The 54,961-nt window shown below is 70.7% G+C and carries 52 protein-coding genes, 3 tRNA genes and 1 pseudogene (1 of these 56 cut by a window edge); 25 read left to right on the top strand and 31 right to left on the bottom strand.

All coding sequences use genetic code 11. The annotated features are described in order from the left end of the window. Window positions 1–1,206: exodeoxyribonuclease VII large subunit (gene xseA / locus ACFHYO_RS13670; RefSeq protein ID WP_394321190.1), on the bottom strand; the 1,206-nt coding region annotated here is incomplete at its 3' end. A 224-nt stretch (window positions 1,207–1,430) separates the two neighbouring features. Here xseA and ACFHYO_RS13675 point away from each other — a divergent pair. Both ACFHYO_RS13675 and grxD read left to right on the top strand, forming a co-directional pair. Then, window positions 1,431–1,673, top strand: coding sequence for a BolA/IbaG family iron-sulfur metabolism protein (locus tag ACFHYO_RS13675; RefSeq protein WP_036707856.1), 243 nt, complete (start codon window positions 1,431–1,433; stop codon window positions 1,671–1,673). A 65-nt stretch (window positions 1,674–1,738) separates the two neighbouring features. After that, window positions 1,739–2,101 (top strand): Grx4 family monothiol glutaredoxin, encoded by a 363-nt coding sequence (grxD, locus tag ACFHYO_RS13680; RefSeq protein WP_036707857.1) that lies wholly within the window; start codon window positions 1,739–1,741, stop codon window positions 2,099–2,101. Between the two features lie 70 nt (window positions 2,102–2,171). Here grxD and ACFHYO_RS13685 read toward each other — a convergent pair whose 3' ends face one another. Then, on the bottom strand, window positions 2,172–2,900 hold the full coding sequence (locus ACFHYO_RS13685) for a phage holin family protein (RefSeq protein WP_036707859.1): 729 nt from the start codon (window positions 2,898–2,900) through the stop codon (window positions 2,172–2,174). 4 nt (window positions 2,901–2,904) lie between these two features. Then, window positions 2,905–3,357 carry an ElaB/YgaM/YqjD family protein gene (locus tag ACFHYO_RS13690; protein ID WP_036707860.1) on the bottom strand — a complete coding sequence of 151 codons (453 nt, stop codon included), beginning with the start codon at window positions 3,355–3,357 and terminating at the stop codon, window positions 2,905–2,907. 141 nt (window positions 3,358–3,498) lie between these two features. Between ACFHYO_RS13690 and arsC the strand changes: the two genes are divergently transcribed. After that, window positions 3,499–3,876, top strand: a complete 378-nt coding sequence (gene arsC / locus ACFHYO_RS13695; RefSeq protein WP_036707862.1) for an arsenate reductase (glutaredoxin) — start codon at window positions 3,499–3,501, stop codon at window positions 3,874–3,876. A 33-nt stretch (window positions 3,877–3,909) separates the two neighbouring features. Here arsC and gabT read toward each other — a convergent pair whose 3' ends face one another. Next, window positions 3,910–5,208, bottom strand: coding sequence for a 4-aminobutyrate--2-oxoglutarate transaminase (gene gabT / locus ACFHYO_RS13700; RefSeq protein WP_394321109.1), 1,299 nt, complete (start codon window positions 5,206–5,208; stop codon window positions 3,910–3,912). A 136-nt stretch (window positions 5,209–5,344) separates the two neighbouring features. Between gabT and ACFHYO_RS13705 the strand changes: the two genes are divergently transcribed. After that, window positions 5,345–5,923 carry a cupin domain-containing protein gene (locus ACFHYO_RS13705; RefSeq protein ID WP_394321110.1) on the top strand — a complete coding sequence of 193 codons (579 nt, stop codon included), beginning with the start codon at window positions 5,345–5,347 and terminating at the stop codon, window positions 5,921–5,923. Between the two features lie 42 nt (window positions 5,924–5,965). Here the strand turns inward: ACFHYO_RS13705 and capA are convergent, their stop codons facing one another. Both capA and capB read right to left on the bottom strand, forming a co-directional pair. Then, a complete protein-coding gene (capA, locus tag ACFHYO_RS13710; protein WP_036707865.1) occupies window positions 5,966–8,089 on the bottom strand; it encodes a caprolactamase subunit alpha in 2,124 nt (707 codons plus the stop codon). Window positions 8,090–8,179: 90 nt separating this feature from the next. Further along, on the bottom strand, window positions 8,180–9,928 hold the full coding sequence (gene capB / locus ACFHYO_RS13715; protein WP_043130536.1) for a caprolactamase subunit beta: 1,749 nt from the start codon (window positions 9,926–9,928) through the stop codon (window positions 8,180–8,182). A gap of 250 nt (window positions 9,929–10,178) precedes the next feature. Here capB and ACFHYO_RS13720 point away from each other — a divergent pair, with 250 nt between their 5' ends. The 3 genes from ACFHYO_RS13720 (at window position 10,179) to ACFHYO_RS13730 (ending at window position 14,320) form a co-directional block, all read left to right on the top strand. After that, window positions 10,179–11,138, top strand: a complete 960-nt coding sequence (locus ACFHYO_RS13720) for an AraC-like ligand-binding domain-containing protein (RefSeq protein ID WP_043130540.1) — start codon at window positions 10,179–10,181, stop codon at window positions 11,136–11,138. Window positions 11,139–11,315: 177 nt separating this feature from the next. After that, on the top strand, window positions 11,316–12,689 hold the full coding sequence (locus ACFHYO_RS13725) for a purine-cytosine permease family protein (RefSeq protein WP_394321113.1): 1,374 nt from the start codon (window positions 11,316–11,318) through the stop codon (window positions 12,687–12,689). Between the two features lie 161 nt (window positions 12,690–12,850). After that, window positions 12,851–14,320 carry a cobyric acid synthase gene (locus ACFHYO_RS13730; RefSeq protein ID WP_394321115.1) on the top strand — a complete coding sequence of 490 codons (1,470 nt, stop codon included), beginning with the start codon at window positions 12,851–12,853 and terminating at the stop codon, window positions 14,318–14,320. Here the strand turns inward: ACFHYO_RS13730 and ACFHYO_RS13735 are convergent. From ACFHYO_RS13735 to folK, 4 genes are all read right to left on the bottom strand, one after another. Beyond that, window positions 14,299–14,943, bottom strand: a complete 645-nt coding sequence (locus tag ACFHYO_RS13735) for a DUF2062 domain-containing protein (RefSeq protein WP_394321117.1) — start codon at window positions 14,941–14,943, stop codon at window positions 14,299–14,301. The genes ACFHYO_RS13730 and ACFHYO_RS13735 overlap by 22 nt on opposite strands. 225 nt (window positions 14,944–15,168) lie before the next feature. Then, a complete protein-coding gene (locus tag ACFHYO_RS13740) occupies window positions 15,169–17,289 on the bottom strand; it encodes a RelA/SpoT family protein (protein WP_231565648.1) in 2,121 nt (706 codons plus the stop codon). A gap of 18 nt (window positions 17,290–17,307) precedes the next feature. After that, complete coding sequence (gene rpoZ, locus ACFHYO_RS13745; RefSeq protein ID WP_036701390.1) at window positions 17,308–17,664, bottom strand: DNA-directed RNA polymerase subunit omega; 357 nt, start codon at window positions 17,662–17,664, stop codon at window positions 17,308–17,310. 102 nt (window positions 17,665–17,766) lie between these two features. After that, window positions 17,767–18,411 (bottom strand): 2-amino-4-hydroxy-6-hydroxymethyldihydropteridine diphosphokinase, encoded by a 645-nt coding sequence (folK, locus tag ACFHYO_RS13750; RefSeq protein ID WP_394321120.1) that lies wholly within the window; start codon window positions 18,409–18,411, stop codon window positions 17,767–17,769. Here folK and ACFHYO_RS13755 point away from each other — a divergent pair. After that, a complete protein-coding gene (locus ACFHYO_RS13755; RefSeq protein ID WP_394321122.1) occupies window positions 18,411–18,983 on the top strand; it encodes a LabA-like NYN domain-containing protein in 573 nt (190 codons plus the stop codon). The genes folK and ACFHYO_RS13755 overlap by 1 nt on opposite strands. A 95-nt stretch (window positions 18,984–19,078) precedes the next feature. After that, window positions 19,079–19,903, top strand: coding sequence for a PAS domain-containing protein (locus ACFHYO_RS13760; RefSeq protein WP_394321124.1), 825 nt, complete (start codon window positions 19,079–19,081; stop codon window positions 19,901–19,903). A 53-nt stretch (window positions 19,904–19,956) separates the two neighbouring features. Here ACFHYO_RS13760 and ACFHYO_RS13765 read toward each other — a convergent pair whose 3' ends face one another. Then, window positions 19,957–21,378: a class II 3-deoxy-7-phosphoheptulonate synthase gene (locus tag ACFHYO_RS13765; RefSeq protein ID WP_052171723.1), complete on the bottom strand. Its 1,422-nt coding sequence runs from the start codon at window positions 21,376–21,378 to the stop codon at window positions 19,957–19,959. A gap of 219 nt (window positions 21,379–21,597) precedes the next feature. Here ACFHYO_RS13765 and ACFHYO_RS13770 point away from each other — a divergent pair, with 219 nt between their 5' ends. The 7 genes and pseudogenes from ACFHYO_RS13770 (at window position 21,598) to ACFHYO_RS13800 (ending at window position 28,972) form a co-directional block, all read left to right on the top strand. Then, a complete protein-coding gene (locus ACFHYO_RS13770; protein WP_394321126.1) occupies window positions 21,598–22,782 on the top strand; it encodes an ABC transporter substrate-binding protein in 1,185 nt (394 codons plus the stop codon). Between the two features lie 147 nt (window positions 22,783–22,929). After that, window positions 22,930–24,114: an ABC transporter substrate-binding protein gene (locus tag ACFHYO_RS13775; RefSeq protein WP_394321128.1), complete on the top strand. Its 1,185-nt coding sequence runs from the start codon at window positions 22,930–22,932 to the stop codon at window positions 24,112–24,114. A gap of 145 nt (window positions 24,115–24,259) precedes the next feature. Next, window positions 24,260–25,036: pseudogene (locus tag ACFHYO_RS13780) on the top strand (ABC transporter ATP-binding protein); the annotation flags it as partial. A 287-nt stretch (window positions 25,037–25,323) separates the two neighbouring features. Further along, window positions 25,324–26,004 carry an ABC transporter ATP-binding protein gene (locus ACFHYO_RS13785; RefSeq protein WP_216593447.1) on the top strand — a complete coding sequence of 227 codons (681 nt, stop codon included), beginning with the start codon at window positions 25,324–25,326 and terminating at the stop codon, window positions 26,002–26,004. 3 nt (window positions 26,005–26,007) lie between these two features. Next, the gene (locus tag ACFHYO_RS13790; protein ID WP_168782173.1) at window positions 26,008–26,475 is read left to right on the top strand and encodes a hypothetical protein; all 468 of its coding nucleotides are present in this window, start codon (window positions 26,008–26,010) and stop codon (window positions 26,473–26,475) included. 136 nt (window positions 26,476–26,611) lie between these two features. Next, window positions 26,612–27,613: a branched-chain amino acid ABC transporter permease gene (locus ACFHYO_RS13795; RefSeq protein WP_394321130.1), complete on the top strand. Its 1,002-nt coding sequence runs from the start codon at window positions 26,612–26,614 to the stop codon at window positions 27,611–27,613. 15 nt (window positions 27,614–27,628) lie between these two features. Beyond that, window positions 27,629–28,972, top strand: coding sequence for a branched-chain amino acid ABC transporter permease (locus tag ACFHYO_RS13800; RefSeq protein ID WP_394321132.1), 1,344 nt, complete (start codon window positions 27,629–27,631; stop codon window positions 28,970–28,972). Between the two features lie 107 nt (window positions 28,973–29,079). On the opposite strand, the gene purN is transcribed toward ACFHYO_RS13800, so the two are convergent. Both purN and purM read right to left on the bottom strand, forming a co-directional pair. Then, window positions 29,080–29,691, bottom strand: coding sequence for a phosphoribosylglycinamide formyltransferase (gene purN / locus ACFHYO_RS13805; protein ID WP_394321134.1), 612 nt, complete (start codon window positions 29,689–29,691; stop codon window positions 29,080–29,082). An 11-nt stretch (window positions 29,692–29,702) separates the two neighbouring features. Continuing rightward, a complete protein-coding gene (gene purM, locus ACFHYO_RS13810; protein ID WP_036707881.1) occupies window positions 29,703–30,746 on the bottom strand; it encodes a phosphoribosylformylglycinamidine cyclo-ligase in 1,044 nt (347 codons plus the stop codon). Window positions 30,747–30,848: 102 nt separating this feature from the next. Here purM and ACFHYO_RS13815 point away from each other — a divergent pair. Then, window positions 30,849–30,924: transfer RNA gene (locus tag ACFHYO_RS13815), tRNA-Ile, on the top strand. A 3-nt stretch (window positions 30,925–30,927) separates the two neighbouring features. Here ACFHYO_RS13815 and ACFHYO_RS13820 read toward each other — a convergent pair. From ACFHYO_RS13820 to ACFHYO_RS13860, 9 genes are all read right to left on the bottom strand, one after another. Next, entirely contained in the window at window positions 30,928–31,287 is a 360-nt protein-coding gene (locus ACFHYO_RS13820; protein WP_036707883.1) for a YigZ family protein, read from the bottom strand. Then, window positions 31,284–31,775: a GAF domain-containing protein gene (locus ACFHYO_RS13825; protein ID WP_036707884.1), complete on the bottom strand. Its 492-nt coding sequence runs from the start codon at window positions 31,773–31,775 to the stop codon at window positions 31,284–31,286. Before ACFHYO_RS13825 ends, ACFHYO_RS13820 begins: the two co-directional genes overlap by 4 nt. 72 nt (window positions 31,776–31,847) lie before the next feature. After that, on the bottom strand, window positions 31,848–33,512 hold the full coding sequence (locus ACFHYO_RS13830) for a formate--tetrahydrofolate ligase (protein WP_394321136.1): 1,665 nt from the start codon (window positions 33,510–33,512) through the stop codon (window positions 31,848–31,850). Window positions 33,513–33,726: 214 nt separating this feature from the next. Further along, window positions 33,727–33,915 carry a hypothetical protein gene (locus ACFHYO_RS13835; protein ID WP_168782180.1) on the bottom strand — a complete coding sequence of 63 codons (189 nt, stop codon included), beginning with the start codon at window positions 33,913–33,915 and terminating at the stop codon, window positions 33,727–33,729. Window positions 33,916–33,927: 12 nt separating this feature from the next. Further along, the gene (locus ACFHYO_RS13840; protein ID WP_394321137.1) at window positions 33,928–37,563 is read right to left on the bottom strand and encodes a vitamin B12-dependent ribonucleotide reductase; all 3,636 of its coding nucleotides are present in this window, start codon (window positions 37,561–37,563) and stop codon (window positions 33,928–33,930) included. A gap of 418 nt (window positions 37,564–37,981) precedes the next feature. Then, window positions 37,982–38,548 carry a 5-formyltetrahydrofolate cyclo-ligase gene (locus ACFHYO_RS13845; RefSeq protein WP_394321139.1) on the bottom strand — a complete coding sequence of 189 codons (567 nt, stop codon included), beginning with the start codon at window positions 38,546–38,548 and terminating at the stop codon, window positions 37,982–37,984. Window positions 38,549–38,557: 9 nt separating this feature from the next. Further along, the gene (gene mgtE, locus ACFHYO_RS13850) at window positions 38,558–39,943 is read right to left on the bottom strand and encodes a magnesium transporter (RefSeq protein WP_036701362.1); all 1,386 of its coding nucleotides are present in this window, start codon (window positions 39,941–39,943) and stop codon (window positions 38,558–38,560) included. A gap of 144 nt (window positions 39,944–40,087) precedes the next feature. Next, window positions 40,088–40,918, bottom strand: a complete 831-nt coding sequence (locus tag ACFHYO_RS13855; RefSeq protein ID WP_394321141.1) for an inositol monophosphatase family protein — start codon at window positions 40,916–40,918, stop codon at window positions 40,088–40,090. A gap of 137 nt (window positions 40,919–41,055) precedes the next feature. After that, window positions 41,056–41,427 (bottom strand): helix-turn-helix domain-containing protein, encoded by a 372-nt coding sequence (locus ACFHYO_RS13860; RefSeq protein WP_036712630.1) that lies wholly within the window; start codon window positions 41,425–41,427, stop codon window positions 41,056–41,058. Window positions 41,428–41,592: 165 nt separating this feature from the next. Here ACFHYO_RS13860 and ACFHYO_RS13865 point away from each other — a divergent pair, with 165 nt between their 5' ends. Together ACFHYO_RS13865 and ACFHYO_RS13870 are read left to right on the top strand one after the other, a co-directional pair. Further along, window positions 41,593–42,582 carry an NADPH:quinone oxidoreductase family protein gene (locus tag ACFHYO_RS13865; protein WP_394321143.1) on the top strand — a complete coding sequence of 330 codons (990 nt, stop codon included), beginning with the start codon at window positions 41,593–41,595 and terminating at the stop codon, window positions 42,580–42,582. 132 nt (window positions 42,583–42,714) lie between these two features. After that, a complete protein-coding gene (locus ACFHYO_RS13870) occupies window positions 42,715–43,458 on the top strand; it encodes a Bax inhibitor-1/YccA family protein (protein WP_036712627.1) in 744 nt (247 codons plus the stop codon). Between the two features lie 73 nt (window positions 43,459–43,531). Here ACFHYO_RS13870 and ACFHYO_RS13875 read toward each other — a convergent pair. The 3 genes from ACFHYO_RS13875 to ACFHYO_RS13885 form a co-directional block, all read right to left on the bottom strand. Continuing rightward, window positions 43,532–43,608: transfer RNA gene (locus ACFHYO_RS13875), tRNA-Arg, on the bottom strand. Between the two features lie 79 nt (window positions 43,609–43,687). Next, the gene (locus ACFHYO_RS13880; protein WP_394321145.1) at window positions 43,688–44,179 is read right to left on the bottom strand and encodes a GNAT family N-acetyltransferase; all 492 of its coding nucleotides are present in this window, start codon (window positions 44,177–44,179) and stop codon (window positions 43,688–43,690) included. After that, window positions 44,167–44,478: an ETC complex I subunit gene (locus ACFHYO_RS13885; protein ID WP_036705758.1), complete on the bottom strand. Its 312-nt coding sequence runs from the start codon at window positions 44,476–44,478 to the stop codon at window positions 44,167–44,169. The genes ACFHYO_RS13880 and ACFHYO_RS13885 overlap by 13 nt, the downstream gene beginning before the upstream one ends. 156 nt (window positions 44,479–44,634) lie before the next feature. On the opposite strand from ACFHYO_RS13885, the gene ACFHYO_RS13890 reads away from it, so the two are divergent. Together ACFHYO_RS13890 and uvrB are read left to right on the top strand one after the other, a co-directional pair. Then, entirely contained in the window at window positions 44,635–45,243 is a 609-nt protein-coding gene (locus ACFHYO_RS13890) for a superoxide dismutase family protein (protein WP_394321147.1), read from the top strand. Between the two features lie 109 nt (window positions 45,244–45,352). Then, window positions 45,353–47,545: an excinuclease ABC subunit UvrB gene (gene uvrB, locus ACFHYO_RS13895; RefSeq protein WP_394321149.1), complete on the top strand. Its 2,193-nt coding sequence runs from the start codon at window positions 45,353–45,355 to the stop codon at window positions 47,543–47,545. 18 nt (window positions 47,546–47,563) lie between these two features. Here the strand turns inward: uvrB and ACFHYO_RS13900 are convergent, their stop codons facing one another. From ACFHYO_RS13900 to ACFHYO_RS13910, 3 genes are all read right to left on the bottom strand, one after another. Beyond that, window positions 47,564–48,346: a methyltransferase domain-containing protein gene (locus ACFHYO_RS13900; protein ID WP_394321151.1), complete on the bottom strand. Its 783-nt coding sequence runs from the start codon at window positions 48,344–48,346 to the stop codon at window positions 47,564–47,566. A 131-nt stretch (window positions 48,347–48,477) separates the two neighbouring features. Continuing rightward, window positions 48,478–49,140: a ParA family partition ATPase gene (gene parA, locus ACFHYO_RS13905; protein ID WP_394321152.1), complete on the bottom strand. Its 663-nt coding sequence runs from the start codon at window positions 49,138–49,140 to the stop codon at window positions 48,478–48,480. Window positions 49,141–49,270: 130 nt separating this feature from the next. Next, window positions 49,271–49,588, bottom strand: a complete 318-nt coding sequence (locus ACFHYO_RS13910; RefSeq protein WP_036712503.1) for an antibiotic biosynthesis monooxygenase family protein — start codon at window positions 49,586–49,588, stop codon at window positions 49,271–49,273. Between the two features lie 183 nt (window positions 49,589–49,771). On the opposite strand from ACFHYO_RS13910, the gene ACFHYO_RS13915 reads away from it, so the two are divergent. Beyond that, on the top strand, window positions 49,772–50,821 hold the full coding sequence (locus tag ACFHYO_RS13915; protein ID WP_394321155.1) for a dipeptidase: 1,050 nt from the start codon (window positions 49,772–49,774) through the stop codon (window positions 50,819–50,821). Window positions 50,822–51,028: 207 nt separating this feature from the next. On the opposite strand, the gene ACFHYO_RS13920 is transcribed toward ACFHYO_RS13915, so the two are convergent. Then, window positions 51,029–51,103 (bottom strand) — tRNA-Thr (locus ACFHYO_RS13920). A 43-nt stretch (window positions 51,104–51,146) separates the two neighbouring features. Next, window positions 51,147–52,883 carry an ABC transporter permease gene (locus tag ACFHYO_RS13925; RefSeq protein ID WP_394321157.1) on the bottom strand — a complete coding sequence of 579 codons (1,737 nt, stop codon included), beginning with the start codon at window positions 52,881–52,883 and terminating at the stop codon, window positions 51,147–51,149. A 234-nt stretch (window positions 52,884–53,117) separates the two neighbouring features. Here ACFHYO_RS13925 and ACFHYO_RS13930 point away from each other — a divergent pair, with 234 nt between their 5' ends. Continuing rightward, window positions 53,118–53,990: a hypothetical protein gene (locus ACFHYO_RS13930; protein WP_036735515.1), complete on the top strand. Its 873-nt coding sequence runs from the start codon at window positions 53,118–53,120 to the stop codon at window positions 53,988–53,990. A 131-nt stretch (window positions 53,991–54,121) separates the two neighbouring features. Here ACFHYO_RS13930 and ACFHYO_RS13935 read toward each other — a convergent pair whose 3' ends face one another. Beyond that, window positions 54,122–54,370, bottom strand: coding sequence for a DUF2312 domain-containing protein (locus ACFHYO_RS13935; RefSeq protein ID WP_036704162.1), 249 nt, complete (start codon window positions 54,368–54,370; stop codon window positions 54,122–54,124). A gap of 115 nt (window positions 54,371–54,485) precedes the next feature. Between ACFHYO_RS13935 and ACFHYO_RS13940 the strand changes: the two genes are divergently transcribed. Together ACFHYO_RS13940 and ACFHYO_RS13945 are read left to right on the top strand one after the other, a co-directional pair. Next, on the top strand, window positions 54,486–54,713 hold the full coding sequence (locus ACFHYO_RS13940; protein WP_036712247.1) for a hypothetical protein: 228 nt from the start codon (window positions 54,486–54,488) through the stop codon (window positions 54,711–54,713). Between the two features lie 29 nt (window positions 54,714–54,742). Continuing rightward, on the top strand, window positions 54,743–54,961 hold the start of the coding sequence (locus ACFHYO_RS13945; RefSeq protein ID WP_512700651.1) for a YeeE/YedE family protein. It continues 270 nt past the right edge of the window; 219 of the gene's 489 nt are visible here — the first part of the coding sequence; its start codon is at window positions 54,743–54,745; its stop codon lies beyond the right edge, outside the window.

Genomic DNA, 54,961 nt, shown 5'->3' on the forward strand with positions numbered 1-54,961 from the left:
GGGGGGGCGTGGCACCGGCAGCCCGGCCCGCAGCCGCGCGTGCCGCTGCCGCGCCGCCCGGTCGAGGTCGCTGCCGGCCCGGCCCAGCTCCGTCCGCCGGTCGGCCATGAAGCTGCGCAGCGCGAAAAGCGGCAGGTCGAGCGCCTCGGCCTCGCGCCGCCGCGCCCGGACAAAGCCGCGCAGCACCGGCTCGAGCCGCGGCCCGGTCAGGTCGAGCCGCTGCCGCGCCGGATCGGTCATCGCCTGCGGGCGCCCGAGCAGCCGGCCCAGATCGGCGAGGCGCTGCGCCGGCCGCTCGATCCGCGCCCGGGCCGAGCGCCAGAGCCGGCTCTGGCTGTCGGCGATGCGCGCGCCCAGTTCGGCCAGCACCGGCACCGCCATTTCGGCGGCCGCGGTGGGCGTGGGGGCGCGCAGGTCGGCGGCATGGTCGATCAGCGTGGTGTCGGTTTCATGCCCGACCGCCGAGATCAGGGGAATGGTGCCCGCCGCCACGGCGCGCACCACGGCCTCTTCGTTGAAGCCCCACAGGTCCTCGACCGAGCCGCCGCCCCGCGCCACGATGATCAGGTCGGGCCGCGCGATCGCGCCCTCCGCAGGCAGGGCGTTCAGCGCCGCGATGGCCTGCGCGACCTGCGGCGCGGACTGCGCGCCCTGCACCGCCACCGGCCAGATCAGCACGCGGCTGGGAAAGCGGTCGCGCAGCCGGTGCAGGATGTCGCGGATCACCGCTCCCGAGGGCGAGGTGACCACCGCGATGACCCCCGGCAGGAACGGGATCGGCCGCTTGCGGGCGGCGTCGAACAGCCCCTCGGCGGCCAGCGCCCGCCGGCGCTGCTCGAGCATGGCCATGAGCGCGCCGAGACCCGCGGGCTCGATCTGCTCGACCAGCAGCTGGTAGCGCGACTGACCCGGAAACGTCGTGAGGCGGCCCGTGGCGATGACCTCGAGCCCCTCTTCCGGGCGATGCGGCAGCCGGCAGGCGTTGTCGCGCCAGCACACCGCGGCCAGCACCGCGCGGTCGTCCTTGAGGTCGAAATAGAGATGCCCCGAGGACGGGCGCGAGACCCGCCCGACCTCGCCCCGCACACGCACGCGGCCGAACTCGCCCTCCACCACCCGGCGGATCGCGCCGGAGAGTTCCGAGACGGAGAGGGTCGGGGCATTGCCGGACGGGGCGTCGGCCGAGGGGTCGTCGAAAAGCTCCATGGCTTCGGGTGTCGCCCAGCCGGGGGCGGGGTTCAAGCGCGCTCTGCATCACGCATCGCCGCGAGCGCGGTCAGCGCGCCAAACCGTCCGGCAACGGTTGTCGAACCGCTCCGCCCGTCTGAGAGCTGGCGGTCTCGGTTCCCCCCGGGACCCTGCCCGCCCTTGCAGCGCCCGGGCCGCACGCTTAAGTCTCGAGGCAAGATGCTGATCGGGGAGACGCGACAATGGCCATGGAAGCCTATGAGATCGAGGCGCTGATCCGGCAGGCCTTCCCCGATGCCAACGTCACGATCACCGACCTCGCTGGCGACGGAAATCATTACGCGGCCGAGGTCGTGGACGAGTCCTTTCGCGGGTTGAACCGGGTTCAGCAGCAACGGCTGGTATACTCGGCGCTCAAGGGGAGCATGGACGGTCCGAACGGCGACCTTCATGCGCTGGCTCTGACCACCAAGGCCCCAGACTGACCGCGCGCATCAGTTTTCACGCTGCGCCTTGGGCGCGCCACAATCCACTACGGGACACCCCTGACATGACCGACATCCGTTCGCAGATCCAGGAAACCATCGACGGCAACGACGTCGTGCTGTTCATGAAGGGCACGCGCGAGGTTCCCCAATGCGGGTTCTCGAGCCGCGTGGCCGGGGTGCTGAACTACATGGGCGTGGCGTTCCGCGACGTGAACGTGCTGTCGAGCGACGAGATGCGCCAGGGCATCAAGGATTTCTCGGACTGGCCGACCGTGCCGCAGCTCTACGTCAAGGGCGAGTTCGTCGGCGGCTGCGACATCGTCAGTGAGATGACGCTCTCGGGCGAACTCGACCAGCTGTTCGATCGGGCCGGCGTCGCCTATGACAAGGCCGCCGCCGAGAAGATCCGCGAAGCCAACAGCTGATCGCGCAGCGCTGAGAATGCGAAAAGGGCCGCCCGGTGGGGCGGCCCTTTTCCATTCGGTGGCTCGACGCTTAGCGGTAGAAGCCGTCGGCGTCGTAACGATCGTCGTCGTCGTAATCCGCCTCGACGAAATCATACTCATCGTCGTCGCGATGACGCCAGCTCTGCAACTTCGAGGCCAGCGCCACGCCCACGGCAAAGGCGCCCATCAGCGGCGGGATGGTGGCCGCGTTCGACTCCTTCACGCGCGACAGGGTGTCCCGCGTGTCGGCGAGGAACTGCGGCGTGAGCCCAACCCGGTTCGCCGCTTCGCCCGCGACGTTGCGGGTGAAGCCCTGAACCTTGGCCTCGGCGTCGCGCGCGAACCCCTGCACCTTCGCCTCGGCATCGTCGGCGAACTTCGCGGCCCGATAGGACACGTCGTCGACCAGCGTTGCGACCCGACCCTCGACATTGTCCACTACCTCGGTCGCCTTCAGCCGCGCCTTTTCCAGCGCCGCATCGGTGGCGAGGCTCACCCGCGCCTCGACCTCGGCGCGAAGCTCGTCCGTCGACGGCACAGGATGCTTCACCGTCTTCGACATAGAGATCAACACGACGCCGATGATGACGAACAGCAGGCCGATGGCGAGGGACGCCCCCAGCGAACCCCAGTGAAGGTGGTAGGCCAGGAACGTCCAGAGGGCGGCGAGCAGAAACCCGGCGCCGATCAGCGCGACGACTCCGGCAGCGGCCTTCATTCCGGCGCGGCGACCCGCGTCGGAAAGGGCCAGCTGCATATTGCGCGCGTAATCGAACATCGGATTAGCGGCGGGCGAGGATCAGGCCGACCAGGAAGCCGACGCCGGCCGCAATACCGAGCGCCTGCGCGGGCTTGCGGCGGACCATGTCCGACATCTCGTCGTAATAGTCGCCGGCGTACTGCGCGACTTCGGTCGCCTTGCGCTCACCCGCGCGGTAGAGGCGATCGGCCTCTTCACGAGCGCGCTCGGCGTACTCGGCGCCCTTCTCCTTCGCGGCCTCGACGTACTCGGCGCCCTTGTCCTTCGCGGCGTTCGCCATGTCGGCGGCGGCGTGCTTGACGTCGTCGGCGGCGCGGCGAGCCTTGTCGGCGGCGGTGTTGTCGGTCGCCTCGTTCCAGGCGTCCTTGGCGTCGCGGGCCAGCTTGTCCACGCCCGACTTGACGTCGTCAGCGGTTTCGCGGGCGGCGTCCTTGACGTCTTTCTTCAGATCCGAGGCGGTGTAATTGTTGGCCATGGTGCGGCTTCCTTTCCCGATAGAGGGTTCGTTTCGTTGCGGTTCTTGAACGGCCGACTCTGGCGTTTCGTTCCATGTCGCCAGTAACTAAAAACGCCCCGTGACGTGTGACGTCAGGGCCCAAAGGCAAAAGGACGTCCGATGACCACGACGATCTACCACAACCCGAAGTGCACGACCTCGCGCAACGTTCTGGCAACGCTCCGGGCGGGGGGCGAGACCCCCGAGGTGATCGAGTATCTGCGTGATCCTCCCTCGCGCGAGACGGTGCGCCGGCTGGCCGCCGACGCCGGGCTGTCGATCCGCGAGGTGTTGCGCCAGTCGGGCACGCCTTACGACGAGCTCGGGCTGGACGACCCGACGTTGTCCGACGATGCTTTGCTCGATGCGATCGAGGCGCATCCAATCCTGCTGAACCGGCCCTTCGTAGTCACCGGCCGCGGCACGGTGCTGGCCCGGCCGGCCGAGAAAGTGCTGGAAGTGATGGCCAATCCGCCGGCAGAGGTGGTGAGGGGCTGACGTCCCGCCGCCCCCCCCCGCCGCGTCCGGCGATCAGGCCGCGGCCGCCTGGGCCGCCACGGCCTCGAGCGAAGCGTCGAGGATATCCAGCGCCTCGTCCAGCTGATCCATGGGAATGGTAAGGGGCGGCAGCAGCCGGATCACGTTGTAGCGCGTGCCACAGGACAGGATGATCAATCCCCGCGCCTCGGCCTCGGCCACCAGCCGGGCGGTCAGCGCGGCGTCGGGCGCATTGGTGGCGCGGTCGGTGACCAGTTCGATGGCGTTCATCGCGCCGAGCCCGCGGACCTCGCCGATGCAGTCCATCCCAGGCCGGGCAGCGATTGCGGTCAGCCGGTCGCGAATCCGGATGCCGATCTCGTCGGCGCGGGCGCAAAGCTCCTCAGCCGCGATCACGTCGAGCACGGCGTGCGCGGCCGCGACCGCGAGCGGATGGCCGGCGTAGGTGCCGCCGAGGCCGCCCGGGGCGGGCGCGTCGACGATCTCGGCCCGGCCGGTGACGGCCGACAGCGGAAAGCCGCCCGCCAGCCCCTTGGCCATGGTCACGAGGTCGGGGGCGACGCCCGCGTGCTCGAACCCGAACATCCGCCCGGTGCGCGCCATGCCCGCCTGCACCTCGTCCCCGATCAGCACGATCCCGTGCCGGTCGCAGAGCGTGCGCAGCGCGCGCAGGAAGCCCGCCGGCGCGATGGTGAAGCCGCCTTCGCCCTGCACCGGCTCGATGATGATCGCGGCGATGCGCTCGGGGTCGACCGAGGCCGCGAGCAGACGCTCGAGCTCGGTCAGGGCGACCGCCTCGGGCATGTCGTGGAAGGCATTCGGGAAGGGGGCGTGATGGACCTCGGGGGGCATGGCGCCGAAGCCCTTCTTGTAGGGCGCGACCTTGCCGGTCAGCGCCATCCCGAGCAGCGTGCGGCCGTGGAAGCCGCCGCTGAAGGCGATGACGCCGGACCGGCCGGTGAAGGCGCGGGCCATCTTGACGGCGTTCTCGACCGCTTCGGCCCCGGTGGTGACGAGCATGGTCTTCTTGGCGAAGTCGCCGGGGGTCAGGGCGTTCAGCCGCTCGGCGAGGCGCACGTAGCCCTCGTAGGGGGCGACGTGGAAGCAGGTGTGGGTGAAGGCTTCGGCCTGCGCGGCCACGGCGGCCATCACGCGGGGGTGGCGGTGGCCGGTGTTGGTGACGGCGATGCCGGCCGCGAAGTCGAGGAAGCGCCGGCCGTCGGCGTCCCAGATTTCCGCGTTCTCGGCGCGGGCGGCGAAGATGCCGCGGGTGGCGACGCCCCGGGCGACGGCGCGGGACTTGCGGGCGGACAGATCGGCGGCGCGGGACATGGGCAGACCTCATGGTTCGGGTTGACCATGCGCTACCCCGCGCTCAAGATTGCACGCAAGATGGATCGATGATCCTGTGCGCCCGGCGACAAGACTTCGCGCGCCCGGCGACAGGTCGGGGACGACGGGGGCAGGGGTGGACGAGTTCGACATCGGCGCGAGGCTCAGGGAATTGCGCGTCCAAGCTGGGCTGTCGCAGCGGCAGCTCGCCGAGGCTTCGGGGGTGCCGCACGGGCAGATCTCGATGGTCGAGACGAATCGGTCGAGCCCTTCGGTCGCATCTTTGCGCAGGATATTTGGCGGTCTGTCGCTCTCGATGTCCGAGTTCTTCGAGCCCGATGCGCCCGCGTCGCAGGCCGTGTTCTTCCGGCCCGGCGAGATGCGCGACCTGACCGCCCGGCTGCACGCGGCGCTTGACGATCCGCGCGGGCGCATCGTGATCCGGCAGGTGGGCGATGCCCGCGCGCACGGGTTGCAGATCCTGCATGAGCGCTACGAGCCGGGCGCGGACACCGGCGACCAGATGCTCGAGCATCCGGCGCACGAGGGCGGCATCGTGATCGCGGGCGAAATCGAGGTGACGGTGGGGGACGAGACCGAGGTGCTCAAGGCCGGCGACGGCTTCCTGTTCGATTCGCGCCGGCCGCACCGCTTCCGCAATGTCGGCGACCGCGCGGCCGAGGTCGTCTCGGCCTGCACGCCGCCCTATCTGTAGGGCCGGGCGGCGCGGCTGGGGCGCGCCGCCCGGGTCGGGGGCTCAGGCGGTTTCCTTGATCATCCGCGCGATGGCCGTGACGCCCTCGGACGGCGCCAGCGTCACGATATAGACGCCCGAGGCGTCGAGCTCCGCCGACCAGCCGGGCTCGATCACGATGGTGGTCGTCACCTCCTCGATGACGGCAGGGCCGGTCACGCGGTCGCCCGCGCCCAGTTTCGCGCCGTCGTAGACGGGGGTCTCGTGCGCCTGGCCGTCGCGCTTGAAGATCATCTCGCGCGTGCCGGCCAGCGCGGCGTGCGCGCCCTCGCCCGCGGGGATGGTGATGCGGCCGGGCTTGTCCACGCCGCCGGTGATCGCGCTTTCGACGTTGACGATCTCGACCGGGCTCTGCGGCTCGGCGTAGGTGTAGAGCTCCTCGTGCCGGGCGTGGAAGGCGGCCTTGAGCCGGTCGAGCGAGGCCTCGTTCACCTCGAACGGATCGACGTCGACGGTGCATTCGTGGACCTGCCCGACGTAGCGCATGTCGAGGCTGCGGCGGATGGTGATGTCCTTGTCGGCGAACCCGTCCTCGGCCAGATCGGCGCGGCCGCGGGCCTCGAGCTCGTTGAAGAGCGAGTCGAGCCGCGCGGCGGCCTTGGCCCCTTCCAGACGGATCGGGGCGGGGGCCATGTAGTTGTACTTCACGTCCGACAGGATCTGGCCGAAGGCGCAGAGCCCCGAGGCGAGTTTCGACACGAGGATCTTGCGGATGCCCATCTCGCGGGCGAGGGCGGTGATATGGGCGCCGGTGGCCCCGCCCGCGCAGTTCAGCACGAAGTCGCGGGGGTCATAGCCGCGCTCGACCGAGACGCGGCGGATCGCGTTCACCATGTTGTTGTTCACGATCGTGAACATTCCGTAGGCGGCCTGTTCGATGCTGATCCCCAGCGGTTCGGCCAGATGGGTGCGGATCGCCTCGCGCGCCTTCTGCAGGTCGAGCGGCAGCCGCCCGCCCACCAGCCCCTCGGGGCTGAGATAGCCGAGGACGAGATTCGCGTCGGTGGTCGTGGGCCGGGTGCCGCCCTGACCGTAGCAGGCGGGGCCGGGCTCGGAGCCCGCCGACTGCGGGCCCATCTGCATCAGCCCCATCGCGTCGATCCAGCCGATCGAGCCGCCGCCGGCGCCCAGCGTTTCCACCTGGATCATCGGGATGCCGATCCGGTAGCGCAGGAAGTCGATGTTCTTCGACACGTTCGCCCGCCCGTCACGGGTCAGGGTGATGTCGAAGCTGGTGCCGCCCATGTCGACGGTGATGATGTCCTTGAACCCCCACGGCTCGCCCAGCCACAGCGCCGCCTGCGGGGCCGAGGCGGGGCCCGAGTTGATCGCATAGACCGACTGGTCCGAGACGATCCGCCCGAGCGCCAGCCCGCCGTTCGACTGGAAGTAGCGCACCGGGTGGCGGGCGCCGAGCGACTGGAAATAGCCGTCGATCGCCTCGACATAGCGTTGCAGGATGGGCGCGAGATAGGCGTTGACGATCGCCGTCGAGGTGCGGGTGTATTCGCGCACCTGCGGGTAGAGCTGGCTGCCGACGGTCAGGCGCACGTCGGGCATCATCTCGCGCACGATCTCGGCCGCGCGGTTCTCGTGGTCGGGGTGCAGGACCGACCAGACGAAGCTGATGGCGACCGATTCCACCCCCTCGGCAAGGAAATGCCGGCAGGCGTCGCGCACCGCCTCCTCGTCAAGCGGGGTGTGCACGGTGCCGTTCGACAGCACCCGCTCGGGCACGCCGCGGCGCAGGTAGCGCGGCACCAGCATCGTGGCGGGCGGATATTCGGGGTCGTAGCGGTAGCCGTCCTCCTTGTGGCCGAGGCGAATCTCGATGCTGTCCTCGTGACCCTTGGTGGCGATCAGGCCGGTCTTGGCGCCGGTGTGGGTGATCAGCGCGTTCAGCCCGACCGTGGTGCCGTTGATGCACAGGTCGGCGTTCGAGACGATCTCGCGCGGCGAGAGGCCGGTCTCTTCCTCGATGATGGCGAGGCCGTTGCGGATCGCCTCGGTCGGGCGGGTCGGGGTGGACAGCGCCTTGAAGATGCGCAGGTCGCCCTCGCGGTCGGCGAGGATGAAGTCGGTGAAGGTGCCCCCGGCGTCGATGCCGAGGCGGTAACGGTTCTGCATGGGGTCAAACCTTGTCTCGGGCGGGACCACCGGGGGCTTCGCGCCCCCGGACCCCGCGGGATATTTGGGGCAGGAAAGAACGGGCCGGGGTCAGGCGGCGCGCAGGCGTTCGGTCTCGGCGTGATCGACCTTGAAGGTCGCGGGATCGGCGAAGACCACGCCGTAGTCGCGGCGCGCGCCCTCGATGCTGACGAGGCCGTTGCGCACATCCTCGATCACGCGGGCGATGTCGCGTTCGAACGGGTTGCCGTAGCCGCCGCCGCCGGGGTTCTTGTTGGCGGCGCGTTCGCCGGGCTGGATCGTCTCGATCACGTTCTCGGTGATGATCTGGGTCTCGCCGTTGCGCGTGACCTCGAGCCGGCCGACCTTGGGGGCGATCATGTCGGACTTGGCGCCCGCAGCCCCCATCGCCGGGATGCGCCGTCCCTCGCCGAAGGTGATCAGCGTCATGGGCTTGTCCATCGGCTCGACCTCCCAGCAGGTGCCCGAGCCGCCGCGGTTCTTGCCGGCCCCGCCCGAGTCCTCCATCAGCGAATAGCGGTGGATGATGATCGGGTAGCTGTGTTCCAGCATCTCGATGTCGCCCGAGGTCAGCGCCCCGAAGCAGCACTCCGGCCCGCAGGCGTGCCAGCCGTCCTGGCTGGCCGTGGCGCCGGCGCCCGAGATGATCGAGGCGAGCACCATGGTCACGTATTCCTCGTCGTGGCGGGTGTCCCAGCCGGCGATGTTGCAGCCGTTGGCGTGGCCCCAGCTCGCCGAAACCTTCTGCGGCGCCGCCTGCTCAAAGGCGAGGCGTACCGCGTCGGTCAGCGTCTCCATCGGCGTCGTCGTGCAGTTCATGTGCGGGGCGGGGGACTTCGCGTTGCAGAGCGTGCCCTTGGGCCCCATGTCGGTCGTCACGCAGCGATACAGCCCCTCGTTGTAGGGCGGCGGCAGCTGGGCGAACATCATCAGGCCCAGATAGACGCCCGAGTGGCTGTTCCCCTCGTAGCTGTTGATGAAATAGGGCACCTGCGGGGGCGAGGCGATCTCGATGTGGCAGCCGTCGCCCTTGATGGTCACGGTCGCGGTGATCTCGAAGTCCCCGAAGCCGTGGCCCGCATCCTCGAGGATCGCGGTGCCGGTGTAGGTGCCGTCGGGGACCGTGGCGATCAGCTTGCGCATATGCGCCTCGGCCATGTCGAGCAGTTCGGCGATGCAGTCCTGCACAACGTCCTTGCCGTACTTGTCCATCAACCGCACGAGCGCGCGGGCGCCGACCTGGCAGGCGCCGATCAGGGCGTTGAAGTCACCCTCCTGGTCGCGGCGGGCGCGCATGTTGGTCAGCAGCAGGTTCATCACGTCCTTGCGCGGCTTGCCGCGGTCCCACAGCTTGACGGGCGGGATGCGCAGGCCCTCGGCAAAGATCTCGGTGGCGTTGGGGTTGTAGCCGGCGGGCACCGGGCCGCCGATGTCGGTCAGGTGGCCCTTGCACACGGTCCAGAACACCAGCTCGCCCTGGTAGAACACCGGATAGTACATGCAGGTGTCGATGATGTGCGACCCGCCATAGGCCGGGTCGTTGTGCAGGATCAGGTCGCCCTCGTGGATGTCGCCCTCGAAGAACCTGGCGACCGACTTCATCGCCGGAATCAGGCTGCCGAGGTGAATCGGGATGTCCTGCCCCTGCAGGATCATCTCGGGCGTGTGGTTGAAGAGCGCGGTCGAATAGTCGTGCGCGAGGTTGAACACGCTCGACCGTGCGGTCTGTTCCAGCGTCAGCGTCATCTCGCGCTGGGTGGTCTCAAGGACGCCGCGGACCACCGACAGGGTGATCGGATCGACATTGCGTCTGGGCATGGTGCTTCCTCCCGTGTCTGCCGGCGTGCAGGGCGCCGGTTCTGATCCCTCCAGACTGGCGCGATCGTGTCCGGCGCGCTTGCAGCGAAGTGAGCGATTGCTTGACGATCCGTGCACGCAAGGCGCGGATTTGCCGCCGGGCGCGCCCGCTCTTGTCGATCCGCGCACCAGGCGACTGCCGACACGAAAAATTCTTGATCGGGCGACCGGGGGCGCGGCACGATGTCTCACCGCGCTTGGGGGATGGCGGATGGAGTCGACTGCCTATTGCACGGCCGGAACCAACCCGGCCCATCGCGCCGCCGAGTGGGAGCGGGTGATCGCGGACACCTATTTTCCCCTGCACCTGACGTTCCGCGATGCCGACCGCTTCTGCGGCCAGCTCGAGCGGCGCCAGATCGGGGCGGTGTCGCTGTCGCGGCTCGAGACCGAGCCGCTGCATTACGAGCGTCACGCCCGCCACATCACCTCGACGACCGAAGAGGATTACCTCGTCACCGTCCCGCGCCGCAGCGCGGTCGAGTTCCACCAGCTCGGGCGCAGCGTCCGCTGCAACCCCGGCGGCTTCATCATCGAGCGGGGCGACGAGCCTTATCGGTTCAGCTACGGCGCGCCGAACGAGCTGGCGGTGCTCAAGGTCGGCAAGCGCGCGCTGTCCGAAAAGCTGCGCAGCCCGGACCGGTTCTGCGCCCAGGCGATCGACGCGGGCGCGGGGCTGCCCGCGCTCTTCACCGCGATGATGGGGCAGTTGCAGGCCCTGCCGCTCAGTCAGTCGCACGCGGCGAACATCCTCGGGCGGCAGATCGTCGAGGTGCTGGCGCTGGCGCTGGACGAACGCGCGGGCGGGGGGGAGGAGGCGCAGAGCTCGGTCCGCGCCGGCCATCTGCGCCGCGCCGAGCAGGTGATCCGGCAGAACCTGCCCAATCCCGCGCTTTCGCCCGAGTTCGTGGCCGATGCCTGCGGCATCTCGAAGCGCTACCTGCACGAGCTGTTCGGCGACACCGAGGCGACCGTGTCGCAGTTCATCCGCGACGAGCGGCTGATTGCGGCGCGCGACGAGATCGCCACCGCCCGCGCCGTGCCGCTGGCGGTCATCGCCTATCGCTTCGGGTTCTCGGACCAGGCGCAGTTCTCGCGCCTCTTCCGGGCCCGCTTCGGCATGACCCCGAGCGACTGGCGCCGCCGCGCCGAGCGCCAGTCCGAGGGCTGACGGCCGGGCCTTCGGGCCCCGCCGACCGTCGCGCGCGGGGCGGCACGCGCAGATGCAAATCTTCGTGCATCCCCGCGCAAGACGCGCTGATCCGGTCGCCCCACCATGACCCGCAGTCCAGAGGCCGCGCCCCATCCGGGCAGACAAGGCGGCCCGTTCAGCAGGGAGTGCACGCATATGGCCGGAAGTCTCGAAACCGCTGTCGATCCAGCCGAAGGGCTGGAGTTTTCCGATCGTCCCGTTCCGCCCGATCAGCGCATGGGGCGGATGCCGCTGACCATGGCCTGGTGGTCGGTCTGCTCGGCGATGTTCTATCTCGTCGTCTCGGCCTCGCTGGCGCTGGCCTATGGCTCGGTCAACGCCATCATCGGGCTGGTGCTGTCGGTGATCGCCTATGCCGCGGTCAACGCGGTGCTGGTGCGGCACGCGATCCGCACCGGGCTGTCGGTCTCGCTCTTCTCGCGCATCCTGCTGGGGCAGACGGGGGCGGCGGTCGCCACGCTGATCTTCTTTGCCACTGCGATCTATTATGCCGTGTTCGAGGGGTCGGTGATCGCGCTGGCGCTGCAGAGCTATGCCGGCATCGCCTATCCGGTCGCGGCGCTGATCGTCGTGGTCTATTCGGTGCTGCTGATCTTCGGGTCGATCCAGAACTGGCTCGACAAGTTCAACGGCGTGCTGCTGCCCTTCTACCTCATCGGGCTTCTGTCGGCGGTGGTGCTGGCGATCTCGAAATACGGCTACTCGGATGCCTGGCTGAAGCTCGGCCCCGCGGGCGGGGCGCCTGCGACCGGCTGGTGGAACTGCTTCGTGGCCTTCATGGGGGTCTGGATCCTCATGATGTTCACCTATGACTACGCCCGCTTCGGCCGCGACGAGGACCGCGAATACCACGCCAAGGTGAACTTCGGCGCGCCCTTCTACCTCGTCGCCTTCCTGCTCAACGGCCTCGTCGGCATCTTCCTGGCCGCGAGCCTGCCGACCGAGGGCGGCGTCACCGAGGTTTCGGTCGTCCTCGCGCTGATCCAGCTGATGGGCTTTGCCGGGCTGGCCTTCGTCTGGATCTCGCAGACGCGGATCAACACCGCCAACTACTATCTCGCCGCCGTCAACATGGAGAGCTTTGCCCAGACCGCCTTCCGCCTGCGGCTGCCCAAGGTCGTCTGGGCCTGCGTGGTGGGGGTGATCGCCTATGTGCTGATGCTGGCCGACGTGTTCCAATACATCCTGCAGGCGCTGGCCTATCAGGGCATCTTCGTGGTCGCCTGGGTTGCCATTGCGCTGGTCCATATCGTCACCGAGGGGCGCGAGGGGGTTGAGCATGACCGCATCAGCTTCCGTCTCTCCGACACCCGGGCGGTGAACCCGGCCGGGCTCGGCGCGTGGCTGGTGGCCGCGGGGGTGGGGCTGGCGCTGCACCTGGCAGGCGGGTCGGCGGCGACGTTCTCGGCGCCCGCGACCTTCGTGGTGGCGGGGGTTGCCTATGCGCTGCTGTCCCGCAGGCAGTCGCGCGCGGCAATGCCCGGCACCGCCAACCACAACCCCGGCTGAGCCGGTCGTGGGGTCGGGCGCACGGCGTCCGGCCCTCGCGGCGGCGGATGGCCGCAAGACACCCGCCGCCTCCGCCGCGCGACCGGTGGGGGCGGGAAATCCACTGGCCCCCCGCCACGCCGCCCGCTAGACCCGGCGGCCACGGAACAGAGGGGCGCCGGATGCCAGCCATCATGATCCAGGGCTGCGGCTCGAACGTTGGCAAGTCTCTGCTTGTTGCCGGACTCTGCCGCGCAGCGCGCCGCCGCGGCCTCTCGGTTGCGCCGTTCAAGCCGCAGAACATGTCGAACAATGCGGCCGTGACCAGCGACGGCGGCGAGATCGGCCGCGCGCAGGCCCTGCAGGCGCTGGCCGCCGGGCTCACCCCGCACAGCGACATGAACCCGGTGCTGCTCAAGCCCGAGACCGACACCGGCGCGCAGGTCGTCGTGCACGGCCGCCGCCTCTCCCACGTTCGCGCCCGCGACTATGCCGCCCTCAAGCCGCAACTGCTGACGTCGGTGATGGAGAGCTTTGCCAGGCTGTCGGCCGACCATGACCTCGTCATCGTCGAGGGCGCCGGCAGCCCGGCCGAGATCAACCTGCGCCCCCGCGACATCGCCAACATGGGCTTTGCCCGCGCGGCCGGCGTGCCCGTGATCCTCGCGGGCGACATCGACCGTGGCGGCGTGATCGCCCAGATCGTCGGGACGCAGGCGGTGCTTGACCCCGAGGACGCGGCAATGATCGCGGGGTTCCTGGTCAACAAGTTCCGCGGCGATCCGGCCCTGTTCCGCGATGGCTACGACATGATTGCCGCCCGCACCGGCTGGCGGGGTTTCGGGGTGCTGCCGTGGTTTCCCGACGCCCATCGCCTGCCGGCAGAGGATGCGCTCGACCTCGCCTGGACCGGACGGGACGGCGGCGACCGCGTGACCGTCGCCTGCCTCGCCCTGTCGCGGATCGCCAATTTCGACGACCTCGACCCGCTCGCCGCGGAGCCCGGGGTTCGCATGGTGATGGTGACGCCGGGGCAGCCGATCCCCGCCGACGCGCGACTGGTGGTCGTACCCGGCAGCAAGTCGACCCGTGGCGACCTCGAATTCCTGCGTGCCCAAGGCTGGGACATCGACCTGGCCGCCCACGTACGGCGCGGAGGTCACGTGCTGGGCCTGTGCGGTGGCTACCAGATGCTGGGCCGCCGCATTGCCGACCCCGAGGGGATCGAGGGCACGGCAGGCGACACACCCGGCCTCGGCCTGCTTGAGGTGGACACGGTCATGCGCCCCGAAAAGCGCGTGACTCTCACCCGGGCCGTCCACGCCGCGACCGGCCTGCCGATCGAGGGCTACGAAATCCACCTGGGCGTGACCGACGGCCCGGACTGCGCCCGCCCGTTCGCCCGCATCGGGGGGCGGCCCGAGGGCGCCGTCGCGCCCTCGGGGCGGATCGCCGGCACCTACATGCATGGGCTGTTTGCCTCGGACGGGTTCCGCGCTGCGTATCTCGCAGGGCTGGGCATCGCTTCGGACGGACACAGCCATGCGGCGCTGGTCGAGGCAACGCTCGATGCCCTCGCCCTGCACCTTGAGCAACATCTCGATGTGGGCGGGATGCTGGCGCTGGCGCGTCAGTCGCCGTCCATCGGCTGAGCCGCGGGTTCGCCCACCGCGCCCTCGGCACGCGCCTTGCGCGCCCGTCGGGCCAGCCGACGCTTGTGATAGACCTCGACCAGCGGCACCGTCAGGCGGTGGAAGAGGAGCGCGGCGATCAGCCCCGGGATCAGCCCGCCGACCATGTAGGGCAGGAACACGGCCTGGGCGAACTCGACCAGCCGGTCCCATTCCGCCGGCCGGCCGTCGAGCACCGCGAGCAGGTTGCGCAGGAACTGCCGCGTGGCGGCCGAGAACGCCTCGAGGATCAGCATCGGGTCGATGCTGCCCCCCTGCCCCAGCATCCAGCGCCCGAGCGTGATCGCCACGACCGCGATCACCGGGATCGTCAGCGGGTTGCCGACGAAGCTGCCGATCACTGAGGCGAGCACGTTGCCGCGGATCGCCAGCGCCAGCGCCATCGCGCCCACGACGTGCAGCCCGAAGAGCGGCGTGAAGCTGATGAACACCCCCGCCGCCACCCCGCGCGCCACCCGCTGCGGCGGGTCGGGCAGGCGGCGCAGCCGGTGCACGCGGTACTTGATCGCCCGCCACCACCCGCCGCGCGGATAGACGATGTCGCTGGCCATCTGCGAATAGCTGCGGGGCTTGCGGCGGAACATGGGCGTCTCGGGCGGGGCGGATGGCGGTGTGTCCGCCACTGTCCACCAGCCGTCCGCGGAGGGCAACCGGATCGCGGGAGTGTGTGTCAGGGTGGTGCTCTGGCCGGTGCGGCAATGCGTGACGTGGCTGCGCCGGATCAACGAGTTTCCAGCGGGACCGCTCTTGATCACGCCTCCGCCCCTAACGCCGTTCGGGTTGGCCCCCCGGCACCCCGCGGGACGCGCTCAGACCACCGCCGAGGGGTCCCGGATCCGCGCCACCTGCGCCACGTCGCTCTCTGCCTCGAGCGCCGTCATCAGCGCGTGCAAGTGCTCGCTGTCGCGCAGGTCCACGTCCACCCGCAGGCGGTAGAAGTCCGGCTTGCGGTCCAGGAACTCGAGGTCCGAGATGTTCGCCCCCTGCGCCCCGATCAGCGTGCAGATGCGCCCCAGCACGCCCGCGTCATGCCGGATCGTCAGGTTCAACCGCGAGGAATAGACCGCCGGGTGCCGCCCCTCGCGCCAGCGCAGGTCGACCCAGCGCTCGGGCTGGTCCTCGAACCCCGCCAGCACCGGGCAGTCGATGGCGTGGATCACCACGCCCTTGCCGCGATAGGTGATGCCCACGATCCGCTCACCCGGAAGCGGCGTGCAGCAGGGGGCGCGGGTGAACTCCTGATCGGCCTGCAACCCGGCGACGGCACGGCTCGCGTCGATCTCGTCGGCCGAGGGCGCAAGGTCGGGCCAGAGCGCGCCGATCACCTGCTGGGCCGAGATCTCGGCCGCGCCGATGCGGGCCAGCAGCTCGTCCGCGCCCGGCATCGCCAGCGCCTTCGCGGCGGTGCGCAGCGCCTTGTCGGTGACCTTGCGGTTGACGTGCTCGAACGCCACCCGCACCAGCTCGGACCCGAGCCGGATGAAGCGCGAGCGGTCCTCTTCGCGCAAGCTGCGCCGGATCGCGGCCTTGGCCCGGCCCGTCACCACGATGTCGAGCCAGGTGGCCTGCGGGCGCTGGCCCGAGGCCGCGATGATCTCGACCGACTGGCCGTTCTTCAGCCGCGTCCACAGCGGCACGCGGATGCCGTCCACCTTGGCGCCGACGCAGGAATTGCCCAGCCGCGTGTGGATCGCATAGGCAAAGTCGATCGGCGTCGCCCCCTTGGGCAGCTGGATCACGTCGCCCTTGGGGGTGAAGCAGAACACCTGGTCCTGATACATCTCGAGCTTGACGGCCTCGAGGAACTCGTCGTGATCCTCTTCCCCGAAGCGCTCGGTGAGGCTCGCCAGCCACTCGGCCGGATCGACCGCGAATGGGTTCTTCGAGCGCACCCCGTCGCGGTAGGCCCAGTGCGCGGCGACCCCGGCCTCGGCCACCTCGTGCATGGCGCGGGTGCGGATCTGCACCTCGACGCGGGTGCCGTCGCGCGCCGAGACGGTCGAGTGGATCGAGCGGTAGCCGTTCGACTTGGGCTGGCTGATGTAGTCCTTGAACCGCCCCGGCACGGCGCGCCAGCGCCGATGGATGATCCCCAGCGCGCGGTAGCAGTCGGCCTCGGACCGGGTGATGATGCGGAAGCCGTAGATGTCCGAGAGCCGCGAGAAGCTGAGCTGCTTTTCCTGCATCTTGCGCCAGACGCTGTAGGGGCGCTTGGCGCGGCCGAAGACCTCGGCCTCGATCCCCTCGGCGTCCAGCGCCGCGCGGATGTCGGCGGTGATCCGCGGGATGATGTCGCCGGTTTCCTTCTGCAGCGTCACGAAGCGGCGGATGATCGAGTTGCGCGCCTCGGGGTTGATGACCTTGAAGGCCAGGTCCTCAAGCTCCTCGCGCATCCACTGCATCCCCATCCGCCCGGCGAGGGGGGCGAAGATGTCCATCGTCTCGCGGGCCTTCTGCACCTGCTTGTCGGGCCGCATCGAGCGGATCGTGCGCATGTTGTGCAGCCGGTCGGCGAGCTTGACGAGGATCACCCGCAGGTCGCGGGACATCGCCATGAAGAGCTTGCGGAAGTTCTCGGCCTGCTTCGAGTGGGTGCCGGAAAGCTGCAGGTTGGTGAGCTTCGTCACCCCGTCCACGAGGTCGGCCACGTCGCGGCCGAACAGCTCGGCCACCTCGCCCCAGGTCGAGCGGGTGTCCTCGATCGTGTCGTGCAGAAGTGCGGTGACGATGGTCGCATCGTCCAGCCGCATCTCGGTCAGGATCGCGGCGACGGCGACGGGATGGGTGAAATAGGGTTCGCCCGAGTGGCGGAACTGCCCCTCGTGCATCCGGCGGCCATAGTCATAGGCCCGCCGGATCAGGTCCTCGTTGGTCCGCGGGTTGTAGTTGCGGACCAGCGCGACGAGGTCTTCGACGTCGATCCGGTCCAACCCGTGCCGCCTCTGACCTCAGCCCCGGCCTTGCGCCTCGAGCATCATGCGCAGCATCCGCTCTTCCGATTCCTCGTCGGCGGGCTTGGGACGGTCGATCTCGGCCCCGAGCAGCAGCGCCATCGCGTCCTCTTCGGGCTCGTCCACCTCGATCTGGGTCTGGGTCTGCTCGATCATCCGCTCGCGCAGCTCGTCGACCGGCTGGCCCTCGTCGGCGATCTCGCGCAGCGCCACGACCGGGTCCTTGTCGTTGTCGCGCTCGACCGACAGCGTGGCCCCGGCGCCAATCTCGCGGGCGCGGTGGGCGGCGAGCATCACCAGGTCGAACCGGTTCGGAACCTTGTCAACGCAATCCTCGACTGTGACGCGGGCCATGAGCTACCTTTCCGAATCGACTGGTGGGGCAAGGCGGCATAGGTGGGGGTGCGGACCGGGAAAGTCAAGCCGCGCTGCCCTTGGGAGGGTTCCGGGCGCCAGTCACACCTGCGCGCGCCCGCCCTCGGGCGCCATCCCCGCCAGCCCCTCGGGGCCGAGCGCGGCCAGCATCGCGGCCACGCCCTGCCCCAGCCGCGGATGCACCCAGCCGGGTGCGATCTCGGCCAGCGGCGCGAGCACGAAGCCGCGGTCCTGCAACCGCGGGTGCGGCAGGATCAGCCGGTCGGGGGCGACCTGCGCCTGCGCCGCGGCTGGCAGGGCGCGCCAGCGGTCCTGCGTCGCCGCGTCGGGGCGAACCTCGGCCCCCATCGCCAGCAGGTCGAGGTCGATGACCCGCGCGCCCCACCGCGTCCCGTCCCGCACCCGGCCCAGATCCGCCTCGACCCGGTGCAAGGCGGCCAGCACCGCCTCGGGCGCCATCGCCCCCGCCGCCACCACCGCGGCGGCGTTGACGTAGTCCGGCCCCGACCCCGCGGGGTGGGCCGGGGTGCGCCAGAATCGGCTGACCGCGCGCAGCCCCAGCCCTTCGGCACCCAGCCGGCCCAGCGCCACGCGCACGGCGGCCTCGGGCGGACCTGCCCAACAGGACAGGTTTGCGCCAAGGGCGAGCAGGGCTAGGTTTTCTCGCAGCATCCGCGGTGGGTTGGCGGGTCCGGCTTGGGTTTGTTCGGCAGGGGACTGGGGCATTGTTTTACAAGGACGACCGACTGGCGCTGTTCATCGACGGCGCGAACCTTCATGCCGCGACCAAGGCGCTCGGGTTCGATCTCGACTACAAGCTGTTGCGGCAGGAATTCGAGCGGCGCGGCAAGCTGGTCCGCGCCTACTACTATACGGCGCTGCTCGAGAACGAGGAATACTCGCCCGTCCGGCCGCTGATCGACTGGCTGAACTACAACGGCTTCGCCATCGTCTCGAAACCGGCGCGGGAATACACCGACTCGATGGGCCGGCGCCGGGTCAAGGGCAACATGGACGTGGAACTGGCGGTCGATGCGCTGGCGCTGGCCCCGCGGCTCGACCATGCGGTGCTGTTCTCGGGCGACGGCGACTTCCGCCCGCTGGTGGCGGCGCTGCAATGCCAGGGGGTGCGCGTCTCAGTGGTGTCGACCATGCGCAGCCAGCCGCCGATGATCGCCGACGAGCTGCGCCGGCAGGCCGACAACTTCGTCGAACTCGACGCCCTGCGCGAGATCATCGGCCGCCCCCCGCGCGAGACCCGCGACCCTGCCGAGCCTGCCCCGGCGGTCGAGGCCTGATCTGAACCGCTGATCTTAACCCTTGGGTAAGATCGGCCGAGACGTTCGCGCCGCCGCCGCGTTATGATCCGAGCCGTATCGAGGACCATTGTGCCATGACCCGCAACGACGACGACGGCAAGACCGCCCCGCTCGGACCCGAGCGGCTGCTGCGCCTGTCCGACTTCGACGCCCGCAGCCCGGACCGGGTGGCGGGGGCGCTGCGCGACTACTGGCTGTCGCTGCGCCGCGGCCGGGCGGTGCCGTCGCGCGCCGATGTCGAGCCCGCGGGGCTGCGCGCCGCCCTGCCCTTCGCCTTCATCCTCGAGCGGGTGGCCCCCGGGGCCGCCCGCTTCCGCCTCGCCGGGCGCCATCTCGTCGACCTGATGGGGATGGAGGTGCGGGGGATGCCGCTCTGCTCGGTCCTCAACGCCCCCTCGCGCGGGCGGCTGAGCGACGTGCTCGAGGCGGTGTTCAAGGGCCCGCAGATCGCCGAGCTGGACCTGATCGGGCCGGTCGGCTACGGGCGCCCGGCGCTGACCGGGCGGATGCTGCTCATGCCGCTCAAGTCGGACCTGGGCGACGTGTCCCGGGCGCTCGGCTGCCTTGCGACCGAGGGCGAGATCGGCGCCGCCCCGCGCCGCTTCGACATCGCCGCCGACCGCGCCATGCCGGTGGTCGAGGGCGCGCGCGTCCTCACCCCGCAGCCCTCGATGCACGGCTTCGCCGAGCCGCCGGCGCCGTGGCGCGGCGAGCCGTACGCGGCCGACGACGCCGACACCCCCTCCCCCGTTCCCCGGCGCCGTCCCGCGGCCGGGCGGCCCCCGTCGCTGCCGACGATGCCGCCGCTCTTCGACGCCCCCGCGCCGCGCCCGGCGATCCGCGAGGATGAGACCCCCGAAGAGCGCCGCGCCCGCTTCCGCGTCATCTCGAACGACTGACGACAAAGGGCGCCCCGCGGGGCGCCCTTCGGTTTCGGCAAGGCCGGTCGGCGTCAGACGGCGTCGCGCAGCCCGACCGGGGTGCCGGTGCGCCGCGCCCGCAGCTCTTCGGCCACGAGGAACGCCAGTTCCAGCGACTGGCTGGCGTTCAGCCGCGGGTCGCAGGCGGTGTGATAGCGGCTCGACAGATCCTCGTCGGTGACCGCCCGGACGCCGCCGGTGCACTCGGTCACGTCCTGCCCCGTCATCTCGAAATGCACGCCCCCCGGCACGCTGCCCTCGGCGGCGTGGACGGCGAAGAACTCGCGCACCTCGCGCAGCACCTGGTCGAACTGCCGGGTCTTGTAGCCCGAGGCCGCCTTGATCGTGTTGCCGTGCATCGGGTCGCAGCACCACAGCACGTTGGCCCCTTCCGCCTGCACGGTGCGGATCAGCCGCGGCAGGTGGTCGCCCACCTTGCCCGCCCCGAAGCGCGCGATCAGCGTCAGCCGGCCGGCCTCGTTGGTCGGGTTCAGCGTGGCGATCAGCCGCTTGAGGTCATCCTCGCTGATCGAGGGACCGCATTTCAGCCCGATCGGGTTCTGCACGCCGCGCAGGAACTCGACATGGGCGCCGTCCGGCTGCCGGGTGCGGTCGCCGATCCAGAGCATGTGGCCCGAGCCCGCCACCGGCAGCCCGGTGGTCGAGTCGATCCGCGCCAGCGCCTCTTCGTATTCCAGCAGCAAGGCCTCGTGGCTGGTGTAGAACTCGACGGTGCCCAGCTCGTGCGCGGTCTCGGACGACACCCCGGCCGCCTGCATGAAGGCCATGGCGTCGCTGATCCGGTCGGCGATGGCGCGATACTCAGCCGCCTCCGGCCCGCCGGTGAAATCGGCGATCCAGCTCTGCACCCGGTGGATGTCGGCGTAACCCCCGGTCGAGAATGCCCGCAGCAGGTTCAGCGAGGCCGCCGCCTGGGTGTAGGCCTGCAGCATCCGCTGCGGGTCGGGCACGCGGGCCGCGTCGGTGAAGTCGAAGCCGTTGATGATGTCGCCGCGGTAGGACGGCAGCTCGACGCCCCCCATCACCTCGGTCGGCGCCGAGCGCGGCTTGGCGAACTGCCCGGCCATGCGGCCGACCTTGACCACCGGCATCTGCGCGCCCCAGGTCAGCACCACCGCCATCTGCAGCATCACCTTGAAGGTGTCGCGGATGTTGTCGGCCGAGAACTCGGCGAAGCTCTCGGCGCAGTCGCCGCCCTGCAGCAGGAACGCCCGCCCCGCGGCCGCATCGGCCAGATGCGCCTTGAGGCGGCGCGCCTCGCCCGCGAAGACCAGCGGCGGAAAGCGCGACAGCTGCGCCTCGACGGCGTTCAGCGGGGCGGCGTCGGGATAGTCGGGCATCTGCACGCGCGGCCGGGTGCGCCAGCCCTGCCGGGTCCAGTCCGGGGCTCCCGCGGCACGGCGGGGGGCCTCGGTCTTGGCGCTGAGCGGCATGGCGGTCGAACTGGTATCCTGCGGCATGACGGACGATCCTCGATGAAACACCGGGCGAATATAGTGAGGGCGCGCGGGCGAGGAAAGCCGGTCCGCGGCAGGCACCGTGCCGCAGGCCGCACGGACAGCCCTGCATAGCGGCTATGCAGCGGGTGCTTTCCTTTCGGCGGCAACCTGCCTAGTCTCTCGTTCCAGACTGTGTCTGGAGAACGGATCACCATGAAGAAACTGCTGCTCGCCACCGCCGCCACCGCGCTTTCGGTCGGCATGGCCACCGCCGAGGACGTCAAGATCGGCATCTCGATGGGCTTCACCGGCCCGCTCGAGTCGATGGCGCCGCAGATGGCCAACGGGGCCGAGCTCGCCATCAAGGAGATCAGCGAGTCGGGCAAGCTGATGGACGGCGCCAAGGTCGAGGCCGTGCGCGCCGACAACACCTGCGCCGACGCCGCAGCCTCGGTCGCCGCGGTCGAGCGGCTGGTGACCTCGGACAAGGTCAACGGGATCATGGGCGGGATGTGCTCGGGCGAGACGATCGCCAGCCTCGAGCGCGTGGCCGTGCCGAACGGCATGGTGATGATCTCGCCCTCGGCCACCTCGCCGGCGCTCTCGACCATCGACGACAAGGGCTTCTTCTTCCGCACCTCGCCGTCCGACGCCCGCCAGGGCGACGTCATGGCCGACATCGCGCTTGAGCGCGGGATCAAGTCGGTGGCGATCACCTACACCAACAACGACTATGGCAAGGGCCTCGCCGAGGCGTTCAAGACGGCCTACGAGGGCAAGGGCGGCAAGGTCACGATGATCGCGGCCCACGACGACGGCAAGGCCGACTATTCGGCCGAGGTCGCGGCGCTGGCCGCCGCCGGCGGCGATGCGCTGGCCGTGGTCGGCTACGTCGACCAGGGCGGCTCGGGGATCGTGCGCGGGGCGCTCGATTCCGGCGCGTTCTCGACCTTCATCATGCCCGACGGGATGGTGGGCCAGGCGCTGATCGACAAGTTCGGCGCCGAGCTCGAGACCTCGTTCGGCCAGAACCCCTCGTCCGAGGGCGCGGGCCGCGACAAGTTCACCGAACTCGCCAAGTCCGCCGGCTTCGACGGCAGCGCCGTCTATTCGGGCGAGGCCTATGACGCCGCCGCCCTGATGCTGCTGGCGATGCAGGCCGCCAAGTCCACCGATCCCAAGGTCTACAAGGACAAGATCATGGAGGTGGCCAACGGCCCCGGCGAGAAGATCGGCGTGGGCGAGCTGGCCAAGGGCCTCGAGCTTTTGGCCGCCGGTACCGACATCGACTATGACGGCGCCTCGTCGGTCGAGCTGATCGAGCCGGGCGAAAGCGCCGGCACCTTCCGCGAGGTCGATTTCAAGGGCGGCACGCTCAACGTCGTCAAGATGCGCTGACACGCGCGCCGCCGCAGGCCGGGGCCCGTCCCCGGCCGCGGCGGACGCCGGACCTACGCCGTGCCCCGGCCCGGGGCGCGGCGAAACCCGCGGACAAGGCGGCCATCAACGGACCGCCGCCGCACACACAGCAGGGAGAAGACCAGAATGAAGAACCTGATGCTCGCCACCGCCGTGGCAGCCCTCACCGCCTCGGGCGCGCTGGCCGCCGACGTCAAGCTCGGCGTCTCGCTCGGCTTCACCGGCCCGCTCGAGTCGATGGCGCCGTCGATGCTCAAGGGCGTCGAGATGGCGGTCAAGGAAGCCAACGACTCGGGCAAGGCGATGGACGGCACTACCTTCTCGATCGTCCAGGCCGACAGCACCTGCGCCGATGCCGCCGCCGCCGTGACCGCGGTCGAGCGGCTGGTGACCTCGGACAAGGTCGCGGGCATCGTCGGCGGGATGTGCTCGGGCGAAACCATCGCCAGCCTGGAAAAGGTCGCGGTGCCGAACGGCGTCGTGATGATCGCCCCCTCGGCCACCTCGCCCGCGCTGACCACGATCGACGACAAGGGCTTCTTCTTCCGCACCGCGCCCTCGGACGCGCGCCAGGGCGAGGTGATGGCCGACATCATCCTCGAGCGCGGGATCAAGTCGGTCGCCGTGACCTACACCAACAACGACTACGGCAAGGGCCTCGCCGAGTCGTTCAAGTCGGCCTACGAGGGCAAGGGCGGCAAGATCACCATCACCGCCGCCCATGACGACGGCAAGGCCGACTATGCGGCCGAGGTCGCGGCGCTGGCCGCCGCCGGGGGCGAGGCGCTGGTCGTGGCGGGCTACGTCGATCAGGGCGGTTCGGGGATCGTGCGCGGGGCGCTCGATTCGGGCGCGTTCAACACCTTCGTCTTCACCGACGGCATGGTCAGCCAGACCCTCGTCGACAAGTTCGGCAAGGAGCTCGAGACCTCGTTCGGCCAGAACCCCTCGGCCGAGGGCGAAGGCCGCGACGCCTTCATCGCCAAGGCCAAGGAGTCGGGCTTCGAGGGCTCGGACGCCTTCGCCGCCGAGGCCTATGACGCCGCCGCGCTGCTGATCCTCGCCATGCAGGCCGCCAAGTCGGCCGATCCCAAGGTCTACAAGGACAAGGTGATGGACGTGGCCAACGCCCCGGGCGAGAAGATCATGCCCGGCGAGCTGGCCAAGGCGCTCGAGCTGCTGGCCGACGGCAAGGACATCGACTATGTCGGCGCGAGCGCCGTCGAACTGGTCGGCCCGGGCGAAAGCGCCGGCACCTACCGCGAGGTCGACTTCAAGGGCGGCACGCTCAACGCGGTCAAGACGCACTGATCCGGTCGCGGCGCCCGCCCGGTGCGGGGGCCGCGCGCCAGCCGCCGCCGGCGGGGGCGGCACCGGACCAGATTGGCGGCGCCCTGCGGGGCGCCGCGGCCCCGGCGGGAACGGCCACCGGGCGCGAGAGGGAAACGAGGGACGCATGATCCAGGTCCATGACCTGCACCGGCATTTCGGGGGCTTCCGCGCCGTGGACGGGGCGAGCCTGACGATCGCCACCGGCTCGATCACCGGCCTGATCGGCCCGAACGGCGCGGGCAAGTCCACGCTCTTCAACGTCATAGCCGGCGTCCTGCCGCCCACCTCGGGGCGCGTGGTGATGGACGGCGAGGACATCACCGGCCTCGCCCCGCACAAGCTCTTTCACAAGGGCCTGCTGCGCACCTTCCAGATGGCGCATGAGTTCTCCTCGATGACCGTGCGCGAGAACCTGATGATGGTGCCGCCCGCGCAGTCGGGCGAGACGCTGTGGAACACCTGGTTCGGCCGCAAGCGCATCGCCGATCAGGAACGCGCGCTTCTGGCCCGCGCCGACGAGGTGCTGGACTTCCTCACCATCAGCCACGTGGCCGAGGAAAAGGCCGGCAACCTTTCGGGCGGGCAGAAGAAGCTTTTGGAACTCGGCCGCTGCATGATGGTCGACGCCAAGATCGTGTTCCTCGACGAGGTCGGCGCGGGCGTGAACCGCACCCTGCTGATGACCATCGCCGACGCGATCCTGCGGCTGAACCGCGAACGCGGCTACACCTTCTGCGTGATCGAGCACGACATGGATTTCATCGGCAAGCTCTGCGACCCGGTGATCGTGATGGCCGAGGGCAAGGTGCTGGCGCAGGGCTCGGCCGACAGCATCATGCAGAACGAGGCGGTGATCGAGGCCTATCTCGGCCGCGGCCTCAAGAACAAGGTCCAGGCCGAGATGGCCGAGGAAACCCGCCGCCACGAGGGGCACGGCGCCCAGCCCGGCCTCGGCGCCGAGGCCGGACGGCCGGTGGGCGCGCCGGGGGCCGCGCCCCCGCCGGGCGCCACCCGAGCACCGCTCGGCGAACTCGACGACCCCGGCACCGAGGTGCGGCCATGATGCAGACCCAGACCCAGACCCAGACCCAGACCCAGACCCAGGCGCCGGCCCATGCCCGCCCGCGCACTGGCGCAGTTAGCGGCACCCGGCCGGACGGCACCCTGCCCTATCTCTCGGCGACCGGGATGCGCGGCGGCTACGGCAAGGCCGACATCCTGAACGGCTGCGACCTCAGCGTCGACCGCGGCGAGATCGCGGTGATCGTCGGCCCCAACGGCGCCGGCAAGTCCACCGCGATGAAGGCGGTGTTCGGGATGCTCGACCTGCGCGAGGGCACGGTGACGCTCGACGGGCACGACATCGCCGGGCTGACCCCGCAGGACCGGGTGCGCCGCGGCATGGGCTTCGTGCCGCAGACCGCCAATGTCTTCCCGACCATGACGGTCGAGGAAAACCTAGAGATGGGCGCCTATATCCGCGACGACAATTTCCGCGCCACGATGGAGCAGGTGTACCACCTCTTCCCCGCCGTGGCCGACAAGCGCCGCCAGAACGCGGGCGAGCTGTCCGGCGGCCAGCGCCAGCAGGTCGCGGTGGGCCGGGCGCTGATGACCCAGCCGAAGCTTCTGATGCTGGACGAGCCCACCGCGGGCGTCTCGCCCATCGTCATGGACGAGCTCTTCGACCGCATCATCGAGATCGCCCGCACCGGCATCTCGATCCTGATGGTCGAACAGAACGCCCGTCAGGCGCTCGAAATCGCCGACATCGGCTATGTGCTGGTGCAGGGCACCAACCGCTACACCGGCACCGGGGCCGAGCTGATGGCCGACCCCGAGGTGCGCCGCACCTTCCTCGGGGGCTGACCGATGCGCCGGCTCGCCCTGCTGACCCTCGCCCTCGCCCTGCCCGCGGCCGCACTGGCGCAGTCCGCGCCCGTGGCCCCGGCCCCGGCGACGCTGCCGCCCGCGGTGGCGGCGCTGGCCGACCCGCCGTCGATCCACGACCCGGCGGCTGTCAACCCCGCCACCGCGCTGCCCGCCGACGCGATCCTGCCCGGCGCTCCGGGCGTGCGCGGCATCGCCTGCGCGCTCGACCCTGCCCCCGACGGCACCGCCCGCAGCGTTGCGGTCGTCCACCCGTGGTCCGCCGCCCCGATGCTGATCGGCCCCGAGGGCCCGCGCCCCGCGCGGTTCTTCAAGCGCGGCCGCACGCTGATCTTCGACGCCGGTCGCACGGTCCTCTACATCGACCGCGACCACCACCACGCCACGCTGAGCCTCAGCACGCCCCGCGCGGTCCAGAACCTGCGCGGCCTCTGCCGGGTGACGCCATGACCCCCTCTGCCCCCCCTCGGGCTGGACAGAAATATCCCCGCCGGAGGCATCCCGCGGCCCCGCCCGCGATCCGCCCCCCGCAGCGCGCCGCCTCTGCGCCCGCGCGTCACCGCGACGCCCCCTCGAGAGAGAGCTGATGGACCTGCTGAACGCGCTCGTCGCGATCCTGAACTTCGTCGTCATCCCCGCCGCGGCCTACGGCGCGCAGCTCGCGCTCGGCGCGCTGGGAGTCACGCTGATCTACGGCATCCTGCGGTTCTCGAACTTCGCCCACGGCGACACCATGGCCTTCGGCACCGCCATCGTGATCCTGCTGACCTGGTGGCTGCAGTCGCTGGGGGTCAGCTTCGGCCCGCTGCCGACGGCGCTGCTGGCGCTGCCGCTGGGGATCGCGCTCACGGTGGTGCTGGCGCTGCTGACCGACCGCTGGGTCTATCGCCACTACCGCCGCGTCAAGGCCGCGCCGATCGTCGTCGTCATGGCCTCGGTGGGGGTGATGTTCGTGATGAACGGCCTGACCCGCCTGCTGATCGGGGTGGGCGAGATCCAGTTCGCCGACGGCGCCCGCTTCGTCGTCTCGGTGCCGCAGTTCCGCGCGTGGACCGGGCTGGATGAGGGGCTCGCCCTCAGGACCACGCAGGTCATCACCCTGGTCGTCGCGGCCCTCGCGGTCTGGGCGCTCTTCCGCTTCCTCAACCGCACCCGCGCCGGCAAGGCGATGCGCGCCTATGCCGACAACGAGGATCTCGCGCTCCTCTCGGGCATCGACCCCGACCGGGTGGTGCGGCTGACCTGGATCATCGCCATCGCCCTGGCGGTCACCGCGGGCACGCTCTACGGCCTCGACAAGTCTTTCAAGGCCTTCAACTATTTCCAGATCCTGCTGCCGATCTTCGCGGCCGCCATCGTGGGGGGCCTCGGCAACCCGATGGGCGCCATCGCCGGCGGGTTCCTGATCGCCTTTTCCGAGGTCGCCCTGACCTACCCCTGGAAGAAGATCGCCGAATATCTCGGGTTCGAGCCGACCGGCCTGCTGCAGATGCTCGGCACCGAATACAAGCTGGCGATCAGCTTCGTCATCCTGATCGTCGTGCTGCTGGTGCGCCCCACGGGGCTGTTCCGCGGCAAGGCCTACTGACCCGCGGAGCCGCCGATGTCCTCCTCCCGCCAAGCCGACACCTCCGCCAGCCCCCTGCGCGGCCCGCTGCTGTTCGCCGTCCTCGCGGTGCTGTTCGTCCTCGAGGGCACGGTCTCAAACGCGCTCTTCTCGGGGTCGTGGAACAGTTCGCTCGCCATCCTCAACATGGGCCTGATCTCGGCGGTGACCGCGCTCGGGGTCAACATGATCTGGGGCTACGGCGGGCTCTTCAACGCCGGCGTCGTGGGCTTCGTGGCGCTCGGCGGCCTCGCGCCGGTGCTGATCTCGACCCAGCCGGTCGCCGGGGCCTGGGCGGCGGGCGGGCCGCGGCTGATGCTGGCGCTCGCGCTCGGCCTCGCCACGCTGGTCCTCGCCATCGCCGCCGCCGGCCGGCTGCGCCGCGCCGCCCGGATCTGGGTGCCGGCGGCGATCCTGATCGGCGGCTACATCCTCACCCGGCAGGTCTTCGACCCCGCCATCGCCGCGATCGAGGCCAACAACCCCGCCAACGCCGGCAACATCGGCGGCCTCGGGCTGCCGGTCCTGCTGTCCTGGCCGGTCGGCATGGTCTTCGCCGCGCTGGCCGCCTGGGGGGTGGGCAAGGTCGCGCTGGGGCTGCGCTCGGATTATCTCGCCATCGCCACGCTGGGCATCGGCGAGATCATCGTGGCCATCCTCAAGAACGAGGGCTGGCTCGCCCGCGGCGTCCTCAACATCACCGGGATCCCGCGCCCGGTCCCCTACGAGCTGCAACTGCAGTCGAACCCCGACTTCGTCGCCGCCGCCGCCCGCTGGGGCTATGACGCCGCGACCTTCTCGGGGATCTACGTCAAGCTCTGCTACCTCGCGATCTTCGTCGCCGTGGTGCTGACGCTGATCCTGCTGGCCGAGCTGGCGCTGCACTCGCCCTGGGGCCGGATGATGCGCGCCATCCGCGACAACGAGACCGCGGCCCGCGCCATGGGCAAGGACGTGACCCGCCGCCACCTGCAGCTCTTCGTGCTCGGCTCGGCGGTGATCGGCCTCTCGGGGGCGATGATGGTGACGCTCGACGGGCTGATGGCGCCGGGCGGCTACAACCCCCTGCGCTACACCTTCCTCATCTGGGTGATGGTGATCGTCGGCGGCTCGGGCAACAACTGGGGCGCGGTGCTGGGCGCGGTGCTGATCTGGTTCCTGTGGATCAAGGCCGAGGTCTGGGGCCCGGCGCTCATGTCGCTCCTGACCCTGCCGCTCTCGGACGGCCCGCTGCTGCGGCACCTGACCGAGACCGCGCCGCAGATGCGCTTCCTCGCCATGGGACTGCTGCTCTTGGCGGTGCTGCGCTTCGCCCCGCGCGGCCTTCTGCCCGAGCGCTGACAGCGCCCCGGGACAGGCTCACGCCCCGCCTCGGGCTGGACAAAAATATCCCCGCCGGAGGCATCCGGCGGTCCCACCCGCGCCCCGCGCGGGTCAGCGCGCGCCCGTCAGAGGTCGAGCCGCCCGGTCTCCCCCGCCGCAAAGCGGCGCAGCACGGCGGGGTAAAGCCGGTGCTCGGCGGCCAGCACCCGCGCCGCCAGCGTCTCGGGCGTGTCGCCCGCCGCGACCGGCACCCGCGCCTGCCCGAGGATCGGCCCGCCGTCGAGTTCCGGCGTCACCAGATGCACGCTCGCCCCCGCCTCGGCATCCCCGGCCGCCAGCGCCCGGGCATGGGTGTCGAGCCCGGGATAGAGCGGCAGCAGCGAGGGGTGGATGTTCAGCATCCGCCCCGCGAACCGCGAGACGAACCCCGGCGTCAGGATGCGCATGAACCCGGCGAGGCAGATGATGTCCGGCCGCGCCGCCTCGAGGGGCCCCAGAAGCGCCGCCTCGAACGCCGCGCGGTCGCCCCGGAAGGGCCGGTGATCGACGGCGGCCGTGGGGATGCCGCCGGCGGCGGCCTTGGCGAGCCCTCCGGCGGCAGGATCGTTCGACAGCACCAGCACCGGGCGGGCCGGGTGGTCGCCGGTCATGCTGTCGGCCAGAGCGACCATGTTCGACCCGCCGCCCGAGATCAGGATGGCGACCCGGCGCGGACCCTCGGTCACGGCCCCGCTCACCACGCCGCCGTTCACCACAGCGTGCCGGTATAGCCCACGCCGGCGCGGCCGCCGACCTCGCCGATCTCGCGCACCGTCTCGCCCGCGGCGCGCAGGCCGGCGGCGAGCGGCTGCGCCCGGTCGCGCGCCACGACGAGGATCATGCCGATCCCGCAGTTGAAGGTCTTGAGCATCTCGGCCTCGGACACCCCGCCCTCTTCGGCGAGCCAGCGGAACAGGGCCGGCGGCTCCCACGCGTCCAGATCGACGATCGCGCCAAGCCCCTCGGGCAGCACCCGCGGCAGGTTCTCGGTGATCCCGCCGCCGGTGATGTGGGCCGCGGCATGGACCCCGCCCGCGCGCATCGCCTCGAGCACCGGGCGGACGTAAAGCCGCGTCGGCTCGAGCAGCGCAGCCCCCAGCGTGCCGCGGCCAAAGGGCGCCGCGGCGTCCCAGCCGAGCCCGGTGCGCTCGACGATCCGGCGCACCAGCGAATAGCCGTTCGAGTGCACCCCGCTCGAGGCGAGGCCCAGCAGCACGTCGCCCTCGGCCACGCCCTGCGGCAGATGCGCCCCCCGCTCCATCGCGCCGACCGCGAAGCCCGCAAGGTCGAAGTCGCCGCCGTGATACATCCCCGGCATCTCGGCGGTCTCACCGCCGATCAGCGCGCAGCCGGCGGCCTTGCAGCCCGCGGCGATCCCCTCGACCACCGCGGCGGCCTGCGCCACGTCGAGCTTGCCGGTGGCGAAATAGTCGAGGAAGAACAGCGGCTCGGCGCCCTGGCAGACGAGGTCGTTGACGCACATCGCCACCAGGTCGGTGCCGACGCCGGCGACGATCCCGGTGTCGATAGCGATCCTGAGCTTGGTGCCCACCCCGTCGGTCGCGGCGACCAGCACCGGGTCGGCATAGCCCGCGGCCTTGAGGTCGAAGAGCGCCCCGAACCCGCCCAGCCCCGACATGACGCCGGGCCGGTCGGTGGATTTCGCGGCCGGCTTGATCCGGTCCACCAGCGCGTTGCCGGCATCAATGTCCACGCCCGCCTGGGCATAGGTCAAGGCGCTGTTCTCGGTCATCGGGGCCCCCTCGGTGATGCTGCCCCCCGATAGCGCAAGCCCGTGCGGCCCGCAACGCGCCGCGCTTGACCCGGGCGCCGCGGCTGACTAGGCGAAAGGCGTGGGGCTGTAGCTCAATGGTCAGAGCAGGGCGCTCATAACGCCTTGGTTGGGGGTTCAAGTCCCTCCGGCCCTACCACGTTCAGCGCGGCCGCTCGGCGAGGTAATGCCGCACCGCGCCGATCACGTGCCGAAAGCGGTCGCCGCCCAGGTGCTTGCCGCCGTACCAGCGCGTGACGACGATCAGGTGGTCGTCCAGCCCCTCGGTCTCGAGCATCCTCAGGATGATCGCGCCCGCGCCCGCCTCGCCGTCGTCGGCCTTGAGCCCCTCGCCCCCAATCCGCGCCGCCCACGAGTTGTGGGTGGCCTTGGCGAACCGCCGCTGTGCGGTCAGCGCGGCCAGCGCCGCGTCGATCGCCGCGCGGTCGGCGACCGGGCCGCCCGAGACGGCGTAGACCGAGCCGCGGTCGCGGATGATGCGGTCGAAGGTCGTCAGCGTCATGCCGCCCCGTCCGCCGCGCGGGGCAGCGCCACCCGCATCAGCACCGCCTGCGCGGGCAGGCGCAGCGCCTCGGCGGCGGCCACGCGGTCGGGGGTGAAATGCCCGGCGCGGTCGAGCAGGTTGACCGTCCCGATCACCCGCCCGCCGACCGTGACCGGCAGGTTCAGCGCCGCCCCGCAACCGAGCCGCGCGATGGTGGCGTGGTCGAAGAGCAGTTCGGCGACCTCCTCGGGCGTGTTCGCCACCCAGGTCCGGCGGGCGCGGATGACGATCTCGGTCCAGCGGTTCTCGGGCAGCGGCTTCTCGCCGCCGACCGGGTAGGTGTCGGGGTCGCTCGTCCAGACCCGCCGCGCCATCCCCGTCGCGGGGTCGAGCGCCATGACGGTGTAGAGCCGCGCCCCGACCGTCGCCTGCACCAGCGCCTCGAGCGCCGCGAGCGCCGCCTGCGGGTCGGGATCGGCGAGGGCTGCGCTCAGATCATGGCTCATGGGAGGGGCGCTTTCGTATGCATGGCATTCGCATGAACCGTGCATGAACGCTGCACGAACCTTGCACGAACATCAGAACAGCCCGACGACCTGACCGCTGGCATCGAGGCCGATGCGGTCGGCGGCGGGTTCGCGCGGCAGGCCGGGCATGGTCATGATGTCGCCGCAGATCGCCACGACGAAGCCTGCGCCGGCCGACAGCCGGACCTCGCGGATCGGGATGACATGGCCCTCAGGGGCGCCCAAGAGCTTGGGATCGCTCGATAAACTGTACTGCGTCTTGGCCATGCACACCGGCAGATGGCCGAAGGCGGCCTGCCACTCGTCAAGCTGGCGGCGCACCGCGGGCGGCGCCTCGACGTGGTCGGCGCGGTAGATGCGGGTGCAGATCGTCTCGACCTTCTCCCACAGCGGCAGGGTGTCGGGGTACAAGAGGTTGAAATCGCTCGGCGTTTCGGCGGCCGCGACGACCGCGCGGGCCAGATCCTCGGCCCCTGCCCCGCCCTCGGCCCAGTGGCGGCAGACGACCGCCGTCACCCCGACCGCCGCCGCCGCGTCGATGATCGCCTGCGCTTCAGCCTTGAAATCGCTCGAGAAATGGTTGATCGCCACGACCACCGGCGGACCGTAGAGGCGCAGGTTCTCGATATGCCGCAAGAGGTTCGGCAACCCGCGCCGGACCGCCGCGACATCCTCGGTCCCGAGGTCGGCCCGCGCCACCCCACCGTTCATCTTGAGCGCCCGAACGGTTGCCACCAGCACCACCGCCGCCGGCCGCAGCCCGGCCGCGCGGCACTTGATATCAAAGAACTTCTGCGCCCCGAGGTCGGCCCCGAAGCCCGCTTCGGTCACGACGTAATCCGACAGCCGCAGCGCCGTCCGCGTGGCGATGACCGAGTTGCAGCCATGCGCGATGTTGGCGAACGGCCCGCCGTGGACGAGCGCCGGGTTGTTCTCGAGCGTCTGGACGAGGTTCGGCTGCAGCGCATCCCTGAGCAGCACCGTCATCGCCCCGTCCGCCTTGAGGTCGCGCGCCGTCACCGGCCGCCCGTCGCGGGTCCGGGCCACGATGATCCGCGCCAGACGCTCCTGCAAGTCATTGAGATCGTTCGCAAGGCACAGGATCGCCATGACCTCGGAGGCGACGGTGATGTCGAAGCCGCTTTCCCGCGGGGTGCCATTCGCGGGGCCACCCAGCCCCAGCACCATCGCCCTAAGCGCCCGGTCGTTCATGTCCATCACCCGCCGCCACGCCACCCGCCCCGGGTCGATGTCGAGCGCGTTGCCCCAGTGGATGTGGTTGTCGATCAGCGCGGCCAGCAGGTTGTGGGCGCTGGTGATGGCGTGGAAATCGCCGGTGAAGTGAAGGTTCATGTCCTCCATCGGGATCACCTGCGCCCGCCCGCCGCCGGCGGCGCCCCCCTTCATCCCGAAGTTCGGGCCGAGGCTCGCCTCGCGGATGCAGACCGTCGCGGCCTTGCCGATCCGGTTCAGCGCATCGCCCAGCCCCACCGTGGTGGTGGTCTTGCCCTCGCCCGCGGGCGTCGGGTTGATCGCGGTGACAAGCACCAGCCGCCCCTCGGGCGCGCCGTCGAGACCGGCGATGAAATCCCGCGAAATCTTCGCCTTGTCGTGGCCGTAGGGCAGGATGTCGCCGGCCCCGATGTCGAGCCGTGCGGCGATCTCGGCGATGTTGCGCGGGGTCGCGGCGCGCGCGATCTCGATGTCGGTCAGCATGATGTCCCCCCGTGGTCGGCCCCGGTCTGGACGCCGGGTGGCGGCACTCTAGCCGCGGCGGCGCGGTGCCGCCAAGCCCGACACGGCATCGCCGCCCGAGGCTGGCCCCGGACGGCGATCTGTCCCTGTCCCGCGGTTACTCCGCGCGTCTTGGCTCAACTCGACAGGTTCCCCGCCCCGTCCCGGGTCGGAGGTCGTGGCCGGCCGTGGCCGGTCATTTCTGCGGGCTGCGGCGCCCGTCCGGTTCCCTGGCGACACCCTTGAAGGGGCCGTCGGAGGACTTGCGGTCCATGAACTCGCCGGTCCTGGTGTCGCGCTTGACCCAGTCGCCCGAGGGGTGCTGCGTCTGGGTGCGGTCGGTGACCGATCCCTTGCGATAGCCGTCTCCGGTGTTGGTCGCCATCTCGCCCTCCGTTCAGCTGCAGCCCGAGGTGCCGCCGCAGGTGTTGCACTTCATGCAGGTGCCGTTGCGCACCAGCGTGTAGTTGCCGCACTCGCCGCAGGGATCGCCCTCGTAGCCCTGCATCTTGGCCTTGGTGCGCGCGTCCATCGCCACGGCGACGGTGGTGCTTTCGAAGACCGCGGCCTCCTCGGCCATGCCCGAGGCGACGGCGACGGTCGAGACGCCGCCCTGCAGCACCATCAGCTCCTGCGGCATCCGCTTGCGCAGGTAGCCCGTCGAGCTGATCTGCTTGAGCAGCTCGACCGACTTCGAGGCGCCGGTCTCGGCCGGGACCAGCTCGGGCTGGCCCTCGCGGTGGCCGTTGCCCAGGTCGTCGAAGCTGGTGCCGTTCGGCTTGACGTGGGCAAGGTCGGTCCGGTCGAGGTAGCTGACCGCCAGCTCGCGGAAGATGTAGTCGAGGATCGACGTCGCGTTCTTGATCGAGTCGTTGCCCTGCACCATCCCCGCCGGCTCGAACCGGGTGAAGGTAAAGGCGTCCACGAACTCCTCCAGCGGCACGCCGTACTGCAGCCCCACCGACACGGCGATCGCGAAGTTGTTCATCATGGCGCGGAAGCCCGCACCTTCCTTGTGCATGTCGATGAAGATCTCGCCCAGCTTGCCGTCGTCGTATTCGCCGGTGCGCAGATAGACCTTGTGGCCGCCGATGATCGCCTTCTGCGTATAGCCCTTGCGGCGCGCGGGCAGCTTTTCGCGGTTCGAGCGGATGGCCTCCTTGACGATGATCCGCTCGACGATCTTCTCGGCGATGACGGTGGCCTTTTCCTGCGCCGAGCCGGATTCGAGCACCTCGGCGGCCTCGTCGTCATCCTCGACCAGCGCGCTCGCCAGCGGCTGCGAGAGCTTCGAGCCGTCGCGGTAGAGCGCGTTGGCCTTGATCCCCAGCGACCACGACAGCTCATAGGCCGCGAGCGCATCGGCGATGGTGGCCGAGTTCGGCATGTTGATGGTCTTCGAGATCGCGCCCGAGATGAACGACTGCGCGGCGGCCATCATGCGGATGTGGCTGTCCACCGAGAGATAGCGGGTGCCCTTCTTGCCGCAGGCATTGGCGCAGTCGAAGACGGCGTAATGCTCGGGCTTGAGGAACGGCGCGCCTTCCAGCGTCATCGTGCCGCAGACGTGGTCGTTGGCCGCGTCGATCTGGGCGCGGGTGAAGCCGAGGTGGCGCAGCAGGTCGAAGCCCGGGTCCGACAGCTTCTCGGCCGGGATGCCGAGGGTGCCCTTGCAGAAATCCTCGCCCAGCGTCCACTGGTTGAAGACGAAGCGGATGTCGAAGGCCGAGGCGAGCGCCGCGTCCACCTTTTCCAGCTCGCGCGGGCCGAAGCCGTGGCCCACCAACGCGCTGTGGTTGATGCCGGGGCAGTTGCCGAGCGAGGCGTGGCCGACGGCATAGGCCACGATCTCCTCGATCTGAGCCGAGCCGTAGCCGAGGGTTTCCAGCGCCGCCGGCACCGACTGGTTGATGATCTTGAAGTAGCCGCCGCCCGCCAGCTTCTTGAACTTCACCAGCGCGAAGTCGGGCTCGATCCCGGTGGTGTCGCAGTCCATGACCAGGCCGATGGTGCCGGTCGGCGCGATCACCGTCGTCTGGGCGTTGCGGAACCCGTGTTCCTCGCCGAGCGCGAGCGCCTTGTCCCAGGCCCGCTGCGCCATGACGGCGAGCTCCGGGTCCGGGCAGTTCTCCACGTCGAGCGCGACGGGGGCGACGTTCACCGCCTCGTAGGCCTCGGTGCCGTGCGCCGCGGCGCGGTGGTTGCGGATCACGCGCAGCATGTGGTCGGCGTTCTTTGCATAGCCCGGGAAGGGCCCGAGCTCGCCCGCCATCTCGGCCGAGGTAGCGTAGCTGACGCCGGTCATCAGCGCGGTCAGCGCCCCGCAGAGCGCCCGGCCCTCGTCGCTGTCATAGCCGAGCCCGAGGTTCATCAGCAGTCCGCCGATGTTGGCATAGCCGAGCCCGAGGGTGCGGAAGTCGTAGCTGCGCTGCGCGATTTCCCTGGACGGGAACTGCGCCATCAGCACGCTGATTTCCAGCGTGACGGTCCACAGCCGGGTGGCATGGACGTAGCCCTGCGCGTCGAACTGGCCGCCGTCGAGGAAGGTCAGCAGGTTCATCGAGGCGAGGTTGCAGGCCGTGTCGTCGAGGAACATGTACTCCGAGCACGGGTTCGAGCCGCGGATCGGCCCGTCCTCGGGGCAGGTGTGCCAGGCGTTCACGGTGTCGTGGAACTGGATGCCGGGGTCGGCGCAGGCCCAGGCGGCGTGGCCGATCTGGTCCCACAGCTCGCGCGCCTTGACGGTCTTGGCGGTCTTGCCGTCGGTGCGGCGGATCAGCGCCCAGTCGGCATCCTCGCGCACCGCCTTGAGGAAGGCGTCGGTGACGCGGACGGAGTTGTTCGAGTTCTGCCCCGAGACCGAGGCGTAGGCTTCCGAGTCCCAATCGGTATCGTAGGTCGGGAATTCTATCGAATCAAAGCCCTGCCGTGCATATTGCAGAACCCGGTTGATGTAGGTCTCGGGGATCATCGCCTTCTTGGCCGACCGGATCGCGGCCTTCAGCGCCGGGTTTTCGGCCGGGTCGGTGGCGCCCTCGATGGCGCCGTCCCAGCCGCGGATCGCCGCGAAGATCTCGTTCAGCTTCGCCTCGTGCTGCTTCGAGCCGGCGACGAGGCTGGCGACCTTCTGCTCCTCGATGACCTTCCAGTTGATGAACTGCTCGATGTCGGGGTGGTCCATGTCGCAGATGACCATCTTGGCCGCCCGCCGCGTGGTGCCGCCCGACTTGATCGCGCCCGCCGCGCGGTCGCCGATCTTGAGGAAGCCCATCAGCCCCGAGGACTTGCCGCCGCCCGAGAGCTTCTCGCCCTCGCCGCGCAGCGACGAGAAGTTGGTGCCGGTGCCCGAGCCGTACTTGAACAGCCGCGCCTCGCGGACCCACAGGTCCATGATCCCGCCCTCGTTCACCAGGTCGTCCGAGACCGACTGGATGAAGCAGGCGTGCGGCTGCGGGTGCTCATAGGCGCTGTCGGACTTGACCAGCGCGCCGGTGCGGTAGTCGACGTAGAAATGCCCCTGGCTCGGGCCGTCGATGCCGTAGGCCCAGTGCAGGCCGGTGTTGAACCACTGCGGCGAGTTCGGCGCCCCCATCTGCCGGGCGAGCATGTGGCGCATCTCGTCGTAATAGGCGCGGGCGTCGGCCTCGGTGGTGAAATAGCCGCCCTTCCAGCCCCAGTAGGCCCAGGCGCCGGCCAGCCGGTCGAACACCTGCCGGGCCGAGGTCTCGCCCACGTTCCGCTCGCCCTCGGGCAGCGCCGCCAGCGCCGCCTCGTCCGCGACCGAGCGCCACAGGAACTCGGGCACCCCCTTTTCCTTGACCCGCTTGAGGCGCGCGGGCACGCCCGCCTTGCGGAAGTATTTCTGCGCGATGACGTCGCTGGCGACCTGGCTCCAGCCCTCGGGGACTTCGACGGCGTCGTTGCGGAACACCACGGTGCCGTCCGGGTTGCGGATTTCCGAGGTGGTGGTGACGAAGTCGATGCCGCCGTAGGCGCCCGTTTCGGTGGTGGTGTAACGCCGGTCGATCTTCATCCTTCGCCCCTCTGGTCCGCGGTCTCGGGCCGCGCTGGTTGGTCTGGTCCGGGCCGCTTGCACGCCCCCCGCACGGCTGGCGGAAGGCGGGCGGCGAGGGTGCCGCCGCGGCGTTGTCGGTTGTCGTGTCATCCCTCGGCCGGCAACTAGATGTGGTGGTCTCGTCCGCCGGTTCACACAAAGTGAAGCGTCGGAGGCCTGTCTTCAAGCGGTTTATTTGCGCTTTCGACGGACATCGGTGGTTGACACGCAGGGGTTGCGGCGTCCCGATCGGGCCGCGACTCGAAGGTTAACGGCGGCTGGGGATCACCGTGGCGCGGCCGAAAAAATCAGCCCCGCGCGCGGCTTGGGGGCGGTCGTTCAGCAGTTATCAAGGGTTGTCCACAGGGCCATCCACAGCGTGACCGCTGCGGGGGGATCAGGCCGGGGTGGCGAGGATGCCACGGTCGGTGACGATCGCGTCGAGCCGCTCGTCCGTCGCCGTCGCGGGAATCGCCGGAAGCTGCTGCCCCGCCCAGCCGAGCCCGATCGCCGTGACCGGCCCGGCGGCGCGCAGCCGGGCGAGTGTGCGGTCATAGAACCCGCCGCCGTAGCCCAGCCGGTGCAGCGCCGCGTCGAACCCCACCAGCGGGACGATCAGCACCTCGGGCGTGACCTCGGGCGCCGAATCGGGCGGGTGCGAGGTGCCGAAGCTGCCCGGCACCAGCGCCTCGCCGCGCCAGAGGCGAAAGACCAGCGGCTGCCCCCGGCCCGGCACGACGGGCAGGCACAGCAGGCCGTCGTGGGCCTCCATCGCCGGGCGCGGATCGGCCTCGCCGCGCATCGGCCAGTAGCCGGCCAGCACCCGGCCCGCATGGGGCGCGAGCGCCCGCCTCAGGTTCGCCGCCAGCGCCGCCGCCTCGCCGCCCGCAAGCCGCCCGGTCAGCGCCTGCGTCCGCAGCGCCGTCTTCTGCGCCACGACATCCGCGTCCACGTCACCCCCCACGGCGCACCCTCACAACAGGATCACGGTGGCGAGGCCAAGGAAGGCCAGGAAGCCCATCACGTCGGTCAGCGTGGTGACGAACGTCCCCGAGGCCAGCGCCGGGTCGAGACCCAGCCGCTCGAGCGTCAGCGGCACCAGCACCCCCCCGAGCGCGGCCACGATCTGGTTCACGATCATCGCCATCGCCAGCACCATCCCCAGCTTCGGATCGCCGAAAATCAGTGTCCCGGCGAGGCCGAGGATCAGCGCCAGCCCCATGCCGTTCAACATCCCGGCGAAAAGCTCGCGCCGCACGACGCGGCGGGCGTTGCTCGAGGTCAGGTCGCGGGTGGCAAGCGCCCGCACCGCGACCGCGAGCGACTGGGTCCCGGCAATGCCCCCCGTCGAGGCGACGATCGGCATCAGCGCGGCCAGCATCACCAGCGACGAGATCGTGTCCTCGAAGCGCGAGATCACGATGGCCGAGAGCGACGCGGTGAAGAGGTTCACCACCAGCCACGGCAACCGCTGGCGGGCGGTGGCAAAGGCGCCGTCCGAGACGTGGCTTTCCTCGTTGACGCCCGAGAGGCGCAGCATGTCCTCTTCGTGCTCTTCGTCGAGCACGCCCATCGCGTCGTCGATGGTGATGACGCCCACCAGCCGGTCGTCGGCATCCACGACGGGGGCCGATATGAGGTGGTACTGATTGAAGGCATAGGCCACATCGCCTTCGTCCTGCAGCACGCCGATGGTGCGGAAACTGTCCTCGGCGATGTCGGCCAGCCGCGTCGTGCGCTGCGCCGACAGCAGCCGGCCGAGTGTCACGTAGCCGACCGGGTGACGGCGCGGATCGACCAGGATGACGTGGTAGAACTGGTCCGGCAGCCAGTCCTCGCGGCGCAGGAAGTCGATGGTCTCGCCCACCGTCCAGTGCTGCGGCGCGGTCACCACCTCGGACTGCATCAGGCGCCCGGCGGAGTATTCGGGATAGGTCAGCGACTGTTCGACGGCGACCCGGTCCTCGGCGTCGAGCGCGGCGAGGATCTGTTCGCGCTCGGGCGGGTCGAGGTCCTCGAGCAGGTCCACCACGTCGTCGGTGTCCATCTCGCGGACGGCTTCCGCCACGACCTCGCGCGGGAGCTGCTCGATCACCTCCTCGCGCAGCGATTCGTCGATCTCGGTCAGGATCTCGGCGTCGATCTCGCCCGAGTAGAGGCGGATGAACTCGCGCCGCCGGTGCGGCGGCAACTGCTCGATGAGGTCGGCGATGTCGGCGCCGTGGACGGGTTCCAGCAGCGCGTTCAGCCCGGCGGCGTCGCCCGCGTCGATGGCCTCGACGACCTCGGCCACCAGCGCGCGGGCGGGGACGAAGTCGTCGTCCTCGGGGTCGTTGTCGCGCGGGCGCGGGTCGGTCATGCGGGCGGCCTTCGGCAGAGGGTGGGTTGCGGCGCGACCATAGGCCGGGCGTGGTGCGCGGGCAACGCGCGAGGCGTGGCGCAGGAGTTGAGGACGCGTGGGGTCAGGGAGGGGGCGCGGGCGGGTCCGCCGCGCCCGCCCACCTCAACCCGCCAGCAGCTCCAGCGCAGCGGCGTGCAGTTCGGGCGTGGCGGCAGCGATCACCCGGCCGCCGTGATGGGCCGGTCCGCCCTGCCAGTCGGTGACGATCCCGCCCGCCGCCTCGACCACCGCGACGGGCGCCACGATGTCATAGGGCTGCAGCCCCGCCTCGATCACCAGATCGACGCAGCCGAGCGCCAGCAGCCCGTAGGCATAGCAGTCGAGCCCGTAGCGCGTCAGCCGCACCGCCCCCGCCACCCGGCGGAAGGCGGCGCCATCCTCGGGCGTGCCGACCTCGGGGAAGGTCGTCATCAGCGTCGCCTGCGCCAGCGCCACGCCGCGCCGCACCCCGAGCGACGCGAGCCCGTGCGGCGAGGCGATGGCAGCGGTCCCGAGCCCGCCCTCGAACCGCTCACCCGTCCAGGGCTGGTCGATGATGCCGTAGATCGGCCCCTGCGCATCGGTCACCCCGATGAGCACCCCCCAGCTCGGCGCGCCGCACAGGTAGGCGCGGGTGCCGTCGATCGGATCCAGCACCCAAGTCAGGCCGCTGGATCCGGGCGTGGGCCCGTATTCCTCGCCCACGATGGCGTCGTCGGGCCGGCGCGCGGCGAGGATCGCGCGCATGGCGCGCTCGCAGGCGCGGTCGGCCTCGGTCACCGGGTCGAACCCCGTGGCCAGCTTGTTGTCAGGGGCGAGCGCCGGGCTGCGGAAGGGGCGCAGGGTCTCGACGCGCGCCGCGTCGGCCAACGCCCATGCGGTCTCGCGCAGGGACCGGGCAGTTTGCTCGTTCCGCGCGAGATCAAACCGCGCGGGACTGATCTTTTGGCTCATCGGCGTGGCCTTCTGACTGGGGCCGGGTTTCCCCTGAGCCTTAGCCGACGACAACAGGGGACGCCACCCGCCGCACCCCAAGGTGGTGCTGGCGAACGCCCGCTGCTGTCCGAAGTTGCCCGAAGAACGGGCGACCGTCAGGCCGAGAGCGGGGTCGGGTTGGCGCTCACCGACAGCACGCGAGCCAGTTCGAAGATCTGGCGACGCTGAGCCTCGGGGATGCTGTAGTACGCGCGGATCAACTGCAGCGCCTCCTTGTCGGAGATCAGGTCCAATTCGGCGGGCGCCGGACCGGACAGCCCCTCAAAGAAGAACGCCACCGGGACGTCCATCGAGCGGGCAATGTCCCAGAGCCGCGAGGCCGAGACGCGGTTCATGCCCGTCTCGTACTTCTGGATCTGCTGGAACTTGATGCCGACGGAATCGGCGAGCTGCTGTTGGGTCATGCCAATCGTCCAGCGGCGATGCCGGATCCTTTGGCCGACGTGCACATCGACAACGTGTTTCATCAGGAACCTCGTGCAAGTGAGACGGGAAATAACGCTGCGAAACGGCCGGTGCGAGCATATTCGCATGACAACCGGCATGCTCTGCCTAAAAAGACAGGTCCAACCGGGGGTGGTATGGCGACCCCCAATTGAGAGGGCCGCAATGGCACCAGAAGCGAGGGCGAGATGGACCGGATGATCCGAATCAACGCAACCGGGGCGGATCCTGAACTGGCTTTCAGCCCCACCCACGGGAGCCCCGCGCCGGGCCCGGGCGAGGTCGCCGTGCGGCTGCATGCAGCGGCGCTGAACTTTGCCGACCTGCTGATGGCCGAGGGGCGCTATCAGGACACCCCGCCGGTGCCCTTCACCGCCGGGCTCGAGGGCGCGGGCGTGGTCGAGGCGGCGGGTCCGGGCGTCACCCTTGCCCCCGGCACGCGAGTGGCGGTCAGCGCGCACGGCACGCTCGCCGACCGCGGCGTGTTCGCGGCCGACCGCTGCACCCCGATCCCCGACGCCATGCCGATGGAGGACGCGGCCGGCTTTCAGGTCGCCTACGGCACCAGCCACCTCGCCCTGACCGGGCCGGGCCGGCTGGCGGCGGGCGAGACGGTCGCGGTGCTGGGCGCCGGCGGCGGGGTCGGGCTGACGGCGGTCGAGATCGCCGCCGTCTCGGGCGCCCGCGTGATCGCCATCGCGCGCGGCGCCGACAAGTTGGAGGCAGCCGCACGCGCCGGCGCGACCGATCTGATCGACAGCGCCGAGGTCGAGGACCTGACCGCCGCGCTCAAGGCCTTGGGCGGGGTGGACATCGTCTATGACGCCGTGGGCGACGCGCCGGGGCTGGCGGCGTTCCGGGCGCTGCGTCCCGGCGGGCGGCACCTGCTGATCGGCTTTGCCGGCGGGCGGCCGCCGGCGCTGCCGCTGAACCACGCGCTGGTCAAGAACATCTCGATCATCGGCTTCTATTGGGGCGGCTACCGCACCACCGATCCCGCCGCCCTGCGCGCCAGCCTCGACGCGGCCTTCGCGCTTTATGCCGCGGGTCGCCTGCGCCCGACCACCGGCACCGTCCTGCCGCTCGAGGAGGCCGCCGCCGGCTACGCGTTGCTGCGCGGGCGCGGCGCGGTGGGCAAGGTCGTGCTCTCCATCGCACCCGAGCCGGGGCGGGCGTGACGCCCCGCGCGGAACGCCGGAGCGGGCCGTTTTTCGCCGCCTGGCGGTTGAAAACTCGCGGTGCGGCCACGATATTTCCGTGACAGTCCGCCTTGGCGCGGGCTGCAGAGCTTACTCGATCAAGGAACGACGATGGCAGACTACAACACGATCCGCCGCCCGGCCACGACGGCCCCCCGTGCTGCGGTCTATGACGAGGGCCTGCGGGCCTATATGAACAAGGTCTACAGCCTGATGACGGCCGGCATGGCGGTCAGCGCCGCGGTCGCCTGGGGCTTTGCCGAGATGGCCGGCGGCCCGGGCGCCTGGACCGAGTTCGGGCGGGTGATCTACCAGTCGCCGGTGCGCTGGGTGATCATGTTCCTGCCGCTCCTGATGGTGTTCGCGTTCGGCGCGGCGCTGAACCGGCTGTCCACGCAGGGCGCCACGCTGATGTTCTATGCCTTCGCCGCGGCGATGGGCGCCTCGCTCAGCTCGATCTTCCTGCGCTACACCGATGCGTCGATCGTGACGACCTTCCTCGCCACCGCGGGCGGGTTCGCGGCGCTGTCGCTCTATGGTTACACGACCAAGCGTGACCTGACGGCGATGGGGCGGTTCCTGATCATCGGTCTCGTCGGCCTCATCATCGCGATGATCGTCAACATCTTCGTCGGCTCGGGCGCGGTCGCGTTTGCGATCTCGACCATCGGCGTGCTGATCTTCGCGGGTCTGACCGCCTATGACACCCAGCGGATCAAGAACACCTACCTCGAGCTCGCCGCGTCCAACAGCGACTTCATCGGCAAGTCGGCGATCATGGGTGCGCTGACGCTGTACCTGGACTTCCTGAACCTCTTCACCTTCCTGCTGAGCTTCATGGGCCAGCAGGAGTGATCCTCAGGCACTGAGTTGACGGGGGCCGGCGGAAACGCCGGCCCTTTCCTCATGCCGGGATCTGAAATCTGCATGGCGGGCCCGGAAGGGCTCGAACCCTCAACCTGCCGATTAGAAGTCGGCTGCTCTATCCAGTTGAGCTACGGGCCCGCGCTGCCGGTTTCTCTGCGCCAAATGCCGCGCGCGTGCAAGGGACAGGCCGGGGCGACCTGCGGCCTCGGCCCCCCGGTCAGATCGCCCGCGTCATGAAGACGCTCATCGGATCGGGGCGATAGTCGCCGAAGGGCGGGCATTCCGCGAACCCGGCGCGCGCGTAGAGCGCGCGGGCGGGCGCAAAGCTTGGCTGCGCGCCGGTCTCGAGCGACAGGCGCGCGAGCCCCATTTCCCGCCCGGCCTCGACCAGATGCGTGACCATCAGCGCGGCGAGGCCGCGGCCGCGGGCCTCGTCGAGGACGTGCATCGACTTGATCTCGCCATGCTCCTCGCCGATCCGCTTGATCGCGCCCATCGCCAGCGGCTGCCCGGCGTCGCGCATCACGAACAGCGCCACGCCCTCGGCCGCCAGCCCCGCGCGGTCCATCATGTGGATCGACTCGGGCGGCGTGTCGGCGTGGCAGAAGGCGTGGTGGCGCTCGAACAGCAGCCCGAGGTCAGGGGTCAGCGGATCCTCGCGCCCGACGGTCAGGCGGTCGTCGGCCGCGCCGGAGGTCAGTGGGTCCACGGTGCCCGCCGGTCGGTGGCGAAGTTCTCGCCGTAGCCGCGCGGGCGGACGTTCGGGGCGCGCTTGTTCGGCTCGACCACCACATAGTCCAGGTCGTTGGCCTTGGCGTAGGCCTCGGCCTCGGCGCGGGTGGCGAAGCGCAGGCGGACCTGCGACTGGGTGTCGCCGCTCGAGGTCCAGCCCATCAGCGGGTCGATCGCCCGGGGGGCATCCTGCGGAAACTCCAGCACCCAGCCGCGGGTGCGGGCGGTGCCCGACTGCATCGCGTTGCGGGCAGGCTGGAAGATGCGGACGCGCATGGGAAACGACCCTTCGGGCTACAGGCTTGCGTCCGTCTTGTGCCGCAGCCGCGCGCCGGGATCAAGCGGGCGGATCGGGGCGTGCGGTCAGGCGGCGGGAACGCGGGCGGCGTCCTCGCGTTGAGCCCTGCCACCCGTCATCGAGAGGATACGCCCATGACCCGCCCCCATGCCGCGACCCGCGCCGAGACCCTCCCCGCCCCGCGGATGCTTGGCGCGCTGATGCTCGGCGCCGCGCTCGCCCTCGTCCCGCTCTTTGCCCACGCCCAGGCGCCCGCGGCCCCGGCCGCGACGACCGAGGCGGCCGCCGCGACCCAGCAGGCTGCCGCCACGCTCAAGGGCGCGGACGGGGCCGAGATGGGCAGCGTCACGCTCTCCGACACGCCGTCGGGGTCGCTGCACGTCATCCTGCACCTCGCCAAGCTGCCGGATGGCCCGCACGCGATCCACATCCACGAGACCGGCAAGTGCGAAGGCCCGGACTTCAAGTCGGCCGGCGGGCACCTTGCCGGGGGCAAGCAGCACGGCGCGCTGCACCCCGAGGGGATGCACGCGGGCGACCTGCCCAACATCGACTCGGCCGGCGGCGGCCCGATCAATCAGGAGTTCTTCCTCGAGGGCGTGAAGCTCGCCGACGTGATGGACGCCGACGGCGGCAGCTTCATCGTGCACGCGGACGCCGACGACTACGTCTCGCAGCCGGCCGGCAATGCCGGCGACCGCATCGCCTGCGGCGTGTTCGAGGCGACGGCCGCCACCAACTGACCGAGGCGCCCGCGCGCCTGAGGGCCGTCCCGTCATGGGGCGGCCCTTCGGCTTGCAAACACCCGTCGCCACCCCCACCCTTCTGGGCGTCCCCCCGCAAGGTCCCGTCATGGCTCACAACAACACCAACGCCCCGATGCCGCTGCTTCTGACCCCGTCGAAGCCGCGCGAGAAGCTCGAGGGCGGGCGCCGCTTCGTCATGCACAGCGAGTTCCAGCCCGCGGGCGACCAGCCGACCGCCATCGTCGAGCTGACCGCGGGGGTGCGCGCCGGCGAGCGCGACCAGGTGCTGCTGGGCGCGACCGGCACCGGCAAGACCTTCACCATGGCCAAGGTGATCGAGGAAACCCAGCGCCCGGCGATCATCCTCGCCCCGAACAAGACGCTGGCCGCGCAGCTTTATGGCGAGTTCAAGGGCTTCTTCCCCGAGAACGCGGTCGAGTACTTCGTCAGCTACTACGACTACTACCAGCCCGAGGCCTACGTCCCACGGTCGGACACCTACATCGAGAAGGAAAGCCAGATCAACGAGGCCATCGACCGGATGCGCCACTCGGCCACCCGCGCGCTGCTGGAACGAGACGACGTCATCATCGTGGCCTCGGTGAGCTGCATCTACGGCATCGGCTCGGTCGAGACCTACTCGGCCATGACCCAGGACATGGTCGTGGGCCAGAGCTACGACCAGCGCCAGTTCATCGGCGAGCTGGTGGCCCAGCAGTACAAGCGGCTCGGCACCGCCTTCCAGCGCGGCGCGTTCAGGGTGCGCGGCGATCTGGTCGAAGTCTGGCCCGCCCACCTCGAGGACCGTGCCTGGCGGTTTTCCTTCTTCGGCAACGAGCTTGAGAGCATCACCGAGTTCGACCCGCTGACCGGCGCGAAAGAGGCTGAGTACAAGCAGATCCGCATCTACGCCAACAGCCACTACGTCACCCCGCGCCCGACATTGCAGCAGGCGATCAAGGGGATACGCATCGAACTTGAGAACCGGCTGAAACAGCTGACCGACGAGGGCAAGCTCTTGGAGGCGCAGCGGCTGGAACAGCGCACCAACTTCGACCTCGAGATGCTCGAGGCGACGGGCGTCTGCAACGGGATCGAGAACTACTCGCGCTACCTGACCGGCCGCGCGCCGGGCGAGCCGCCGCCGACGCTGTTCGAGTTCATCCCCGACAACGCCATCGTCTTCGCCGACGAATCCCACGTCAGCGTGCCACAGATCGGCGGGATGTACCGCGGCGACTTCCGGCGCAAGTTCACGCTGGCCGAGCACGGCTTCCGCCTGCCGTCCTGCATGGACAACCGCCCGCTCAAGTTCGAGGAATGGGACGCGATGCGCCCCCAGTCGGTCTTCGTCTCGGCCACCCCCGCGGATTGGGAGCTGGACCAGACCGGCGGCGTCTTCACCGAGCAGGTGATCCGCCCGACCGGGCTTCTGGACCCGGTGATCGAGATCCGGCCGGTCGAGACGCAGGTGGACGACCTGCTGGACGAGGTCCGCAAGGTCAGCGCCCAGGGCTACCGCACGCTGGTCACCACGCTGACCAAGCGCATGGCCGAGGATCTGACCGAATACCTGCACGAACAGGGAATCCGGGTGCGCTACATGCACTCGGACATCGACACGATCGAGCGGATCGAGATCCTGCGCGACCTGCGGCTGGGCGCCTATGACGTGCTGGTGGGGATCAACCTGCTGCGCGAGGGGCTCGACATCCCCGAGTGCGGGCTGGTGGCGATCCTCGATGCCGACAAGGAGGGGTTCCTGCGCTCGGAAACCTCGCTGATCCAGACGATCGGGCGGGCGGCGCGGAACGTCGACGGGCGGGTGATCCTCTATGCCGACCACATCACCGGCAGCATGGAACGCGCCATGGCCGAGACCGAGCGGCGGCGCGCCAAGCAGATGGCCTATAACGAGGAACACGGCATCACCCCGCAGACCGTCCGCAAGAACGTCGAGGATGTGCTGGCCGGTCTCTGGCAGGGCGACACCGATCAGGCGCGGATCACGACCAAGGTCGACAAGCCGCTGGTCGGCGGCAACCTCGCGGCCCATCTCGACGCGCTGCGGGTGCAGATGCGCAAGGCCGCCGAGAACCTCGAGTTCGAGGAGGCCGCGCGGCTGAGGGACGAGGTCAAGCGGCTGGAAGCGGTCGAGCTGACCATCGCCGACGACCCGCTCGCCCGCCAGCAGGCGGTCGAGGAGGCCGCCGAGGCGGCGGTCGCGGCGTCGGGACGCTCGACCGCCGGCCGGGCGGGCCAGCGCGGCGGCAACAAGCGCAGCAAGCGGCGGGGCTGAGGCCCCGCGGCGGCCGCCTCAGCGCCGGGCGAGGAACGAGCCGCGCCCGGGCGTCGGGTCGGGAATGTCCTCGATGGTGGTGAACTTGCACTCGTCCAGCATGTCGCGGACGCAGGCCCGCGTCGGGAACCACTTGCGAATGTGGTGCACCCCCTCGGCCGGCGGCTTGAAGTGGATGAAGCTGCCCTCGCCGTCGTGCAGCGTCGTCTCGAGCCACAGCAGGTCCGAGGCGCGGGCGATGCGTTCCAGATCGTGGAACGGGTGGCGCAGGTGGTAGAGCAGCCCGAGGCAGAGGATGGCGTCGTAGCGCTCGCCCTCGGCGATGGCGTTGACGTCGCCCACGCGGGTCCAGATCCGGTCATGCGTCCCTGTCGCCTGGGCTGCGAACCGCAGCCGCTTGATCATCGCGCCCCAGAAATCCTGGGCGAGCACATGGGCGCCGCGGCGCGCCATCTCGATGGCGAAGAACCCGTCGGCCGAGCCGAGGTCCAGCACCCGCATCCCGGTCATGTCGGCGGGCAGCACATCCGCATAAACGTGCCAGCGGCGCAGCGGGTGATCGGCCGGCTGCGGGCCGACGCTGGGGGCGATGGCGCGGGTCTCGACGCCGGGGGACAGGCGGATGTTGTGAAACCAGGGCCCGAGCGCGGTGACCTGCGCCCGCAGCGCCTCGTCGTCGAGCGGCGCGTCGAGCGCCGGGATCGCGGTCGCCCCGGCGATGTCGCTGAAATCGGCCCGGTGCGGCGCGGGATCTTGTGCCGCCGCGGGTGTGGTGTCTGGGTCGATGGTGGTCTCGGTCATCTGCTGCGCTCGCGCTCATCCCCGGCCGGTGCGGCCATGAGGGATTTGTGTGGCCCGGCCTGCGGCGAGAGTCGAGAGGTCAGCGCGGCCGGCGGCCCCCGACGCCGGCGCGGATTTCGCAGCCCGGCGGCTCAGCCCGCCCGCACCGTCCGCGCCCCGGCGCCGCCGGCGTGGGACATGACCTCATCGGCCAGCGCCGCGATCTCGTCGCGGGCCGGGCCCTTCTGGCCTTCGGCCACCGCGCTGCCCTGCCCCAGCGTCTCGGCATAGGCGACGCGGTTGGCGACCGTCGTCTCGGCCACATCGACGCCGAGCGCCGCGGCCCCCGCGGCGACCTCGGCCCCGAGGCGGGTGTTGGGGCGCACCCGGTTCAGCACGATCAGCACCGGCCGCTTCTCGCGTTGGGCGAGGTCCAGCACCCCTTCGGTCGCCCACAAATCCACCTGGCTCGACGCCACCGGGACCACTATCAGGTCGGCGATCCGCAGCGCCGGGCGCAGGTCGCTCTCGATCTTCGGGGGCGTGTCGATCAGCACCACGTCGAAGCGGCGCTTGAGCTTCTCACCCTCGTAGCTCGCCCCCCAGGCCGACGAGGTGGTGAACTCGAGCCCCTCGTCCTCGCCCACCCGGTCCATCCGCTCGATGAACCAGCGCCCGAGGCTGCCCTGCGGGTCGGTGTCGAGCACCGCCACGCGAAGCCCCTGGCGGCGCAGCGCGATGGCGAGGTTGACGGTGAGCGTGGTCTTGCCGGACCCGCCCTTCTGCTGGGCGACGGTGATGATGCGTCCGGTCATCTGGCTTCCCCTGGCCGTACTGCCTTGGAAACGACGTCGCACGGGCGGCCGCGAAGGGCAAGGCTGCGCGGCCCTGCGCGCCGCTGGCCAGGGCGCCGGGGCCGCGCGCTGCCCGCCCGGCCGGCAGCGGTCAATAGACCGAGGCAACCTCGTACATCACCGGCTCGAAGCTGCGGCACATGGTGTGGATGACGCGGTTGCGCTCGCGCATCTCGGGTGTGCGCAGCATCGCCTGATAGTCCTTGCGGTCGGACCACTGCGAATAGGTGGCGATCCGGGTCTGGGCGTCGTTCAGGTGCACCGCGGCGGCGATGAACCCCGCCTGGCGCGAGATCACCGCGGCATAGGCGTCGTTCAGCGCATCGAGCACGTCCTGCGCCGTGCCCGGGGTCACGTCGAAGGTGCAGATCACCGTCTGGCCGACGGCGTCGGTGCTGATCTGGGGCATGGCGGGCTCCTTTGTCGCGTCAGGCTGTCCTGGGCGCAGTCTGCCACGGGTGCCGACACCGGGCCACCCCCTCGCGCCACCCCGCGGGGCCGGGTCCGGGGGCCGGCCCGCGCGGCCTTGCATCGCCCGGCGCGGGGTGAAACACCTCGACCGCCCAGCCCTGACCTGCCCGAGGAGAGGCCCATGATCCCGGTGTTCGACGGCCACAACGACTATCTGCAACGCGCCGTGGCCGCGGGGCCGGACGGCCCGGCGCTGTGGCTGAACGGCGACGGGACCGGCCACATGGACCTGCCGCGGCTGAAAAGCGGCGGCATGGCGGGCGGGTTCTTCGCCATGTGGATCCCCGACCCCGAGACCGGCGACATCGAGGCGCTGCTGAAGGCCAAGGAGACCCCGCCCTTCGACCTGCCCCTGCCCGACCCCGTCCCCGCCGCCACCGCGCTGCCGCAGGCCTTCGCCCAGGCCGCGGCGCTGTTCGCGCTCGAGCGGACCGGGACGCTCTCGGTCTGCCGCAGCGCCGCCGACATCCGCGCGGCGATGGACGCCGGGCAGATTGCGGCGATCCTGCACATGGAAGGCGCCGAGGCGATCCCGAGCCTCGACGCGCTGCATCTGTGGCACGGGCTGGGGATGCGCTCGCTGGGCTTCGTCTGGTCGCGGCCGACCGATTATGCGACCGGGGTGCCCTTCGCCTTCCCCTCGTCGCCCGACCGCGGCGACGGGCTGACGGCGGCAGGCAAGGCGCTGGTGCGCGAGTGCAACGCGCTCAAGATCCTGATCGACCTGTCGCATCTGAACGAGAAGGGTTGTGACGACGTGGCGGCGCTGTCGGTCGCGCCGCTTGTCGCCACCCATTCCGGCGTGCACGCGATCTCGGCCAGCTCGCGCAACCTGACCGACCGCCAGCTGCGCCAGATCGCCGACAGCGGCGGGGTGGTGGGGCTCAACTATAACACCGGCTTCCTGCGCCCCGACGGCCGGCGCGAGCGCTTCGCGGGCTTCGACCTGCTGCTGCGCCACCTCGACCACCTGCTCGGAATCCTTGGCGAGGGGGGCGTGGCGCTGGGATCGGACTTCGACGGGGCGGTGATGCCCGCGGACCTCGGCGACGCCGCCGCCCTGCCCGGGCTGGTCGCGGCGATGGAGGCGCATGGCTACGGCCGCGCCCTGACCGAGCGCATCGCCTGGCGGAACTGGGTGGATGTGCTCGCCCGCAGCTGGGGCGGCTGAGACCTCCCCATCCCGCGCCGCCTCTCTTGCGGGCCCCACGCTTGCTCGCCCCCGCGTCATTCTCCTTGATGAAAATATCCCCGCCGGAGGCATGACCCGGCGCCGCGGCGCGGCCGGTCGAGCGGGGCGGGGCTGGATGGCCAGCGCAGGACAGGACGGGCGCGGGACAGGACGGCGCAGGACAGCACAGACCGGGTGGGGCGCGCATGGTGCCGGCTGAGGGATTTGAACCCCCGACCCCCTGATTACAAATCAGACGCTCTACCACTGAGCTAAGCCGGCGCCGCCCCGAGATAGGACCAGCGGGGCCGCGGCGCAAGCGCGCTCAGCCGCGCCCCCGGCCGAGGTTGGTGCGGGCCAGCAGCGCCACCGCGACCAGCCCCACCGCCATCACCAGCAGCGCCGCGGGCGCGGCATTGCCCAGATCCTCGAGGCTCGCCTTTTCATGCACCCGCGTGGCCAGCGTCTCGTAGTTGAAAGGCCGTAGCAGCAGCGTCGCCGGCAGCTCCTTGGTGCAGTCCACGAACACCACCAGCAGCGCCGAGGCGACCGAGCCGCGCATCAGCGGCACGTAGAGGTCGCGCAGCACGCCCCCCGCGTCGCGCCCGAGCGAGCGCGCCGCCATCGGCAGCGACGGCGGCACGCGGGTGAAGGCCGCGTCGAGCGCCCCCTGCCCCAGCGCGAAGAACCGCACCACATAGGCCACGATGATGGCGAAGCCGGTGCCGGTCAGCAGCAGCCCGGGGTCGCGCCCCGTGAGGGCCTCGATCGCGTCGGCGACCCGGTGGTCGAGCGCGGCGAGCGGGAAGAGGATGCCCACCGCCAGCACCGCCCCGGGGGCGGCGTAGCCGATGGTCGTGACCGGCAGAAGCAGCCGCGGCAGGCGCAGCCCCGACAGCCGCACCCCATAGACCATGAACATCGCGGCCAGCACAGTGACCACCGCCGCCCCGCCGCCCAGCGTCAGCGTGTGGCTGAGCGCCTTTGCCAGCCCCGGCCCGAACCAGCCCTGCGGATAGGCGATGGCGTAGTGCCCGATCACCGCCACCGGCAGCACGAAGCCGACCAGGAACGGCGCGAGGCAGGCAAGCGTCGCCGCCGCCCCCGCGAGGCCCGTGAGCCGCGTGCGGATCACCGGTCGGGGATGCCGGGCGCTCTGGTGATAGCGCGCCCGCCGCCGCCCCGCCCGCTCGAGCAGCATGATCAGCGCCACGAGCGCCAGGATCACCAGCGCGATCTGCGCCGCGCCGCCGGCGTTCTGGCCCTCGAGCCAGGTGGTGAAGATGCCGGTGTTCAGGGTCTGGACGCCGAAATAGCTGACCACGCCGTAGTCCGCGACCGACTCCATCATCGCGATCGCGGCGCCGGCGACGATGGCGGGCCGCGCCAGCGGCAGGCCCACCCGGCGGAACAAACCCCAGCCCCCGGTGCCGAGCGCGCGCGCAGCCTCGTAGGCCGAGGCGGATTGCTCGAGCCAGGCGGCGCGGGCCAGCAAATAGACGTAGGGGTAGAGCGAGGCGGCCAGCACCACCATCGCCGCCTCGATCGAGCGGATGCGCGGGAACCAGTAGTCGCGGGCCGAGGCATAGCCCATCGCCTCGCGCAGCGCCGTCTGCACCGGGCCGGAATAGTCGAGGAAATCGGCTAGCGCATAGGCGCCGATATAGGCCGGCACGGCCAGCGGCATAAGCAGCATCCACTCGAGCGCGCGGCGGCCGGGGAACTGGAACATGGTGACGAGCCAGGCCGCCCCGGCCCCCGTCGCCGCCGCCATCAGCCCGGTCCCGAGCGCAAGGATCAGCGTGTTGGTCAGGTAGCGCGGCAGGGTGGTGGCGATCAGGTGCGGCCAGATGTTGTCGGTCGGGTTCAGCGCCATGACCGCGACCGCGACGACCGGGGCGAGCACGAGGGCGGCGATGGCCAGCGCCCCGAGCGACCAGCCAATCCCGGCGCCGTGCCGCAGCTCCTGCACCGCGCGGCGGGCGGCGGGGGCGGGCGCGGGGGCGGGCCCCGGCGGGGGGAGGGGCGCGGGCGGACGCGGGGGGGCAGCGGCTGCGGGCATCGTGGGCTCACCCTGTCGAGGACGGCGACCGGGTCGGGCGCCTTGGGGGGAACGTCGCGGGGGACGTCGCCGGGACCGGCCCGCGACGCCGAAGGGACGGCCCCGGCTATCGCAAAGCGGTTTGACTGTCCACGCCGCGCCGCTAAGTTGCGGCCCGCAGCGGCGCGCGAACCGCCCGCCTGCCCCATCCGCCACGCCCGTCCCGCTTGGGGCAGCCCGCTTGAGGAGCCCCAGATGCAGGTCGCCATCCACTTCGGCACCCACGGCACCGAGCCCGAGCGGATGATCCGCACGCTGATGGAGAACCGCGACTGGCTGCTCGGCGCGGGCGTCGAGGTGGTGCCGCCCGGCCGCTACAAGGGGGTGCTCGACGAATCGCTCAGCTCGCTCAAGGGCGGCGAGGCGCCGCCGGCGATGGAGGAGGTGATCTACGACGCGCTGCTCGAATCCGACCAGGTGCGGCGGATGGTGCTGAGCCAGGCCTCGCTGATCGGATCGCCCGCCCGCTGCCTCTCGGACCGCGGCTTCTTCGCCGCCGCCGGCGGACGCATCCGGGCGGTGGCCGCGCTCTTCCCCTCGGCCGAGGTCGAGGTGTCGCTGGCGATCCGCAACCCGGCGCTGCAGATCCCGCATCTGATCGAGCGGATCGGCGAGCCCTACGACAAGGTGATGCCCGGTGTGGACCCGCGCAGCCTGCGCTGGGGCCCGGCGATGCAGGCGATCGTCGCGGCCTTCCCCGGCCGCCGGGTGATCGTCTGGTGCTACGAGGACACGCCGCTGATCTGGCCCGAGGCGGTGCGGCGCATCGCCCGGATGCCGGCCGACGTGCCGCTGAAATCCGGCCTCGCGGTGCTGGGCGAGCTCTTGCCGCCCGAGGGCATGACCGAGCTGCGCGATGCGCTGTCGGCGGCCGGCCGCCTGACAGTCGAGGCGCGGCGCAAGATCTTTGCCGAGATGCTGGGCCGGCACGCCCGCCCCGAGGCGGTGCTCGAGACCGTCACCCTGCCCGGCTGGACGCAGGACCTCGTGGACGAGATGACCGACCTCTACGAGGAGGACGTGGCCATGATCGCGGCCCTGCCGGGGGTGGAGTTCCTCGCCCCCTGACGCCGCGGGGCTTATCCCGAAAACCGGCCGGGGCGTTGGTCGAGCGCGTCCGGCGCGCGACGGACGGCCGAGCCGTCGGACGTCGCCGGGCGTCCGTCGAGCGGCCGAGCGGCCGCCCGCCCGGCTCGCCGTCACATTCCCAGCGCGGCCTTGTACATCTCGAGGATCGCCTCTTCCTCGGCCACGTCGTCCTTGTCGCGCTTCCGCAGCGCGATGACCTTGCGCATCACCTTGGTGTCGTAGCCGCGCGCCTTGGCCTCGGCCATCAGCTCTTTCTGCCGCTCGGCGATGTCGGCCTTTTCGGCGTCGAGCTGTTCGAACTGTTCGATGAACTGGCGCAGCTCGCCGGCTGCGATGCCGTAAGCCTGGTCGTCGCTCATGGGGCCTCCTCGGGGGCTGGCGGTTGAGGCGCCGTTCCTAGGCCGTCTTGCCGCCCCGCGCAATCGCCGCTAGGGCCGGGCGGATGACAGGGGCCAACGGCAAGGGGGACGCGTGATGACGGTCTGGGACGTGCTGATCTGGGGCGGCGCAGGGCTGGCGGCGCTGGGTCTGGCCGGGATCGTCTGGTGCATCGTCGCGGTGCTGGGCGCCCGCCGCCGGGCGCTGGACGACGCCGCCATGCGCGCCGTCATGCGCCGGGTGGTGGCGGTGAACATGGCCGCGCTCGCGGCGTCGATGCTGGGGCTGATGGCGGTGGTGCTGGGGATCATGCTCGGCCGCTGAGCCGGGCCCGCGCGACCGCTGCGCCCGCGTTGACATTCGCAACACCGAATATATTTTTGCGCAAATCCTGGAGACGATGGAGGGGCGCGATGCCGCTGGACTGGATGATGGGGCTCGCCGGTGGGCTGATGATCGGGCTGGCCGCGGCGGTGTTCCTGCTCGGCACCGGCCGGATCATGGGCGCGAGCGGGCTGATCGCGGGCGTGCTGACGCCGGGCGGCGGCGCGACGCCGTGGCTCGAGCGGGCG

Origin of the sequence: Paracoccus panacisoli, from assembly GCF_042435015.1 — a bacterium.
Taxonomy (GTDB): domain Bacteria; phylum Pseudomonadota; class Alphaproteobacteria; order Rhodobacterales; family Rhodobacteraceae; genus Paracoccus; species Paracoccus panacisoli.

Excerpts from the sequence above, each read along its gene's own strand:
- ACFHYO_RS13675 (WP_036707856.1), top strand. The coding sequence starts at position 1,431 with ATGGCCATGGAAGCCTATGAGATCGAGGCGCTGATCCGGCAGGCCTTC.
- grxD (WP_036707857.1), top strand. The coding sequence starts at position 1,739 with ATGACCGACATCCGTTCGCAGATCCAGGAAACCATCGACGGCAACGAC.
- ACFHYO_RS13685 (WP_036707859.1), bottom strand. The coding sequence starts at position 2,900 with ATGTTCGATTACGCGCGCAATATGCAGCTGGCCCTTTCCGACGCGGGT.
- ACFHYO_RS13690 (WP_036707860.1), bottom strand. The coding sequence starts at position 3,357 with ATGGCCAACAATTACACCGCCTCGGATCTGAAGAAAGACGTCAAGGAC.
- arsC (WP_036707862.1), top strand. The coding sequence starts at position 3,499 with ATGACCACGACGATCTACCACAACCCGAAGTGCACGACCTCGCGCAAC.
- gabT (WP_394321109.1), bottom strand. The coding sequence starts at position 5,208 with ATGTCCCGCGCCGCCGATCTGTCCGCCCGCAAGTCCCGCGCCGTCGCC.
- capA (WP_036707865.1), bottom strand. The coding sequence starts at position 8,089 with ATGCAGAACCGTTACCGCCTCGGCATCGACGCCGGGGGCACCTTCACC.
- capB (WP_043130536.1), bottom strand. The coding sequence starts at position 9,928 with ATGCCCAGACGCAATGTCGATCCGATCACCCTGTCGGTGGTCCGCGGC.
- ACFHYO_RS13720 (WP_043130540.1), top strand. The coding sequence starts at position 10,179 with ATGGAGTCGACTGCCTATTGCACGGCCGGAACCAACCCGGCCCATCGC.
- ACFHYO_RS13725 (WP_394321113.1), top strand. The coding sequence starts at position 11,316 with ATGGCCGGAAGTCTCGAAACCGCTGTCGATCCAGCCGAAGGGCTGGAG.
- ACFHYO_RS13730 (WP_394321115.1), top strand. The coding sequence starts at position 12,851 with ATGCCAGCCATCATGATCCAGGGCTGCGGCTCGAACGTTGGCAAGTCT.
- ACFHYO_RS13735 (WP_394321117.1), bottom strand. The coding sequence starts at position 14,943 with ATGTTCCGCCGCAAGCCCCGCAGCTATTCGCAGATGGCCAGCGACATC.
- rpoZ (WP_036701390.1), bottom strand. The coding sequence starts at position 17,664 with ATGGCCCGCGTCACAGTCGAGGATTGCGTTGACAAGGTTCCGAACCGG.
- folK (WP_394321120.1), bottom strand. The coding sequence starts at position 18,411 with ATGCCCCAGTCCCCTGCCGAACAAACCCAAGCCGGACCCGCCAACCCA.
- ACFHYO_RS13760 (WP_394321124.1), top strand. The coding sequence starts at position 19,079 with ATGACCCGCAACGACGACGACGGCAAGACCGCCCCGCTCGGACCCGAG.
- ACFHYO_RS13765 (WP_052171723.1), bottom strand. The coding sequence starts at position 21,378 with ATGCCGCTCAGCGCCAAGACCGAGGCCCCCCGCCGTGCCGCGGGAGCC.
- ACFHYO_RS13770 (WP_394321126.1), top strand. The coding sequence starts at position 21,598 with ATGAAGAAACTGCTGCTCGCCACCGCCGCCACCGCGCTTTCGGTCGGC.
- ACFHYO_RS13775 (WP_394321128.1), top strand. The coding sequence starts at position 22,930 with ATGAAGAACCTGATGCTCGCCACCGCCGTGGCAGCCCTCACCGCCTCG.
- ACFHYO_RS13785 (WP_216593447.1), top strand. The coding sequence starts at position 25,324 with ATGCGCGGCGGCTACGGCAAGGCCGACATCCTGAACGGCTGCGACCTC.
- ACFHYO_RS13790 (WP_168782173.1), top strand. The coding sequence starts at position 26,008 with ATGCGCCGGCTCGCCCTGCTGACCCTCGCCCTCGCCCTGCCCGCGGCC.
- ACFHYO_RS13795 (WP_394321130.1), top strand. The coding sequence starts at position 26,612 with ATGGACCTGCTGAACGCGCTCGTCGCGATCCTGAACTTCGTCGTCATC.
- ACFHYO_RS13800 (WP_394321132.1), top strand. The coding sequence starts at position 27,629 with ATGTCCTCCTCCCGCCAAGCCGACACCTCCGCCAGCCCCCTGCGCGGC.
- purM (WP_036707881.1), bottom strand. The coding sequence starts at position 30,746 with ATGACCGAGAACAGCGCCTTGACCTATGCCCAGGCGGGCGTGGACATT.
- ACFHYO_RS13820 (WP_036707883.1), bottom strand. The coding sequence starts at position 31,287 with ATGACGCTGACGACCTTCGACCGCATCATCCGCGACCGCGGCTCGGTC.
- ACFHYO_RS13825 (WP_036707884.1), bottom strand. The coding sequence starts at position 31,775 with ATGAGCCATGATCTGAGCGCAGCCCTCGCCGATCCCGACCCGCAGGCG.
- ACFHYO_RS13830 (WP_394321136.1), bottom strand. The coding sequence starts at position 33,512 with ATGCTGACCGACATCGAGATCGCGCGCGCCGCGACCCCGCGCAACATC.
- ACFHYO_RS13835 (WP_168782180.1), bottom strand. The coding sequence starts at position 33,915 with ATGGCGACCAACACCGGAGACGGCTATCGCAAGGGATCGGTCACCGAC.
- ACFHYO_RS13840 (WP_394321137.1), bottom strand. The coding sequence starts at position 37,563 with ATGAAGATCGACCGGCGTTACACCACCACCGAAACGGGCGCCTACGGC.
- mgtE (WP_036701362.1), bottom strand. The coding sequence starts at position 39,943 with ATGACCGACCCGCGCCCGCGCGACAACGACCCCGAGGACGACGACTTC.
- ACFHYO_RS13855 (WP_394321141.1), bottom strand. The coding sequence starts at position 40,918 with ATGAGCCAAAAGATCAGTCCCGCGCGGTTTGATCTCGCGCGGAACGAG.
- ACFHYO_RS13860 (WP_036712630.1), bottom strand. The coding sequence starts at position 41,427 with ATGAAACACGTTGTCGATGTGCACGTCGGCCAAAGGATCCGGCATCGC.
- ACFHYO_RS13865 (WP_394321143.1), top strand. The coding sequence starts at position 41,593 with ATGGACCGGATGATCCGAATCAACGCAACCGGGGCGGATCCTGAACTG.
- ACFHYO_RS13870 (WP_036712627.1), top strand. The coding sequence starts at position 42,715 with ATGGCAGACTACAACACGATCCGCCGCCCGGCCACGACGGCCCCCCGT.
- ACFHYO_RS13885 (WP_036705758.1), bottom strand. The coding sequence starts at position 44,478 with ATGCGCGTCCGCATCTTCCAGCCTGCCCGCAACGCGATGCAGTCGGGC.
- ACFHYO_RS13890 (WP_394321147.1), top strand. The coding sequence starts at position 44,635 with ATGACCCGCCCCCATGCCGCGACCCGCGCCGAGACCCTCCCCGCCCCG.
- uvrB (WP_394321149.1), top strand. The coding sequence starts at position 45,353 with ATGGCTCACAACAACACCAACGCCCCGATGCCGCTGCTTCTGACCCCG.
- ACFHYO_RS13900 (WP_394321151.1), bottom strand. The coding sequence starts at position 48,346 with ATGACCGAGACCACCATCGACCCAGACACCACACCCGCGGCGGCACAA.
- parA (WP_394321152.1), bottom strand. The coding sequence starts at position 49,140 with ATGACCGGACGCATCATCACCGTCGCCCAGCAGAAGGGCGGGTCCGGC.
- ACFHYO_RS13910 (WP_036712503.1), bottom strand. The coding sequence starts at position 49,588 with ATGCCCCAGATCAGCACCGACGCCGTCGGCCAGACGGTGATCTGCACC.
- ACFHYO_RS13915 (WP_394321155.1), top strand. The coding sequence starts at position 49,772 with ATGATCCCGGTGTTCGACGGCCACAACGACTATCTGCAACGCGCCGTG.
- ACFHYO_RS13925 (WP_394321157.1), bottom strand. The coding sequence starts at position 52,883 with ATGCCCGCAGCCGCTGCCCCCCCGCGTCCGCCCGCGCCCCTCCCCCCG.
- ACFHYO_RS13930 (WP_036735515.1), top strand. The coding sequence starts at position 53,118 with ATGCAGGTCGCCATCCACTTCGGCACCCACGGCACCGAGCCCGAGCGG.
- ACFHYO_RS13935 (WP_036704162.1), bottom strand. The coding sequence starts at position 54,370 with ATGAGCGACGACCAGGCTTACGGCATCGCAGCCGGCGAGCTGCGCCAG.
- ACFHYO_RS13940 (WP_036712247.1), top strand. The coding sequence starts at position 54,486 with ATGACGGTCTGGGACGTGCTGATCTGGGGCGGCGCAGGGCTGGCGGCG.